Genomic DNA, 57,671 nt, shown 5'->3' on the forward strand with positions numbered 1-57,671 from the left:
CAACGCAGTTATCTGTAATAACGAGTGAAAAATCATTGATGTTACCGACTGCAAGCGAAGCAGCACGGCTATCTTCAAAAGCATCTACATCCGGTGCAAGAGTTGTTGTCGGAACAACAAGAGCAGCTGCCGCCAGAGATACCGCAATAGCATAGGATAATGCCTTAAAGCCTTTGCGTTTTGACTTCTTTTCGGGTTTGCGAGTTCTCTTTGAACTCTCCGAATTGTTGTCACATCCGTAGTGTTTATAGTTTGTCGCTCTCAAAAATTTATCCTCCCTGTGATTTTTGCACATTAAGGTAACTACTATAACTGCCATCAAAAGCAAGCGTATATACAAGATGTAGTTATCTGTTTAAAAATGTGCCAAGTCCTTTAGTCGTAAAATTTTATCAAACACACAATTGCAATTGTATTAAAGCACAAACTTTTGAAAATTGCAAGTTTGACAGGGGAAGATAAATTGTAACAATTGTAACCAAAATGTTACTTATGTGGTTTTAATTTCTTAAAAAAATAATGATTTGTGCATTATGCATAATTTAGCAAATATTTCTTAGGTTATTTTGCCTTAATGCGAAAATTTGAAAAAATTCAAAATTTAGCCCCAAAACGGGGTTTTTTCGGCTTTTTTACTGGCTTTGGAGTCTGACAGCTGATGATTACCGTATCCTCTCCTATGAGGTCAATTTTCTCCCACGGAATTATGTAGTCCTGACATTTTCCCACCAAACTAAAAAATCCCGGTCTGCCGAAAATAACAATTGACACAACAGTTGCGCATTTGGTATCCACAATAACATCGTCGATAAATCCTATTCTTGTTCCATCGCAGGCGCTTATGACTTCCTTATGTCTTAAATCGGTAAATCTGCAATTCATATAACCACTCCGAAATCTGTTTTTGATATACATATATATGAAAAGGAACGGTCATTATATTCATTGACATTTATATCATAATTTGTTAGAATTGAATCACAATATTTTCGCAAAAAAGGAGCGATAATTATGAATTATGTATTTATGACAGATGCCTCCTGCGACCTTACACAGGAGCTTGTTAACCAAATCGGCGTTGAAGTTCTTCCGATGGAATTTCATATGGAGGACAAGTCATATCTTCATTATCCGGATTGCAGAATGATGAGCCTCTCGGAATTCTACAGTAAGCTTAAAGAGGGTGTTGATTCAAAGACAACACAGATTAACTATGACAGCTTTTACAAGAGCTTTGAAAACTATCTTAAAGCCGGCAAAGATATCATTTACACAGGCATTTCAACAGGTTTGAGCGGAACATACAACACCTGTATGATGGCTGTTAAGGATTTAAAGGAAGTTTATCCGGACAGAAAGATTATTGCAATTGATTCTCTTTGCGATTCGGCAGGACTCGGACTTCTCATCTACCTTGCAGGCAAAAAATACAGCGAAGGCGCTACAATTGACGAACTAAAAGAATACATTGAAGACACCCGTATAAAAGTATGTCATTGGTTTGTTGTTGAAGACCTTGATCAACTCAAGAGAGGCGGTAGAATTTCCTCTGTTTCCGCAACATTCGGCAAAGCTTTGCAAATTAAACCTCTCATCAGTGTTGACGATGAAGGCCATCTTATCAATGTTGCAAAAATCAGAGGTAAGAGCAATGTTGTTCCGGCTCTTGTAAAACACCTTGAAAGAGATGCCGAAAATCTCAAAGACAGCGTTGTTATGGTTGCCCATGCGGATAATCCGGAAGGTGCCGAAGAACTTAAAAAGGCAATCAAGGGTAAGTGCAAGGAAGTTGTCATGACGGATATCGGTCCTGTAATCGGTACTCATGTAGGTTCGGGAATGCTGGCAGTCCTTTTCCTCGGCACAAGAAACCTTAAATCATAATCAAAATACAGCAAAATATGTAATAAGCGTGCAGTCTGAATTAAACTGCACGCTTTTCTTTTGTCAGTCCCTTGTGTAATATAAAAGGCACATTACACTTACGCCGACAAATCCGCCTATAAACAATCCGATAATTAATCCTGCAATCAATAATTTACCTCCTGACCATATTTTGACAATTATTATTTTCCGCTTGTGAGATAATAAGCAAAGGTAATAAATTTAATGGAAATGTTATTAGAACAGCATTCCGCAGGGGGAATAAAATGAAATCTGTTTACATAGATGTACTGATTACCGTAAATGTTTTCATTGACTTTATACTTATTTTATGCACCAAAAAGGCGCTTTGTATCAACACTTCGTTTAAAAAAATGTTGCTTGCGTCGCTTCTGGGAGGAGTGCAAAGTCTTATTGCACTTTTCCCTCCCCTGCCTTTCTTTTTGAATATACCTATCGATGTTTTATGTGCCGCCGGAATTGTGTTATGTGCATTCGGCAAGTGTCCGTTTAAGTGTTTTATCAAAAGAATATCTGTGTTTCTTTCTCTCTCATTTTCATTCTGCGGAATTATGATGTTTCTGTACAACGCTTTCAAACCGAAAGGTATGGAAGTATACAACGACACAGTGTATTTTAACATTTCGCCCGTCCTCCTGATTATTTTAACTCTTGTCTGTTATTATATTCTCAAATTGACGAAAATATTGACGAAGGGGGGCAACGGTTCGGGAGTTTGCAAAGTTGAAATCAAGGTTAACGAACAAAGCTATTTTTTCCCTGCAAAGATTGATACGGGTTGCAACCTTGTTGAACCGTTTTCGGGAAATTATGTCATTATTGCAGAACAAAATATTTTTGATGACTATGTTCCCGATGAAACCAAAACAAGGATTATTCCGTTTGAAAGCCTTGGCGGAAACGGAATTGTAAAAGGATTTCCTCCCGATAAGGTTAAAATTGACGGCAAGGAAATCTGCAAAAGCATTTATATAGGCATATGTAATGATGTATTGAAAGGAGATGTTAAGGCAATCATACCGTACGAACTTGTAAAAATATCAGAATAGGAGCAATGTTATGTTTTTAATGAAGGTTATTCAGAAAATCCGATTTGCACTCGTTATTGAAAATGAAATATTCTACATTAACGGCAGTGAAACTCTTCCCCCACCGCTTACACGAGAAGAAGAACAGCATATTATGGAGAATATTGCAAAAGGAGACAGTAAGGCAAGAGAACCGCTTATTGTCCACAATTTAAGACTTGTGGTATATATTGCAAAAAAGTTTGAAACTCCGAATGCAAGTGCGGAGGATTTGATTTCAATAGGCACAATCGGACTTATCAAGGCGGTGAACACCTTTTCTCCCGAAAAGAATATTAAGCTTGCAACCTACGCTTCAAGATGTATTGAAAACGAAATTCTGATGTTTTTACGAAAATCATCGCAACTGAAAAACGAGGTATCGATTGATGAACCGCTGAACACGGACTGGGACGGCAATGAACTGCTTTTATGCGATGTTCTCGGAAGCGATCCTGACACGGTAAACAGAAATATTGAATGCGAGCTTGAAAAAAGTCTTGTTTTGCAGGCAGTTTCAAAGCTTCGTGACCGAGAATGTCTTATTATGGAGTTAAGGTTCGGGCTTAACGGACGAAAGGAACACACGCAAAAGCAGGTTGCCGACAAGCTTGGAATTTCGCAGTCCTACATATCAAGGCTTGAAAAGAAAATTATTCGCCAATTAAAAATTGACCTTGACAAAGCAGTATGATTTTTGTCTGAACCCGAACCAATAACATATTTCGTATTAAAAACGAGAGCAACAGGCAATTTTGTCCTGCTGCTCTTGTTTTTATAAAACAGTATCTGAGGGATTGGTGACAGTATCAGAATCATTATTATCTCCGTCACCCATAATATCGTCAATTCCGTCTTCAATATCATCCATCATATCCGAACCCGAATTTCCTGTTTCATTTTCTTCGTTACCGATGAAACCGTCCGAATCTGAAACTTCTCCGTTTTCAGTCATACCTTTTGAAGTTTCCTGCGTATTTGATGTTTGTGAAGTCTGACTTGTTGTGTCAGTCATACTGTCGTTTTTATCATTGCCGCAACCAGTGATAAAACATACTGAAATTAAAGCTACGGCAAACAGACCTAAAAATTTTTTCAAACTAATCAATCCTTATAAAAATAAAATGGTACTGAATCAACAGCACCATTATTATTTACGGAATTTTTCGTAATATTTAATTTGGAATTTAATAATTTTAATCTTTGGCAATAACAAGATGAGGGTACGGAATTGTGATACCGTTTTTATCAAACTCTTTCTTGACATTTTCTTGCAGGAAGAAATAAACCTCGTAGTAATCATCAGGAGTTGCCCATGCAAAAACCTTAATCTGCACTCCGCTGTCAAGATGTTCACCGACTCTTACAGTAGGTTCGGGATCTTTTAAAATCATCTCATTTGTTGCCATAAGGTTGAGAATAATCTCACGCACCTTGTCAATATCATCATCATAGCTTATCGAGAAAGTACAGTCAACCCTTCTCTGCTCAACCATTGTGCAGTTTACAACATTGTTTGATGTGAGTCTTGAATTAGGAATTGTCACAAGCTTATTATCAAGTGTATGCACGGTTGTTGAGAAAATATTGATTTCCTCAACCGTTCCTTTTACTCCCTCAAAATCAAGAATATTACCCGACACAAACGGTTTGTTTATCAAAATTACAAGTCCGCTGACAACATTTTTCAGCAAATCCTGTAATGCAAGACCTGCTGTAAGGGCTGCCGCACCGAGTGCCGTAATAAGCGACGCAACATTCACACCGATTGTCCCAAGTGCAGTTACTGCAACAATGAAATAGAAAATCACCTTGAGAACGGACAATACAAAGCCTTCGGCTGTACCGTCCATTCGTGATTTATTAAGGATTTTTCGGAGAATCCCTATAATCAACCTGGTAATTATATATCCGATAACAATTACAGCCACACACACAAGAGCCTTTGAAAGATATTCAAGCAACTTTTCTTCAGTGATATTCATATCTACACCTCTGCATCAACAAGAAATTCGGAAATCTTCTCTCCGTTCTCATAAACAGAAACCACTATATTGCCGTTTTCATCAAAAGAAACGCTCTTACCTGTGCGAACACCGTTTTCGTAATTGCTCACATCAATAAGATTTCCGTTTCTGTCAAATCTTGCACCATAGCCGTCAGGAGTATTATTATCCCACTTGCCCGCATGCATTGTACCGTCACTCAGCCTGTAACCGACACCGCCGCCGTTGCGTGAATTATCGGTCCAGTTTCCAACATAATTTATACTGCCGTTGTTATAATAGCAAACACCGAATCCGTTGCGCCTGTCATCAAGGTATTCACCGTCATATGAGGTCATACCGTCAGGAGAAACCGTTCTGCCTCTGCCTGTTCTGCAATTATTTTCATCAAGATTACCGAAATAGGTATATCTTCCCGATTTAGTAAGAATCACCACGTCACAATGTGGTTCTTCTTCATTTACAATTTTAGGATTTTCTTCATCGGATTCTTTTGTCGGCACATCATCTATTTGGCAATGTGTGCCGATATTTGCTTCAACTTTTTCAAAATCAGTTTCTTCATCTTCGGAAGCTTCACCGGAGCTGTCAACAGTTACAACACTTTCGGAATCTTCTGTCTGTTCATCCGCTGTTTCTGCGACAGCGTCTGTATCATCTGAAATTTGAGAATTTTCTTCAACATCATCATCCGAAAGCTGTTCGTCTTTCTCGCCTGTTACAATTTTAACTTCCGCTGGTTCAAAATCTTCTTCGGCAGTATGATTTATAATTTCACCGAACAAATCCTTATTTGTTTTGTGAGCCTCAACAAGAATTTTCTCGATAATATCGTATGCCGAATAATCTTTCTTACTCACGGGTTCAGCCGTGTCGGAAACATTTGGAATATCTTCGTCCGTAAGATAAGCGCAATCTTCGAGATTATAAGCATTTTCGGGAACAAAATCATTTTTGAACAAATCACCGTTAAACACAAATCCGCTGTTGCCGTAGGATTTTTTCTCCGTAAACGGCATATCTGACGGTAAAAAACTTGCATCATACCAGAGCATACCCACATTTGAATATATCAAAACCCTTGAATTTTCGTTTGACTGCTTATCAGACGGGAAAAGAGTTTTTACGGAAACAATCCCGTTATCGTCAATATCTTCGGTAACAAGAGTTATAATTCCGCTGACTTTGCGTGGATATATTCTCGTGATAAGCTTATCGGCAATGCTTCTGTTAAAATATTCCGTGCGTAACCATGTATGATTACGGTCAAAAAATTGTCTTTTGAATACAATTCCCCTGTCATTGTAAGTTATAACAGAATAAACTCCGCCTGTTGCCCTTTTTACGGACTGATAAGGAAGACTATCCCTTGTTACCTTCCACGAAAGCGGTTCATTCTTCGTCAGCAGACAAGACATCTTGTAATCCATACCGTGAAGTTCGATTTCGGTAATTTCTTTTTGCTCTTTGCAGCCTGAATTAAAATAGTTTGCACGGACACCCGCAAGTGCATCATTCTTAAAATCAAGTTTTTCATAGTCTGAAACAAGAACGGAATATATAATTAAGCCGTCAGTCAGCTTTTGAGATTGTTCAAGCATTATGAATTATTCCTTTCAAGAAAATTCTGTGTAGCGTAACCCTAAAAGAAAATAAAGGGCGAACAATGTCCGCCCTGAAATAATCGAGTTATATTTAAATCAGATAGAAATTGTCATAGCAATCTTGTAAAGCTCTTCATCAAACACACGAGGCATATCAAGTGCTTCGTTGATATCAAGATCAACAATCTTGCCGCCCTGCATTACAACAACTCTGTTACCGATATTCTGCTCAAGAAGTTCAACAGCCTTAAAGCCCATCTGGCTTGCAACAACTCTGTCACGAAGTGTCGGAGAACCGCCACGCTGTACATGACCGAGGATTGTAGCTCTTGCCTCGATACCAAGACGCTGTTCTACATACTTTGCAAGATCTCTTACACCGCCGACACCCTCGGCAACAACAACGATAAAGTGTTTTTTACCTGTTTTCTGAGTGTTGATGATTCTTGCGATTACATCTCTTTCAATATTGTACTGAACCTCAGGAACGAGGATAGCTGTAGCACCTGTTGCGATACCTGTCTGGAGAGCAATATCACCGCAGCGTCTGCCCATAACCTCAACTACAGAACAACGGTCGTGTGACTGTGCTGTATCACGGATACGGTCAACCATCTGAATAGCTGTGTTCATGGCTGTATCAAAACCAACCGTGTATTCGGAGCAGGCAATATCGTTATCAATTGTGCCGGGAACACCGATACAGTTAATACCGGCGTTTGTAAGGCAACGAGCACCTCTGAATGAACCGTCACCGCCGATTACAACAACACCGCTTACACCGATGCTTCTGCAAAAATCGGCAGCTCTCTGAATACCGGCAGGAGTAGCGTACTCTTCGCTTCTTGCTGTGTAAAGCATTGTACCGCCGTTACCAATGATATCAGATACACTTCTGAGGTTCATTTCCTCAACATCACCGTTGAGCAAACCGTTATATCCACGGTAAACACCGTAAACCTTCATTCCTTTATTTATACCGGCACGAACTACAGCTCTGACAGCCGCATTCATACCGGGAGCATCGCCGCCGCTTGTTAATACTGCAATTGATTTCTGTGTCTGTGACATTATAATCTACCTCCATAGGTTATTAACTTCTACCATTATAATACAATTGTTTTTTGTTTACAAGTGGATTTTCGCAATTTTAAAAAAATAAAAGATTTTATTACAAAAGCATTTAATCCTTTTTACCGTTTTGTTACAAAAATATGTGAATTTGTTCATAAATACACTGCTTTCACCTCTCTGTTTCGATAAAATAACAATATTTTGTAACAAAGGCTGTAAGTTTGTTGACTTTTATATAATATTGTTTTATAATTACCCTAGGATAAGAGACAGATTTTGTGCCTGTCTTGCGACAAGTCACCTGAGTGACAATTTTTCGGGAGGATAATTTATATGACTAAGTTATATCTGGCTATTCCCTGTTATAACGAAGAAGAAGTTCTGAGGGATTCGGCGGAAAAACTGCTAAACAAATACAGCACGATGATGGCAGAGGGCAAAATTTCTGCCGACAGCCGTATTGTGTTTATTGATGACGGCTCAAAGGACAGGACATGGGAGATTATTTCAGAACTCCATACAGAAAATCCTATTTTTCAGGGCATCAAGCTTTCAAGAAACAGAGGTCACCAGAATGCACTTCTCTGCGGTCTTATGACTCTCAAAGATAAGGCTGACGCTGTGATTTCAATTGACGCAGACCTTCAGGACGATATCAACACCTTTGATGAAATGGTGGCAAAGTACGAGGACGGTTGCGATGTTGTTTACGGTGTTCGTTCTAAAAGAGAAACAGACACATTCTTCAAGAGATTTACAGCTGAGGGATTCTACAAAATTCTTAATCATATGGGCGCTAAGGTTATTTTTAACCACGCTGATTTCAGACTTATGAGCAAAAGAGCGCTCAACGCTTTTTCATTATATAAGGAAACAAACATATTCCTGCGTGGTATGGTTCCGATGATTGGCTTTAAGTCTGATATTGTTACATATGAGCGTTCCGAAAGACTTGCAGGTGAAAGTAAATATCCGTTAAAGAAAATGCTTGCACTTGCGTGGGAGGGTATTACATCTCTCAGCATTCAGCCAATCAGAATGATTACATGGCTCGGTGCAATCGTGTTCGGCATCAGCCTTATTATGATTATCTACTCACTCATCAGCTTTTTCTGCGGTTGGACTGTAAGCGGTTGGTCAAGCCTTTTATGTTCAATTTGGGCAATCGGAGGACTTCAGCTCCTTGCAATCGGTGTTATAGGCGAATACATCGGAAAGATTTATATGGAAACAAAGCGCAGACCAAGATTTATTGTTGACAAAGTTCTTGATGACGATGAACAGTAATAGAATCACCAAAGTCCTGACCAGAATTTTCGGCGGAGTATTTACGGTTTGTTTTGTTTTTCTGTTTGTAAATATTATCATAATCGGCTTTGACGGAAATGTTGACAGAAGGTTCGATTCATTTTCAAAGATGTTCATTCTTTTGATTTTTGCCGTTTTGACCGTCGGAATATGTGCATTGTATTTTCATTACACCTCCGATAAAAGCTGTAAGAAGATTAAAGCGAAGTCGAGATTTGAATTTAATGATAAAAATACCAAAAATGTTATTTTTATCGGATGCGGTATTCTTCTGATTGTTGAAATTATTTTTGCGTTGCTTACCGATTTTGAACCTGTTGCCGATTTGCATAACATCAAAAGGTATGCAATGTATTTTTCAACCCATGGCAATTTCAACCTCATTGAACAGGATTACGCAAACGATTATCAGTATCTTGTAAGATATCCGAATAATATGGCATTGCTTTTGATTGTGTCGCTTGTTGGAAGATTAAATTACCTTATATTCGGTCATTATGTTGATTTTGCACCTGTTGTTGTAAACATTTTTGCGATTAATATTTCAATAATGCTGACGGCATTTACAGCAAAAAGACTTTTCGGCAACAAAAAGGCTCTTTTTGTACTTGCTTTTTGTGCATTGTTTTTACCTTATCTCACCTATCTGCCGTACTATTACAGTGATTCAATGTCGATGCCGTTTCTTATCGGAGCTGTTTATCTCATTGTTTCCGCATTACAGGTTGACAACAGAAAGAGTATGTACGCAAAGCTTTGTGCTGCAGGTGCATTGATTTTCCTCGGATATAAGGTTAAGGGCAGTCTTATCATACTGTTCGCAGTCGGACTTTTATTGTTGTTCTTGAAATTCAGATTAAAAAAAGCAATCTGCCTTATTCTGGTGTTTACGGCAGGGTTTGGTGTGATTGGATTCGCATACAATACAGCCGTTGACGCTGTCAATCCGATCACGAAACAGCAGTATGAAAAATATGAATATCCTGTTACTCACTGGCTTATGATGGGGCTTAAAGGTCTTGGAAAATACGATGAGCATGATGACTATTACACTCGTTCATTTCCCTCGAAAAAAGAAAAACAGGATGCTAACATTAAGGTTATTAAAGAAAGAATAAAAGATTACAAATTTAGCGGTTTGTATGAACATATGATTGAAAAAGCTGTTTGGACATGGCAGGACGGTACATATTACATTTCGTACCATAACAGAAAGCCAAAGAATGATAATATTCTTATGGATTTTCTGCATATTGACGGAAAGTACAATAAGGCTTTCCAAAATTACAGTTCGGCTTTACAACTGTTCATTTTATTGATGATTTGTATTTCGGCATTAAAAACTCTTATCAAACCTAAAGTTGATGAGATGCTGTTAATCAAAGGAGTTGTGTTTGCGGCATTCCTTTTCTTCCTGTTATGGGAAACACGGTCAAGATACCTGTTTGATATGACGCCTCTGTTTATTCTGCTTATGGTTGACGGTATGGATACTGCAAAAGCTTTTCTTGATTCATTCAGAAAGCCTAAACAACAAACAGAAAAACAGGCATAATTTAATAAAGTTTTCAAGTGACAGCCGAAACTGTCACTTGTTTTTTGTCATAAAATTAATGTTACAACATTACAAACTTTTTCATTAAAAATCAATATTTTCGTTTGCAATTTATTGTAATGATGCCTAAATTATGCTATTATTACTATATGTGCAATGATTTGCAAATTTCAAGCTTGAAAGGTAAAAATTATGGATTATGAAAAGCTGAAAAAGAGGGATTCCTCGCTGGACATTTTGCGAATAATCGCAGTCTTTACCGTTTTATCGGTTCATTTTTTCCTGCACAACGGATTTTACAACCAGACAATCGAAGGTAAGCCGATGTATGTTGCAGTTGTAATGAGAACCCTGTTTTCCGTTTGCGTTCCCTTGTTCATGTTGCTGACAGGTTATTTGATGAGCAAAAAAGAACTGAGTAAAAAGTACTATTCGGGAATTACGAAAACACTTGTTGTTTTTGTAATCTCAACACTTGCGTGTATGATTTACAAAAACATTGCACAAGGTGATGTTTTTGACCTGAAATCTTTCATACTCGGAACGCTTGATTTTACCGGTTCCAACTACTCCTGGTACATTGAAATGTACATAGGGTTGTTTCTGCTTACACCGTTCCTTAATCTTGCTTACGGAAAACTTAAAAGCAAAAAGCAAAAGCAGGTACTCCTTGTAACGGCTGTTTTTCTGACAATCATCCCCTCGTTATTTAATATTTTCAATTTTGGTTCACTTGATTGGTGGACTAATCCGACTTCATCTGATGAGTTTCAGAAACTTGTCCCAAGCTGGTGGCAGGGATTCTACCCCGTTGCATACTACTTTGTGGGTTGTTACATAAGAGAATACGGATTGAAAATGAAAACAAGAACAATGCTTGTACTCTTTGTTTTTTCACTTTTCATATTCAGCACATTCAATTATTTCAGAAGCTACGACACAACATTCAAATCGGGTACATACATTTATTGGTACGGATTTGAACCGTTTGTTTTATCTGTACTGCTTTTTCTCTTGATTAAGAGAATCAAGACCGATAACTTCCCGAAAGCCGCTAAAATCGCACTATGGAAAGTTTCTGACCTTGCACTTGGAATTTATCTCATTTCCTTTATTTTTGACAGCATTGTTTACCCCGTACTCTGCGAAAAAGTAATATTAATGCCTGACAGACTTCCGTATTACTTTGTTACGGTTCCGATAGTTTTTGTGCTTTCCGCCGCCGCATCATTTATTATGAATCTTGTTGCAAAACTGCTTATTGACGGTTTTAAATCGCTTGTGAACATAATAAAGGATTTGCGTTCAAAGCCTGACAAAGGAAAGTGGCAGCACATAATTTTTGCTGTGCTTATGGCTTTTGCTATTGGATTTTCACTTTGGAAATGCTATTACGGTTTTGGCGGTAACGACGAATCGTTTTATCTTACAATTCCGCACCGATTAACTCTTGGTGATTCGTTACTCGGTGACGAATGGCACCTCACACAGCTTTCAGGATTTTTACTTTTGCCGTTCGTATGGCTCTACACAATGATTACGCAATCTACTGTCGGAATAATCTTTGCGGCAAGAGTTTTCTATGTAATCTGTCACGCTGTTATTGTGTGCGTTATCTATTCAAGACTTAAAAAGTACGGATATTTCTCAGTATTCGGTTGTGTGCTTTATTTCCTCTTTACACCGTTTGACATTATGGCATTGAGTTATAACACAATGGGACTTGATCTAATTGCGCTCACGGGTGTTTTAATGGCAACAGCCGATTATTCAAAAAAATTACCGCTCATAATCAGCGGACTTGCATTTGCAGGCGCAGTTCTCTGCTGTCCGTACCTTGCGGCAGTTTATGTAATGTATATTATTGCAGTAGGAGTTCACTATGTAATTAAGAAAACTGCCCTTAATAAAAATGTGTTCAATTCTGAACTTTTCTCGATTAAGACTTTTCTGTGGTTTACCTTGGGAGCAGGAATACTTGCGGCTATTTTCCTTGTATTTGTACTTTCAAGAGTAAGTATTAATGAGATTTTCTCAAATCTCCCCTATCTTCTTGCCGATCCCGACCATCCGCAAATGGGCTTTATGGCAAAGATGAACTACTACTTTAAAACAATCGTAGAATGTCACACTCATTTTAAATATGTACTTATGGCATACGGTGCTACCGCAATCGTTATGTTGCTTGACAGAAAGAGAAAACAACACCGTTCGGTTTATCTTATTCTTACAAGTGCAATCGTTATTTTGGCGCTTGTAATGTTTATGCCGACAATGACAAGCGTTTACTACAATGCGATTATGTTCCCGATGATTTTCATGGGTATCACAGCGTATGTTCTTTCTGAAAATAAGCAAAGAGAACTGTTTGCTTCACTCTTTGTTCTCGGAATTTTTTATTCTGTTGCATTGTGTTTCTCTTCAAATCAGTATTTTTATGTAACTGCAATGGCTTGCACCGCATCAAATATTGCAAGCTTTGTATTCATCGGCAATCTGATTAAAGAAATGAAAGCAAATCCCGACAATCTTGACTACGCTGTTCCGTGTAAATATTTAGCATTCGTGATGACTGCGTTTCTGATTATTCTGCAGGCTTGTTTTCAGATTACCGTCAAGGCAGAACATTGCTTCTGGGACAGTGAACCGAAACAGCTGACACAGACAATTCAGAACGGTCCTGCAAAGGGTATAAAAACAACACCGAATAACGCACAAACCTATGAGCAGATTTATGCCGATATCAGTCAGTATCAGAATCTTGAAAAAGGAAACATACTGTTCCTTACGCAAAAAACATGGACTTATCTTGCGGCGGAGGATTTTCCTTACGGAACACTTTCGGCATATGTTACGGGTGAAAATCAAAACAGTCTTGCAAGACTTCGCTCATATTATTCGGTAAACAGCAAAAAAATTCCGAAATATATCTACATTCCGAAGAACTCAGAGTGGGATAATCTTCAGCAGATTCTTCTTGAGGCACAGCAGAATGGTTACTCTTTGAGCGAAAACGAAGTTTCGTATAAACTTGTAAAATAAATAATATTTTACAGATTTCAGACATAAATATCACGCAGGGATAAAAATTATGATTTCTGCGTGATATTTTTTTGTTTTTCAGCACATATTCTTGAAAATGTACAAATAAAAAACTTGTTTTTTTTTGTGAATTATGGTATAGTGAATTATGATAGGCAAGAAGGGCTTGCCACAGAATTTGGTCGCATTTTTGTGAAAATTTTAAGTTGGGGGCATAATCATGGATATTAAGCAGACTTATAACGAATGGCTTGAAAACGCAGTTGAGGACAAAGACCTTAAGGCAGAGCTTGAAAGTATAAAAAACAACGAAGATGAAATTTATGATCGTTTCTACACAGCTTTAAAATTCGGTACCGCAGGCCTCAGAGGCATTATCGGTGCAGGTACTAACAGAATGAATATTTATGTTGTTCGTCAGGCTACACAGGGACTTGCTAACTATGTGCTTAAAAAGTACGGCAATGGTTCTGTTGCAATCTCTCACGACAGCAGAATTAAAGCAGATTTATTTATGAATGAGGCGGCAAGAGTTCTTGCGGCAAACGGCATTAAGGTTTACATCACATCAGAACTTCAGCCTACTCCCGTTCTCTCTTACCTCGTTCGTTACTTTAAATGTCAGGCAGGTATTATGGTTACAGCCAGCCACAACCCTGCAGCTTACAACGGCTATAAGGCATACGGTGAGGACGGTTGCCAGATGACTGATGTTGCCGCAAACACTGTATATGATGAGATTTCAAAGCTTGATATGTTCAAGGATGTTAAAATTACCGATTTTGACGAGGCAGTTAAGAGCGGCATGATTGAATATGTTGACGAGAGCGTTTATGACACATATCTTGAAAAAGTTATGGAACAGCAGGTTAACCCCGGCGTTTGCAAGGGTGCAGACCTTAAAGTTGTTTATACACCGCTTAACGGTACAGGTAATAAGCTTGTAAGAAAGGTTCTCGGCAAGATTGGTGTTAATGATGTAGTTGTTGTCCCCGAGCAGGAACTTCCTGACGGCAACTTTACAACATGTCCTTATCCGAACCCTGAGATCAAAGAGGCACTTGCAAAAGGTCTTGAGCTTTGTGAAAAAGAACAGCCTGACCTTCTCCTTGCAACCGATCCTGACGCTGACCGTGTAGGTATTGCCGTTAAGGATTATGACGGCAGTTACAGACTCATTTCAGGTAACGAGGACGGTGTAATGCTCACAAATTACATTCTCTCTTGTAAAAAGGCAAGCGGTAAGCTTCCTGAAAAGCCTGTTGTAGTAAAAACTATAGTTACTACAAAACTCATCAACAAGCTTTGCGAAAAATACGGCTGTGAACTCAAGAATGTTCTTACAGGCTTTAAGTATATCGGTGAAGTTATTCTTAACCTCGAGAAAAAGCATGAAGAAAACAGATATCTCTTTGGTTTTGAGGAAAGCTACGGCTATCTTTCAGGCACATATGTAAGAGATAAGGATGCTGTTGTTGCATCAATGCTCGTTTGTGAAATGGCAGCTTACTATAAGAAACAGGGCAAGTCACTTGCTGAGGTTATAGACGGTCTTTACGAAGAATTTGGTTACTACCTCAATCAGACATACTCATTCGAGTTTGACGGTGCCGCCGGTATGCAAAAGATGTCTGATATTATGACAGCTGTAAGAGATAACACACCAAAGAGCATTGCAGGCTACGATGTTGTTAAGGTTTCCGACTATTTTCTCAGGAAAGAAACAGATGTTGCAACAGGCAGCGTTACCGACATTGACCTTCCTAAGTCAAATGTTATTGCTCTTCACCTTGCGGATGACAACGCTGTTATTATCCGTCCAAGCGGAACTGAGCCAAAGATTAAGCTCTATATTACTTCAGTCGGTAAGGATAAAGATAATGCTGCAGAAATCTGTGAAAAGCTTGTTGTTGCAAGCAAAGAGATTCTCGGCGTTGAGTAATTGGAATCGACATATAATAGTTGCACCTAAATTTAAGGGGACAGATTTTTCTGTCCCCTGTTTTTATGTGTATTTTATCAAAAACGCAATTCCCCTATTTCTCGTGATAATACATTGTATAACACGCAAAACAGAGGTGACTGCTGTTGCAGTCACCTCCGTAATCGGTTGATTTATAAATAGCAATTTTTAAAGGGGTATGTTGTTATTTTAAATTAAATAATATGCCCTTTGGACTCATCTCCAATATCGGATATTATGCCCTCAACAATAATAACTTTGTATTACATTGGACTTATCTCCGTTCTTAAATTTGAATATAAAAGTCTTTTGACCGTTAAAATTCATAATATCAATCAGTACAACGATTGCTTAAAAGCTTATCAACTTTTCCTCTGAATCAATTGTACCTGTCCTTAAACTAAGTCTTTGGAATTTTGGACTGTCAGCCTATATAGTCATCGGAATTAACTCCTTTTACTTTAGCTTCGACTAACTGTGTTTATACATCTGAGTATGTATACTACAATCAAACTATAAGACCTAAATTCTCATTGGAATAATCTCCTGTTGTTTGCAGATTTCTATGTCATCCCGACATTTTCTTTACTGCTAATCAATGCTTTATTTACGACTTATATTAACTTTTCGTCAAATCAATATCAGTAACCGTATACCGTCAATTCCCGTTAATGGATTTTATTTTTAACCTTGTATCGGTTTAAAATCTCAAGCATACATCGGAATATCTCCAATCTTGTCGCATAAGCGAGATTTAACTTAAGTTCTTATCTCATCGGAATTAACTCCTGACACTTTAGCTTCGACTAACTGTGTTTATACATCTGAGTATGTACACTACAATCAAACTATAAGACCTAAATTCTCATTGGAATAATCTCCTGTTGTTTGCAGATTTCTATGTCATCCCGACATTTTCTTTACTGCTAATCAATGCTTTATTTACGACTTATATTAACTTTTCGTCAAATCAATATCAGTAACCGTATACCGTCAATTCCCGTTAATGGATTTTATTTTTGACCTTGTATCGGTTTAAAATCTCAAGCATACATCGGAATATCTCCAATCTTGTCGCATAAGCGAGATTTAATTTAAGTTCTTATCTCATCGGAATTAACTCCTGACACTTTAGTTTACCTTGAATTTTAGAAATCAGATTGAAATTTACGGTTTCACTCTGTACTATAAGTTTCCAAATTTACATTCCGTTTGAACTGCTTATTAAATTCAGCCTCTTACATTCTTTAAATTCAGACTACTCTGTGTGCCGTTGTATAAGCTGTTCATCCATTGGTTTTAGTATTAATTTCCATTGGACTTATCTCCGTTTCGGACTTATTTTGCTTAAATAACGATTAAGCTTTCATTGGACTAACCACCAATTTTTAGATTTCAATATATATTAAGTTATAATTAAAATTCCGTTCTCCCGAGTATTAAATTCGATAACCTTTAATGCTTAATTGGACGAATTTCAATCATAAGATGTAGATTGCTAAAGACGAATTCGGAATGCTCTTGCGATTAAAAATTAATAAATATGTTTTTATAACATCAAAATAATCAGCTGTTCCGACAAAACAAGTAAGAATTAGAAGATCATCTCTTAGAATACACGGGCTGTAGAGTTAGGTGGTAAGCTCCGCATATAATCTCTAATTTGTTTGAAGTAAGGTTTTCTTGCTTTCATTTTTAAAACCTCCTTAAGTTCTTTTCTTTGTCTATATTATACAGTTAGTTGTCCACATTGTCAACACTTTTATTAAAAATATTTATAATTTTATTTTTAGAAAATCTATTGAAGTAAAATTTACATTGTGTTATAATAAAAATGTTGGGGTGTTTATCAGTCGGCAACTTTTTTAAGTGCCGACTTTTTTCTTTTTTATATACTTCAAAATGTCTAAATATTGATTATAACTAAACCTTAGTGTATTATTATGATGTCATAAAGTATTAAAGAGGTCATAATTGTGAACGATAAATTGCATATCAGAACGGCACAAATAAGCGATGCCGAAGAATTGCTCGCCATATACAAACCATATATTGAAAACACGGCAATCACATTTGAATACGATGTGCCAAGCATTGAAGAATTTGCAAATCGCATAAAAACTACGCTCAAAAAGTACCCTTATATTGTAGCCGAACTCAACGAAAAAATTGTCGGCTATGCGTATGCCGGAGTTTTCAAAGGCAGAAAAGCGTATGATTGGTCAGTTGAAACAAGTATTTATATCCGCCTTGAGAATCACGGAAACGGAATCGGCAGAAAACTCTACGAAAAGCTCGAAGAAATTCTAGCCAAGCAGGGTGTGACAAATGTAAATGCCTGTATTGCGTACACTGAACATGAGGATAATCATCTGCATAACGACAGTGTTTGCTTTCACAAAAAACTCGGTTATAAAACTGTCGGTATTTTTCATAAATGTGCCTACAAATTTGATAAGTGGTACGATATGATATGGATGGAAAAATTTATTGCCGAACACAATGCTAATCCAAATGATATTATCCCCTACCCTATGCTGAATTGTTAACAGAACCATAAGATATAAGTATCCCCGAAAAGTTCGATAAAAACTTTTCGGGGATTGAATTTGTCAATAAAAATGGGTACTGTCTTAATATTGCTTACAATTACTATAAACTGAAATTTTTAATAATATCCCACTTAATAATGCAATTTAGAATTATTTTTCAAGCTTTGCAAAACTGTCTTTGCAGACATATCCTGCATATTCTCCGAGATCAATTTGCTTGATATCGTGACTTACATGTCTTTCACTTACAGGAATCATTTCCATATAGTCCCCGTAAAGATACTTCAGGTACTTATCATATTCTTTAGGAATGGGCAGTTTTGCATTTTCAAAATCAACCCATATCGCCTCATCAAGCCATTCGGCAGGGAAAGCTCCTCTTGAAACATTTCTTCCCATACTGTCAAACAGATATTTCGGATTTTTCATATTCTTATGAAGTGAAATAAGTTTGTTTTGAACCTTTTGCAAAAATCCAAGCGGAAAAATCTTTCTCAGAATATTCGCACACAAAGAAGAAAATCTGCTGTTTGCATTCACCGAAGTGCCTCTCCATTTATCAAGCACCAGCCATCTTGAGCTTGCAGTTGCTTTCATATGAATTTTTCGTAAGAAAGCATTGTTTGAAGTATAATCCTGTGCAAGCACATCAAGAAAAATTCCGTTATGAATATTGGGAAATCTTGATGTAAACTCAGTAGAAAGCAGAGTATCGTTTATTCGCAGTTTTGTAAAAGGAAAATGGCTGTCTTTTTCATTTTTTTGAGTCTGTGCAAAAAGATAATTCGGGAGTTCACTCGGCAATACCGAAAAAAACCTGTCGTAATCTTTTCTAAGCATCATAACATCTGCATCATCGTCCCACGGAATAAAGCCTTTATGTCTTACTGCACCCAAAAGACTTCCTCCGCCCAAGAAATACTTTATGTTATGCTTTTTGCAAATTCTGTCAACCTCAAGTAAAAAGCCCAGAAGTATCTGTTGAATATCATTAAGCTTGCCGTCATATGAATCGGAAAACATAAATGTACTGTCATCATCCATTACCTCGTGTCCCGAAATAAGGAGTGCGTCCTTGTAGTTGACCATTGATAACCAACCAAGCTTTTTAAGTCTTGTGCAGTCAATGGCACAGCCGTCCGTAGAATCACCTACAGAAGTTATGTTAACCTCGCACTCATCAAAAGCATCCGAAAGCGTAAGTGAAAATTCTGCCGAATTTACGGTTGAAGTATCTGAGCAGGCGTTATACACCTGATTGTTCTCACCGTTACAAAGAACAAACAGAACAGCAGAAATCAAGTCATTAATACTTATATAAGACACTTTAGGTGATCTATTCTTAACATTCAAAGATTTTCCGTGAACAGCCGATTCCAGCATATTCCTTACAAAATCGGAACTTGAATTTGCAGATATAATCTTGCCGCTTCTAACTGCTTTGATTGAAAAATCATACATATGAGACGCAGAAAAATAAAGATTCTCAACGGACTGAATCAGCATTGCCTTTAATGAATCCGAATTAAAAGCGGAATGTGTTTTTTCTTTTTCGGAAATAACAAAATCTTTGCCGAGTGTTCCGTAAATTGAGGCGTCTGACACAAGAACAGTTTCTTTTATCTTTAACGCATTGACAGCCGAGATAATATTATTTGCCCTGTTGATATGATTTTTAAATACATCAACATCTTCAACTCTATCAGAAAGCAAAAATCCCGTTTCAATAAGTATATCTCCGCATTTATTAACCGCATTAAGTGAAGAATATTTTACGATGGAAAAATCTGATGAATCGATATAATCGAATCTCCTGTCATAACTTTCGTTATCCTCTACAAGCAAAAATACAGCTATGTCTGCTTGTTTTTTTAAGTTAACCATGCGAAGCGATGATACAAGAGAAAAGGCGAGTTCTCCGCCTCCTGTTATAAAAACAGATTTTCCGAATAATTTACGGATGTTCAAATTCTTATAACGCAAAGCTACAAGTGCTCTGTCCTGTTCAAATTGGTTAAGTAACAACTCAGACATAACTGTATTCCTAATTTCTGTTATTAATTTTCTTCAAGAATTCCGACTGCTCTTCTTATTCCTTCTTTAAGGTCAACAAGAGGCTTCCATCCAAGACTGCAGAGTCTTGAACTGTCAAGAATTTCGGGAGTTTTTGCAAGAGCGGAAGTATCAACCTCAGGCTCCTTTTCATCTTTGGGATTGGCAAAAGCCAAAGTCATATTTCTCTCAGGGAAAACCTCACAAGCTGTCTTTGCAAAATTTCTTATTGTTGTATCTGACTTTTCATAAGAAATGTTATACGGTGTAACATTTTCACCGTTAAGCATAATGTATATGAGAGCAGAAACCGTGTCTGTAACATAGCAGAATGAACGGTTAGCCGCACCGTTGCTTTTGAGAAGAATATTTTCGTGACGAACAACATTTGCAATAAACTGCGCCCAGACACGATCATCCGTAAGACTGCTGGCACCGTAAATATAGCTCGGTCTTGCAATCTTTACATTGAGTCCAAACTGTTTGCAATAGCTTGCGGCAAGAGTTTCAGACGCTCTCTTACCCACTGCATAACAATTTTTATAGGAAGTAAAATCAATATAACCGATATCATCTTCGGAAATACTGTTTTTACCGTTGTGCAAAGCACCGTACACTTTAAGGCTTGAAACAACAAGTACAGACTCACTTTTGCTTTCAAGAGCAAAATCAAGAATGTTTGATGTACCGCTGAGATTTGCGTTAATAGTGCCTACAGGATCGGTTTCAAATTGAATGTTACTTGCCTGACTTGCGGCATGAATAATAAAATCTGCTCTCTCGCATTCAATCTTATTTGTAACATCGGCAACAACAAGCTCAATGTCATCTCTTTCAAGAAGAACGCCAAACTTTTTCTCGGCTCTCTCTCTGTTTCTTACAAACGCAAGGAGCTTGATGTTATTGTTATAAAAGTCATTTCTTGCGAGAAATGTGAGAACAAGATAATAACCGATAAATCCTCCTGCACCGGTTATAAGAACAGTTTTACCGTTAAATCTGTTCCAATCAACATTTGTATTTGTAATTTCTTTAATATCGGAAAAAACCGTCTTTTTTATATTACTTTGAACATTATAATCCATATTTAAGTTCTTCCTTTGCAAACTGCTTGTAGTTTTCATAATAGAACTGTGATCGCAATGTTGTGAGATCCTCAGGTGTTGTTACCTTAATGTTGAATCTCTCACCAAGGAAAAGATGAACCTTTTCGCCGAGCTCAATAAAAAGTTCACTTGAGGAAACAGGGTTTGTAATACCTCTCTTGTAAGCTTCTTCGTGAGCCCAAAGAATTCTTTCCATTGTATATCCCTGCGGAGCCTGTGTAATGTACATCGTACTTCTCTGGTAACTCTTGCCGCAGGTTTCTCCGTCCTCACTGTAAAGAAGTGAATCAATACTCGGAGTAACAGGAACGGCTGTTTTGTACTTTTTTGTATCCTTAATACAGTTAGTGATGAGTTCTTCGCTGAGCATAGGACGAACACCGTCACAGATAAGGATGATATCCTCAGGATCTTTTGAAAATTCGGCAGTAGCCATTACGCCGTTGTGAATAGAATCAAAACCGTTAGCACCGCCCGGAACAACAGCCTTTACCTTTGGAACATTGAATGCCTCAATAAGCTCATTAAGGTAGCCGATCCAGTCAGCCTTACAGGCAACAACAATCGCATCAACCTTAGGATGACGGGCAAAATGCTCCATTGTGTGAATAATAATCGGCTTTCCGCCAACCTCAAGAAACTGTTTAGGCATATCGGAATATTTCATTCTTGCACCGATACCGCCTGCAAATAACATAGCTGTAACCATAGTAAGACAATCCTTTCAAAACACAAATCAGACTTCACTTTTAAAATGCAGTCAAATTTATTTTTTAACAGCAGAATTACGCAGTGAAAAACGCATCTGCACTTTGATATAACTATTAATATGATACCACATTAATGCATTTTTTGTCAACAAAAATACTTTGTACAAATGTTTTAATCGACTTTGCCGGTTTACGGTGAATTTCTTATACCGTATTTTCAAAATGCTTTTTATTTAGGCACATCATTTTGACGCACAATTTAATATTTTTAATACCTTATAAAATTAATGCGGAAAAATGCGGGAATGAGTAAAATTGTTTTATTCTTTATTCCCATTTTTCTTTTAAGTATATATAAATACAGAAAATTTTGATAAAATAGAAAAAATTGCAGAAAGCTGTGTTATTTATGTTTGACAAAAATTTGATTGATTTATCGGTTATGTCTACCGAGCAGATTGACAAAATTATCAGAAAAGCTAAAAAGATTATGCAGAGTCCCGCCGACTATCGACACGCCTGTGACGGCAAAATTCTTGCTACATTATTTTATGAACCGAGTACAAGAACACAGATGTCATTCCAGACGGCTATGCTTAAACTCGGCGGAAGAACAATCGGTTTTGACAATCCGATGAATTCATCCGTTTCAAAGGGCGAAAGCCTTAAAGATACAATTACAATTGTCGGCGAATATGCCGATATTATCGCAATGCGTCATCCTGTTGAGGGTACTGCCGCTGCGGCATCTCTCTATGCAGGTGTTCCCGTTATCAACTGCGGTGACGGCGGTCACCTTCATCCAACTCAGACGCTTGCCGACATTATCACTCTCAGCTGTGAAAAAGGCAGACTTGATAACCTCAGAGTAGGTGTATGCGGTGATCTTCTCAACGGCAGAACAGTTCATTCGCTTATCAAGACACTTGCAAAATATCCGAACAACAGCTTTGTACTTATCTCTACAAAGGAACTCAGCGTTCCGCTTTATGTTATTGACATTCTTGAAAAGAACGGCTGTAAGTATGAAATTTCTCATAGCCTTGCAGATGCAATCACAGACCTTGATGTTCTGTATATGACGAGAATTCAGCGTGAGAGATTTGCAAGCGAAGAAGATTATCAGGCACAGAAAAATGTTTTCGTTCTCGACAAAGAAAAACTTGACAAGGCAAAAGAAGATATGATAATTCTTCACCCATTGCCGAGAGTAAACGAAATTACAGTTGATATTGATGATGACCCGAGAGCGTTGTATTTCAAACAGGCTCAGTACGGTATGTACGGCAGAATGGCACTTATTCTTCTGCTTTTGCAGGATGATGAGTTCTTTGTTGAAAACAGACCGTTTGTTGTATCGAATCATCACTGCAACAATCCGAAATGTATCACACAGCAGGAGCCATATCTTCCGAACCTCAGCTACGAAAAGCTTGGTATGGTAATGTGCGGTTACTGCGACAAGAGAATAGACTGAGGTGTATTAAATGAGTGAACATAAGAAAAAGAAAAATCCGGCGGCTACTATGATAATGACCTCTCTCGCCTATATCGTACTCGGCATTGTGACGGTTGTCTTTCCGCAAAAGGTGCTTGATGTATTGTGCTATGCACTCGGCGGTGCAATGACTGTTTACGGACTGTTCAACATAATTTCTTTCTTTGTTGACAGAGAAGGCGGTATGTACTTTGAACTTGTAATAGGCGTTATTTCAACCGGATTCGGTATATTTGCTTTGTTTTCACCCACTTCAATTGCGGCAATAATCAATATTCCGATTGGCATTATCATTATTGTTGACAGCATTATGGATATGAAACATTCGCTCACGCTGAGATCGCTCGGTATGAGAAAATGGTGGATTCCGTTTATTATAGCAATTGTAATGATTATTTTCAGTCTTACAACAATTTTCTTTACAAACATTTTTGGTGCATTGCTTATGATTGCACTCGGAATTGCGCTTATTTATGAAGGTGTTTCGGGATTTTCACTTATTATTCTGCTCAGCCGTTATCACAAAGAATACGACCGCAATCAAAGAATGATTGATGCAGAAGCAACCGATATAAACTAAATATGATTAAACCGTCCGCAGATTTTACGGACGGTTTTCTTTTTATACGGTAATGTATGCGCCGAGGTGGATACTGCAAAGAATGCATTCTTTGACGGTAAGTTCTTCGGACTGCTCCATCGCCGATTTGTACAAATAAAGTTGTTTCTTGTAAAGTCCTGCAAGTTTTGTTATATCTTTTACCCTGTCGGTTTTGTAATCGACAATAACAAGCTTTCCGTCCTCAACAAACGCAAGGTCAACCGCACCCTGAATTATTACTGTTGCATCGGTTTTTACATCTTTATATTCATCAAATACGTCCGACGGTTTAAGCCTTGCGGTAAATCGTTTTTCACGCATTACAAGCTGTGATGCAATTATACGGTCAATTAGTTTGGTTGACAAAAATTCATTAAGTGTTTTTCTGTCAATCATATCAACCTGTTCCTGTGTAAGTTTTCTGTCATTTAAAAGACGGTCAATTTCAGTATCAAGACTTGCTCTTGCCTGTTCAAAATTGCAGTATTGCAAAAACTTGTGGTGAGCAGTACCTCTTGCAACAGGAGCGGAATTTTGTTCAGCTATGAATAACGGCTTTGAAAGAATCTTTTCAAAATAATCACCGTTCTGACTGTGTGCAATATCGGATGCACTGACCTTTTGGGGGAGTGAAAGAATATCCCTGTTTCTGTATTTGAAATCAAGATTCTTTTTCAAAAGTTTTGCATAATCAAAAGTATCATCGGATACATCGGCAACCTGTAACAGATTTGTTGAAGTAATATCGTCCTCAAAGACATTATCCTTATCAATCATTTTTTCATCAACGATAATCTGCAATTTCCAATCTGATTCTCCGTTGTGCGGAATTACCTTTGAACCCGGCATAATATCGTTACGCAGATTATTGAGTGACGGGTGAACTAATGCACAAAGACAGAGCCAGTCGCAATAGCTTTGACAGCTTGTGACAGTATAGGGTTCAATTACACTTTCGGAAACGAGCTTTGAATACAGCCTTTCAAGATAATCACTGCACTTCTTTACTGCACCGACACAGATAAGCTTTTCCTTTGCTCTTGTGAGTGCAACATAAAGCACACGCATTTCCTCGGCAATAAGGTTTTCTTCAATTTTAAGCCCTGTTGCAAGGCGTGGGAATGTGTTGTAAACAACACCATTGCTCTGAGTCTTGATGCCGAGTCCTGCCTTGCTGTCGAGAAGAATATCGTTTCTAAGGTCGGTTTTATTGAATTGGTGGGTTATGTCGGCAATAAAGCAAACCGGAAATTCAAGTCCCTTTGACGCATGGATACTGAGAACTCTCACGGCATTTGCAGAGTCGCCCTCATTTTGTGATGATGCGTCAAGGTTTGTCTTATTGGCAATAAGCTTGTCGGTATATGAAATAAAATCAGAAAGAGTTTTATAGCCGTTGCTTTCAAAACTTCTTGCATATTCACGCAACAGCTCCAGGTTTTTAAGTGACGAGTCATTACCGCTGACTGCAAGCGAAATCGACATAAACCCCGTCATTTCACACGCCTTTGAAATGAGAGCGTCAACGGAATTTGTACAGGCACAATCACGCAGAATTTTAAGTTCATCAACAAATTTTCTTGCCTTATCGTTTGTTTTTGCATATTCACAGACAGAAGAGTAAAGCGAAGATTTTCTGCTTTCACAACGCATTTCGGCAAGCTCATCGGGAGTGAAAGCATACATAGGACTGCACAAAACCGACAAAAGCGGAATATCAATCCCCGGGTTGTCAATTACACGCAGAAGGTTGAGCATAATTTTGATTTCAACTGCATCAAAAAAACCGGACTTATTCTCGCTGTAGGCAGGAATACCGCTGTTGTTCAGGATATTGACATAAGTTGCGGCCTTTCCGCTTGGACTGCGAAGAATTATTGCAAAGTCGCCGTAACGGGCTTCACGCATTATATCTCCGTCCTTAACTCTAAAGCCCGAATTAATCATATCGTGAATTTTATCCGCTATGTACTTTGCCTCAATTTCTTCTTTTTCAAGGTCTGAGTTTTCTGATTCAATCAATGAAATTTCAAAATTGCAATCATCAGACTTTGGAAACTCAGCACCGTTTACCAGCCTTTCATCGGAATTATATTCCATTTTTGCGGATTCCTTGGTCATTATTCTTTCAAAAATAAAATTGACCGCATCACACACCTCAAAACGACTGCGGAAATTTCTGTCAAGAATTATAGTTGCAGGATATTCTGGATTTTCTTCATTGAATCGTTTATATTCATTTTTGCGTTCAATAAAAATTTCGGGCTTTGCCTGACGAAATCCATAGATGCTCTGCTTTACATCGCCAACCACAAAAAGATTGCTTTCATCATTGCTTACCGACTTGAAGATAAGGTCTTGAACATCATTTACATCTTGAAATTCGTCAACCATAACAGCATCAAATCTGTTTGAAATCTCCTGAGCCTGAACAGTTTTAGTATAGCCGTTATCATCATCGGGCTTTGCAAGAAGTTTTACAGTAAGCGATTCAATATCGGCAAACGAGAGAATATTTTTCTTCGCTTTGAGTTCGGAAAGCTTTTTGTCATATGCACGAACAAGTGTAAACAAGGTAGATATGGACCTATGAAGCTGTGACAATTCAAGCCTTGCATCTTCCTCACTCCAAAAAAACAATGATTGGAGTTTCTTCACCGTTTCTTTGACCTCATCTCTGTTGGATGAAACAGAAATTTTAATCGGATTATCCTTGTATCCTTTCGGACTTTTCATTCTTCCTGTTTCAAAAGAAAATATTGCCTGTCTGATTTCATCCCATGATGAAGAAACAAATTTTAATTGAACAAGGGTAAAATACGCTAAATCACCGACAAGCAGGGGTTCGACTGCATCCTGAAGTTTTTCGTCATCTTTTAATCGAAGAATAGAATTTTCAGTCAGATTGATTCCGTGAAGCACGGCACTCAGAGCATAGTCGATTATAATTTTGCCCCACACAGTTTTTTCAATATCGGTTTCAGAATAGTTTTCGAGCATATCATCAAGCCATTTATCGGGGAACGGCTGAGTTGTAAGAAACTCAGATATTTTAAGGACTGTTTCACGCAGTTTTTGGTCGCCCTGTTTTCCTTTAAAAAGATCAAGCAAAGAATAAAAGCAGTCATCTTCGCTGTCATAAAAGCTTTCAAATGTATTATCAAGTGCATCTTGTCTGAGAATTTCAAGCTCACCCTCATCGGCAATACGAAAATCTCTTGCAACATCGAGCGTATGAAAATATTCACGGACAATATCTCCGCAAAAGCTGTCTATTGTAGAGATATTTGCACTGTACAAAAGCTGTCGCTGTGCAAGCAAATGAGCGTTATACGGATCATCTTCAAGAAGTTTGTTGACTGCCGCCTGTATTCTTTCACGCATTTCGGCAGCCGCCGCCCTTGTGAATGTTACGATAAGAAGGCGGTCAACATCAAGGGGATTTTTCTCCCGTGTAATAAGCTTTATTACACGCTCTACAAGCACGGCAGTTTTGCCCGAACCGGCGGCAGCCGATACAAGCACAGAACCGTCTGTTGCATAGATTGCATTTTTCTGTTGCGGAGTCCAATTTCTTGACATTACTCTTCCTCCTTTCCGTTAATTTCGTTTGTAATTTCTTCGATAACGGTCTTGTTATCGACAGAAAAACAAGTTATCGGGTTACTCTGTCTGTAGGCACATACGCTGTCGTAAGGGCAGTATTCGCATGAATCGTGACCGCCTTTGAGCGGTTTCGCCTCAATGTTGCCGTTATAGATATTCTTGCCCATTTCAGCGATGAGCATATCAACCTTTTTAAAGATTTTTCCGAATTCTGCAAGTGTTGCAAGGCTTGTTGAAGAAACAGGTTCGCCCGCTTTAATTTTTACAGGAATGTATGTTGCTGCGTCTGTCTTATCCATTCCGTGAATTATTTCTGTATCTTTGAGCAAAAGTCCGTTCATCTTGAGCTTTTTATTAAGTTCATCGGGCAGCTTGTCAATTGATTTCAGACTGTCTGACGAAATATACGGAACGGTTGCAGGCATATACAAAATCCCGGCAGGTACAATTTCTCCGTATTTGTCACCGCCCGAAGCCTCGATTGAATGGAGATACAAAAGCATCTGAAGATTGATTCCGTAGAGAATATCGGAAAGTTTAAACTGTTTTGTGCCTGTTTTATAATCAATAATACGCAAATATGTTATATCGGCTCTCTGCATAATATCTACTCTGTCAACACTTCCGCAGACTGCAATTTTGTGACCGTCGGGCAGTACGATTGTATATGACGGAATATCCTCGCCAATTTTAAGTTCACAATCGGCAACAAAAAATTCACTCTGGGAAAGTTCCTCCATAATATGTTTCATCAGATACATCACATTATCAAGAATTGTCTTTAGGCGGTATGTGAATGAATTTGACTCAAGCTGTTCTTCACCGAAATATTTAACTGCATATTCCGCAAGATATGCGCAGACAATTTTTTGAAATTTATCTTCTTCAAGCGATAAATACTCTTCCTTAGTATATTCGCCGAAAAAGCGTTCAAGTATGTAATGAACAATCGTTCCGTACTGCATGGGGTTGATTTCTGCTCTTTGTCTTTCCCGAACATTCAAGCCGTAATTACAAAAATAGGAAAATCTGCAGAGATTGAATTTTTCAAGCTGTGACGCTGAAATATTGAGATTTTTACCAAAAAGCTTTTCGGCATTTTTCTTGTCAAATATCTTAAAGGGAACTTTGTCCTTTGCATTTATGAGCGAATCAAGCTTTGCAGAATATTCGGGATTTTGTGCAAAAATTTCAAGCAATGATTCGGGCACTTTTTTGCCTTTTCCGATCATATCGGCAACTGTATCAAAAGCAGGGCGGAGTGCGTACATACTTTCTTTTTTACCGTCAAAATCGAATTTGTCATATGCAATGATATTTTTAAATACCTTTTTACATTGCAGGACAATTTCGGACGGCTGATAGGTTGTTCCCGTTATATCCGATGAATAAAATGATACGGAAAGGAACTCACTTGCAGAGGTCATACAGGAATATGCCATAAATGTTTCAAGGTTATTGTGTGCGGCAAAATCGTCACCGAGTTCAATTTCATTCATTGCAAGCATCTTTAACTCAAACGGTGAGAATATGCCTGATGTATGCGGTATTGCCGGGAAAATTCCGTCAACACAGCCAATGAGAAATGACGCTTTCTGCTTAGAAATTCGTACCCTTTGAGCGGTTGTTATCGTTACGCAATCTATTGTTCTCGGAATATCTGACAATTGCATTGCGTTAATCTGTAAGCTCAAAAGCTCGTAATAACGCTTTACAGTCATTGCTTTTGTACCGATTACAGCGGCGGTTTTGTCAAGAACAGCCATAAACATATTCCAAACTCTTATCTGCTCCGCACCAACCGATTTATCGTATGAGCGTTCAAATTCCGCATACATTCTGCGTAACGCATCGGGAACTTTAAGTTCTTCAAGAAGGGCATAGAACAGCTTTGAAATTTCAAGTCCGTTTTTATCCTTCGCATTTTCTTTGAAAAGGAGTAACGGTTCAATAACTGATTCACGCAGATTTTCAACCTTTGCAAGGACCTCTCTGTCATAATCCGAAAACCTGTCAGAATAGCCTTTTGGGTTCTGAACAAATTTATTTTTAAAAGCCGAGCCTGAAACATTCCATACAAAAAGGTAGTTTTCAAAAAGGCTTATTTCTTCAACAGAAAATTCAGTTAAACCCGATTTCAAAAGTGCAAGCACATCTTCTCTGTCAAAATCGTAAATAAGGCATCTGAAAATTGAGTTTACAAGCCTTATTACCGGTTTTACATCAATATCGGCGTGTTCATCGCTGAAATACGGGATTTCGTATTTTTCAAGAATTTCGGACAAAACACCTCTGTACGGTTCTGTATCGTGACAAATTACGGAAATGTCGGAGTAGAGATAACCTTTTTCTATAACAAGGTGCTTGATTTTACCGGCAACATATTCGCACTCGTCATACATATCAACGGCATTATAAACACAGATATTTTCAGGAGCAATTTCAAGCGGTTCAATGTGCGGTCTGAAAATATTCTGTTCAAGCAAAGCAAGATTATCATTTTTAAAGCGGTGCAAATCGGTAAGCTTTATCGGAGCTTTAATATCAACTCCGTCACGCTTTGCATATTCCTTGAGAATTTTATATGTCTGTTGTGAGGTTGCGAATACTTCCTCAGAACCGTCTGTAAGGGGATCAAGAGTAAGGGTAAAATATGTAGCGGTACAGTCACGAACAAGGCTTCGTACCACATTGAGCTGTTGCATTGTGAAGCCTGAAAATCCGTCAAAGATTATCGTATAATCCCTGAGAACATTATTCTTTAAGAGAATATCATTAAGCCTTGTCAAGTCATCCATAGGATCAATATAGCTTTGGCTGACAAGAGCGTCGAATGTATCGCTTATGAGGGCGGTTTCGTTGAGTTTTGTCTTTAAGGTTTCATTGTCAACAAGCATTGACGCACTTCTGAGTTCATCGCTTGTAACCGAACTTTTCTTCAAATCGGAAACAGTCTGCAGCATAACATCAACAAGGCTTTTATTGCCCTTTGATGAAAGCAGACGGAGTTTTTCGGTAAGTTCTTCAAGCGCAAGGCTCATTACAACGGCTCTTGTACCCTCGTCAATAACATTATCGGCTGAGTTTCCCGTCAACTCAAAAACATATTTGCAAAGTCTTGAAAAACCGAACACAAGGACTTTCTCGGCTTTTTTTGCGCCGAACACATCAAGCAGAGTCTTTTCACATTCAAATGTGCTCTGGTCAGGCACAATCAGCATTACGGGAAGATTGCTGTCGGCAAGTTCACCTGCAATCTTCAAAGTCTCGGTACTTTTTCCGCTGCCGCTTTTTCCGAGAATAAATCTCAACATTTCATCACTTCCATAAATTTAATTTACAACAAAGTAATTTTATTTTAAATATCTGTACAAATAATAACATATTCCGTGGGTTATTTAAAGAACTTTGCTGTTATTAAACAAAAATTTTCTGAAAAAGTTCTACTATGAAAAATTTATATTCCACCTTATCATCAGTTACTACGCTGTATTCATCATCCGAAAGAACATCTTTTGCCCTGTCTTTTCCCTCGTCTGCCGTTGAAATGCAGATTGACGGGTACATTACGCACCACCAATTATGACCTTTTGCATTGCCGATTGTTATGCGAAGTGCGTCGTACATTCCGGCAGGCAGAGTGTAGCTTTCGTAATGGCGGGTATCAAAGTGCATATTGACAATTTCAGCTTTTACAGGATAGTTATAGCCGTTTTTGTACACCTCATTTTGTGCAATTTCTTCTATAGTTTCAAGGTTTGCTTTTACAAATTCTTCGGCATCCGACTTTGAATTTGCCGTATCAAAAAGAATTTTTGTCCTTTCAAGAACCTTGTCACGCACCTTGAGCTTCAGAGTCTGATCTTCTTCCGTGTCTGAATTTGCAAGTATGTGAAAACGAAAAACATTGTTAGGGATTTCAGCACACACCGCCTGAAACGGAATTACCGAATAGAGTGTTGTAAGTACGAATGCAATTATTACTGATTTAATTAAAAGTATTGATTTATTTGTTTTCATAAAAATAACCTGTCCTCTCTTGAAATAAGTATGGACAGGTTATTGTAATTTTAATCAGAATTATTAAATTTTATCAAAGCACCTTGCAACCGTCTGAAACGGGCTTGCAGAGAAAAACTTCTTTGTAGCTTTCACAAAGCTTGTCATAGCACTTCTTGGCTCTGCGTGATGAAGTGAACACACCGAACACGGCTGAACCCGAACCGCTCATACCTGCTCCCCTTGCCTTTGACTTGAGCATAATACCCTTGATTTCATTAACTTCCGGAATTTGCAGAGCAAGTTCAAAGTCATTGAAGATTGTTGTTGAAATCATAAACATATCTCTGCTGAACAGTGCCTTAACCATTTCATCGGTATAGCAGGCGTGAGGATTGAGTGCGTCAACCTTTTTGTATGCATCGGCAGTAGACACGCTGACTGAGTCGGGTTTGCAGATTACAATGCTGTCACAACGAAAAGAGGCAACTTTTTTGATTGCAGTACCTATTCCCGTGCAAAGCTTTGTTCCGCCCTCAAGGCAGAAAGGCACATCCGCACCTACTTTTTCACCGATTTCTCTCAGCTCTGACGGCTTGAGCATTGTTCCGAACATATTGTTCAAGCCTAAAATAACAGCCGCACCGTCACTGCTTCCGCCGGCAAGACCTGCCTGTGTGGGAATTTTCTTGTCAATGTCGATATGAATGCCCTTAACATCCGTTTTACAATAATCAAAGAACTTGTAAGCCGCCTTTGCACAAATGTTTGAATCATCGCAAGGCACGCCCTCACAGTTACATGAAATTGTCACCGTACCGCTTTCATTGTCTGTGATTGTGATTGTATCATACAAATCAACGGCTTGCATAACAGTTGAAATATTGTGATAACCGTCTGCTCTCTTTGAAAGAACATCGAGAGAAAGATTTATTTTTGCAGGAGCAAGAACTTTTACTTCCATATTTTAACCCTTTTTCAGTTCATCAAGAAACTCTTTGATTCTTTCAAGCGCAATTTTAAGATGCTTGATAGAATATGAATATGACACACGGACAAAGCCTTCGCCCGATTCACCGAACGCAGTACCCGGAACAACAGCAACATGCTTGTCCACAATAAGTCTTGTACAGAATTCCTCACTTGTAAGACCTGTGCTTTTGATACACGGGAACACATAGAATGCACCCAAAGGTTCAAAGCAGGTGAGTCCCATTGCGTTAAAGCTGTCCACAACAAGCCTTCTCCTCATATCATACTCGCCACGCATCATCTCTACATCCCTGTCACCGTTGCGCAGAGCCTCAATAGCGGCATACTGTGCGGTTGTAGGAGCAGACATAATTCCGTACTGGTGGAGCTTTGTCATCTGAGCAATAACAGGAACAGGACCGAGTGCATAACCAAGCCGCCAGCCTGTCATGGCATATGATTTTGAAAAGCCGTTTACAACAATGGTGCGCTCATACATACCGTCAATTTCAGCAATTGAAACATGGTTCTTATTGCCGTATGTAAGCTCACAATAAATTTCGTCCGAAAGGATAAAAATGTTATGTTCCTTAATTACCTCTGCAATTTCTTCAAGATCTTCCCTTTCCATAATTGCACCCGTTGGGTTGTTCGGGAACGGAAGTACAAGAAGTTTTGTCTTTGGAGTAATTGCGGCACGAAGGTCTGACGCTTTAAGTCTGAAATTATCTTCGTTTTTTGTGTTGATAATAACAGGCACGCCGTCTGCCATCACCGTAAGCGGTTCGTAACAAACAAATGAAGGTTCGGGAATGATAACCTCATCACCGGGATCAAGCAATGTCCTGAAAACAAGGTCAATTGCTTCGCTGCCGCCGACAGTTACAAGTGTCTGCTTTTTGGCATCATACTCAATACCGAATCTTCTTTTGTAGTAAGCTGCAATTTCTTCACGAAGTTCGGCAAAGCCTCTGTTCGGGGAATACCACGTCTTACCTTTTTTCAGACTGTTAATACCTTCTTCACGGATGTGCCACGGCGTCTGGAAATCGGGTTCGCCGATACTCAGAGAAATGACATCGTCCATTTCGTTAGCTATATCAAAAAACTTACGGATACCCGAAGGTTTTACCGTTGAAATCTTTTTATTAATAAAATTATTGTAATCTATCACAGAATTAAATGCCTCCCGTCACGCTTCTCTTCATCGCTGAAGAGGCACGCTCCTCTGTCCTTGTAGCGACGCATAATAAAGTGTGTACCCGTTGAAAGCACACCGTCAATTGTAGAAAGCTTTTTGGCAACAAACATTGCGATATCCTGCATTGACTCGCCTCGTACAATGAGAGCAAAGTCGTATGTACCTGCCATAAGATAGAGAGATTCAACCTCTTCAAAGCCCATGCAGAGTTCTGCCATTTCGTCAAAGCCTGTTTCCTTTTTAGGAGTTACCTGAAGTTCGATTAAAGCCTCAACATAGCTGTCGTCAACCATATCCCAGTTTACGACTGCCTGATAGCCCTTGATTACCCCCGAATTTTCGTATTCCTTAATCTGCGCCTTAATGTAATCCTCAGGCTCGCCGAGCATTGCCGCTATTTCCGCTGTTGTAAAACCGGAATTTTCACTTAAAAGCTTTAATAATTTGTCCATATTTATTCCTCCCTGAGAATATATTAAACGCAAAATTTTGCGTTGCAAGCTGAATTTGCAAAAAGCGACATCAAAGGATGTCGCTTTGACAATTTCAATTTTTAATATTTATCTGCGCTGTTTGCACTGTTATTTGCTTGCTCTGTGGCAGTTCACATGGCTTTAGCGGTGGAACTGTCTGCACATAGATTATACAACCTGTACCTCTCGCTTGTCAACTGTATTTATCATATTGACGCATAAGGCGGTCATCAAACATATCAACTCGTTTTGCGCATCGGCAATTTCAAGTTCGCATCCTAAAGGGTGCTTGATGTGATTGCATATCTGTGCGTTGTCAACATCAACAATGCTGAAATTTTTTGAAATTACATCACCGAGAATTCTCCAATTATTGCCGTAGAACCTGCATTGAACCATATTGTTGGTCATAAGCACCACGAGGGTTGCCGCTGTTTTGTCTGTTTTTAGAGTAAATGAATTTACCCCTGCAACGGGCAACTGTCGAAGTCTTGCAACAAGGTTTTTATTCTCATCAAGAATATTAAGCCTTACAATGTTGTTGACAACACCACGCATACTTCTCTTTCTGCGTTTCATAACAGCAGTATATTTATCCCTGCCCAATTCATCACGAATCAGAAAACAAACATCGGACGGAGATACATCTCGTGTAATAAACAATTTCATAAAATCACCGTCAAAATTTTATTTCTTAATCTTCTTCAAGATTTTCAAGCCAAAGGTTTACACACGCATCACTCGGCATTCTCCAGTCTGAACGAGGCGAAAGTGTTACAGAACCAACCTTCGGTCCGTCAGGCAGACATGAACGCTTGAACTGCTGAGTAAAGAATCTTCTGACAAAGGTTGTGAGCCACTTTTTGATTGTGGCATTGTCGTATTTTCCTGCAAATGATTTCTTTGCAAGGTAGTATATTTTATTCGGCTCAAAGCCAAATCTTACCAAATAATATAAGAAAAAGTCGTGGAGTTCATAAGGGCCAACCACATCTTCGGTTTTCTGTGCAATTTCGCCGTTTTTATCTGGCGGAAGAAGCTCGGGACTTACAGGTGTGTCGAGAACATCAAGAAGAACGGTTTTTAAAACTCCCTCGCTGTGCTGTGCCTCATAGGCAGTGAGATAGCGAACAAGGGTTTTCGGAATCGACACATTTACGGCATACATACTCATATGGTCACCGTTGTAGGTTGCCCAACCGAGAGCAAGCTCAGAAAGGTCGCCTGTGCCGATAACAAGACCGTTATATTTGTTTGAAAGATCCATGAGAATCTGTGTTCTTTCTCTCGCCTGTGAGTTTTCGTAGGTTATATTTGTAACGCTTTCATCGTGGTTGATATCTGCAAAATGCTGACGAACAGCTTTTGTAATGTTAATATCTTCAAAAGACACTCCGTAAGCCTCAGCCAAAAGCTGTGCGTTTGATTTTGTACGCTTTGTTGTGCCGAAACACGGCATTGTTACAGTATGAATATTCTTTCTGTCAATACCGAGCATATCAAAAGCATGAACGCAGACGATGAGGGCAAGCGTACTGTCAAGACCTCCTGAAAGTCCTAAAACCGCATTTTGAATTCCCGTGTGAGCAAGTCTTGTTGCAAGACCAGTTGCCTGCATTGTTATAATCTCCTCACAACGGGCATCAAGGTCTGATTTGTTTGACGGAATGAACGGAGTCTGAGAGAACTCTCTTGTAAGTTCGGTATGTTTTAACGGCATATCAAAATATACCGAGGTAAAGTTATTGTCATCACTTTTTGTAAAAGTATTTGTCTTTCTGCGTTCTGCCGAAAGCTTTTGAACATCAATATCGGCATAGATAATGCCTGTTGTAAAGCGCTTGCTTTCAGCAAGCAGAGATGCGTTTTCGGAGATTATGTTCTGTCCCGAAAATACCATATCCGTTGTGCTTTCGCCAAAGCCCGAATCGCTGTAAATATATGCACAACAAAGCTTACCGCTCTGCATTTTTACAAGGTCACGGCGATACTGTGCCTTGCCTATTACATCATCCGATGTTGACGGGTTGCAGATTATAGTTGCGCCGTGTTTTGCGTGTTCAACAGACGGAGATGCGGCAACCCACAAATCCTCGCAAACTTCAACGCCGAAGCTGAAATCACGCATTTTGTCACAACAGAACACAAGATTGTCTGAAATTATGGTTTCGACGCCTGCATATGAAATTTCATCATAGAGGTTCTTGCCGCTTGTGTAGTGACGAACCTCGTAAAATTCGCTGTAGTTAGGGATGTTGACCTTCGGAACAATGCCGAGGATATCGCCCTTATAAATTACTGCGGCACAATTATAGAGTGCCGATTCAATTGCGACGGGAACTCCTGCAATTGAGATTATGTCAAGGTCTGCTGTTTCTTTAAGAATTTTCTCAACTGATTTTTCAGCCGCATTAAGCAAAACACGCTGATAAAACAAATCGGAACAGGTGTAGCCTGTTACGCAAAGTTCGGGAAACACAACCAGTGACGCACCGTTTTTGTGTGCCTCTTTAATCTGTTCAATAATATTTATTGTGTTGGTTTTACAGTCTGCAACCCTGATTTTCGGTGTTGCGGATGCAACCTTGATGAAACCGTATTTCATAAAATTATACCTCACAAAATAATAACCGCAGAAACAAAACGCTCCTACGGTTATTATACATCAAATTTTCCGATTATACAAGCATCAGAGCATTGTTCTTGTTACCCGTCTGAGTCTTTTTCCGTGAAAAAGATACTGACTTTCAAGCGTCGGTTCAAACTTTGTGATGTAGCAACTCATATATCCCATAATCAGCCAGAACCACACCACCATAAACGATATGTCATAAAGCAATGCCTTTTCAAAACAGGCAAAAATCAAATATGCGAAAAGAAAAGCAAACAGACAGGGATAAACATCGTCACGATATGTTTTTTTCTGCAAAAACAGGTGCTGTGCGGAGTGTTTTGCAAATCGAAAACCAAAAATTCCGAAAAGAACAAAACCGATTACACCCGTTGAAACAAGAATTGTAAGAAAACCGTTATGCAAATCACTTTTGTGATACGAATATTCCAAAGCACCGTTTGAATATTCGGCGCTGTAGAGAACAATATTTCCGTTGGAAATTCCGATAATCGGCGACAGTTTGAAAAGATTGATTGATTCAAGCCAAAGCTTCTTTCTTCCACTGTCAATGTTTTTGTTTTCGTGTGAAAAGGTGATTTTATCCTTTTCAAGCTGTTCTCCCTGTTCGGGAGTCAGTCCTTCCTGCACAAGCTCGCTTTCGGTTTTGCCTAAAAGCAAATCGACAACAGAGGTTGTCTTTGATACAACAACGGAAAAGCCTTCCTGACAAATCGTTCTGAACATCAAGGCAGAGCCTGTAAGGAAAACTCCCACAAGAAACAGCGCTGTAATTTTCAAAATAATTTTTGAAGGTGAAAGTCCCGCCTTGTCGGCAAAGAACATATAAACTATATAAACAATTGCATATCCGAGAGCAAGCACAAGTGAGGCGTTTGAATCGCACAGAATGAGCGAAAACGCATTTGTGGCAAGACAGGCTACAATCCATATCTTACTGATGCCGGGTTCAGGATTTTTTTCGGCAATTCTGCGCATAAAATGCCCTTTTGAAAGTATATGGCAACAGAAAAACGACACCACAGATATGAAGCCGAGGAGATTCGGGTTGACATAACAACCGGTGAACCTGTTTTCGTAAACGGTAAATTTAATCCAGTACCATTCAAATTTAAAGCCGAACATAAGGCAGGTTATGCCGATTATGTTCATTACCGTGGTTGCGTATAGTATGAATTTTGCAATGTGATAAAGCTCTATTCTGTAATCAAATTCAGGCTCTGTGTGCATTCCGTAAAAAAGAAAAAAACACATTACAACGTGCAGAAGCATAAGAAGGCTGTAAAGAAATGTCTGTGAAAAATTGATGAGCATCGTAAATACCGTTACGGCAAGAAATGCTCCAATCCATATTCCGAAGCGCAGTTTAAAAAAAGTATTATTATGTCTTTGATTATATACCGAAAGGCATACACCCCATATAAAGAGAAAAACAAGAAGTACATACGCAGGAATCTGGAGAAACGCAATGTTTGTAAAAAACAAATCTATAATGTAGATTCTTCTAAAAAGCGATGAATCGGAAAAAAATCCTCTGAGCTTTTGTTTAAAATCGGTCATCTGAATACTCCAATCAAAACGAAATCAGCTGAAAACTTCTTTTACGGTTTTGAACATCAGCTTTATATCGGAACCAAAGCTGAAATTTTTGACATATGAAAGATTGAACTTCATTTTTTCGGGAAGAATTTTTTCAACATAAACCCTGTCAACATCTATCTCGCCTTTCAACAGCTTTTCTTCGTCCTTATACATAATTGACGCCAACGAGGTTATTCCGGCAGGCATAAGGAGTGTTGCAAGATATTCAGGTTCGTACATATCTACATAATGCTGAACCTCCGGACGGGTTCCGACTATTGACATACTGCCCGAAAGAACATTGAAAATCTGCGGCAGCTCGTCAAGACGATATTTTCGCAAAATTCTTCCTGTTTTTGTAACTCGGGAATCGCTGTCGGTTGTGACAAGTGTTCCGAGCCTGTCGGCTCCCGTTACCATTGTACGGAATTTAAGAATTCTAAACTTCTTTCCGTAGGTTGTAACCCTTTCCTGTCTGTAAAACACAGGACCTTTTGAGTCGGTTTTAACTAAAATCGCAATAATTGCAATCGGAATGATGAGAAACACAAGAAGAATAACAGAAGCAAAAATATCAAGAATTCGCTTTAAAACAAAACTTCCCTGTTTTTTGCAGAGAATGTCATAGTATTCTTTTACTTCGGCACACTGAAACTGCGGCGGAAGCTTTTGAAATGATTTCATTAAATAAAAAACTCCATTCTGTGTGTATATTGAACATACGGCGGAACGGATTTATGCGATAAAAGTTGATTTTTCCTTATTTTCCCACACTAATCCATTATCAAAAGCATTATATATCTTTTAAAATCATTTTTCAAGGCTATTTGTCTTACAAAAAGTTTACAATAAAAGAAAATTTAACACAACGTAAAAACCGACGGTATGCAGCCGTCGGTTTTTAGGTAATTTTATGGAGTAATCAAGCACATAGAAAGGAAGTTGTTAGTTAATTAATATTGATATATGATTTATCGTGTTTATACTATACCATACCTTTTAGTCATTGTCAACACTTTTTTATCACTTTTTCAAATTTTTTAATACTTTTTAATTATTTCAACCAAAAGTGTTAAACATCTTGACTAAACGCTCAAAAAATTGTAAAATAATTACGGTGAAAAAAGCAAACCCAAATTTCTTAAAAACCGGAGGTTCTGGAATGGCTAACGAATATACACCCGACCTCATTACCCTTATCGGTGATGACGGTAAAGAAATAGAATTTGAAATTCTTGATATCATTGAAAACGATGAGGGCAAGTTTTATGTACTCTACCCGTTCTTTGAAAATCCCGAGGATGCTGTAAATGATTCGGGAGAATATTATATTTTTGAAGTTACCGAAATTGACGGCGAAGAAGAGCTTGCCGAAATTGAGGATGATGACAAGCTCGACAGAATTGCCGCTGTTTTTGAAGAGCGTTTCAATGAAGAATTTTATGATGAAGATGACTAACAGTTCATTTTTCTGCATATAAATAGTATTGCAGGACTAAAGATTAATAAGTTTGAATTCCTGCCCGATACGCGAATGATTTTAAAATAACCCTACAACATTTAAATCGGGAGCTTAGCTCCATTGAACGGTGTGCAGACCTCCCGTTTTCTCGGAAGAAGGGAGCCTGAAGTTCAAGGGCGGGCACCCACCTGTCACTCAAGTAGGCAGGTTATTGCAAAAATCATACGGTCGGGCGGGTTTTTTTATTGTTATTAAAGCTATAAAAAATATAAATAATATATAAACAGGAGTAGTAATAATATGAATATTTCCGTTTTAGGTTGCGGACGCTGGGGCAGCTGCATTGCCTGGTATCTCGACAAAATCGGTCACAATGTTTTAAGCTGCGGACTTGCCGACGCACCCGAATTTATACAGCTTAAAGAAACACACAAAAACGACTATCTCACCTTTCCAAAGTCAATTGAGGTTTCTTCGAATCTTGAATATGCGATTGAAAGAGCCGAGGTTATTATAATTTCGATTTCATCGCAGTATCTGCGTTCGTATTTTGCGGATATTTCAAAGTACAATCTTGACGGCAAGACAATTGTCCTCTGCATGAAGGGTGTTGAGGCAACTACAGGAAAAAGGCTCAGTGAGGTTGTCGGTGAATTTGTTGACGAAAGCAAGACACCCGTTGCAGTTTGGGTAGGTCCGGGACATCCCCAGGATTATGTAAGAGGTATTCCGAACTGTATGGTTATTGACAGCAATAATCACGATATTAAGGAAAAGCTTGTAAATGAATTCACAAGCGACCTTATCAGATTTTACCTTGGAACGGATCTTATCGGCAGTGAAATCGGTGCTGCCGCAAAGAATGTTATCGGCATCGCCGCAGGTATGCTTGACGGACTTAACTACACCTCGCTAAAAGGTGCGTTAATGGCAAGAGGCACACGAGAGATTGCAAGACTCATTAAGGCACTCGGAGGCAATGAGATGAGTGCTTACGGTCTTTGTCATCTCGGCGACTATGAGGCTACCTTGTTTTCAAAATGGAGTCACAACAGAATGTACGGTGAAAGCTTTGCAAAGGGAGACAGATTTACAAAGCTTGCCGAGGGTGTTATGACATCAAAAGCGTTATACAAGCTCGGTCAGGAATATGGTGTTGACCTTCCGATTGTTGAGTCTGTATACAAGGTTTTATTCGACGGAACAGATATCAAAGAAGCACTCGGAACTCTGTTTATGCGTTCTGTCAAGAAAGAATTTTAATCGGGCAGGTACATAATATGGGTAATACTAAAACTAAGAACAATTCAAATAAACCTAAACAGACTGGAAAAACGGTTACTTCTGTCAAAAAGCAGAATACAGTCGAGTATGTTATTGTAAACATTCTTTGTCTGTTTGTATTCATAGCATTTGCATACATAGCAATTATGAGCTTTGTGCAGACAAGCGTGTTTGATTCGGCAAATTACGGCAGTGAAGTAATTTTGTATCAGACGGATAACATTGCGCTGAACATCCTGTTCACTTCCCTGTTTACCGTTTTTATATTTAAAATGAAAAAGCATTGTGACTTTTTTGCAAAGGTCAATCTGAAATTTATGCATATAGGTCTTGCGGCGTTCGTCATGATTGTGGGACTTGTCTGGATATTCTCGGTAACCTCTGTTCCTGCGGCTGACAGCTACAACATCTATGAAACAGCGTCGCAGGCGGCTAAGGGCAACTATTCGTCATTCCACAATAACAGCGGTTTTTACAACAGCGATTTTTACAGCGGATATTCTTACTACAACTTCTATCCGTTCCAGCTTGGCTTTGTTTTCATCAGCGAAATTTTTTACAGAATTTTCGGTACGGACAGTACAATGCCGATTCAGGTATTCAATGTAATGTGTACAGCCGCCGCTTATATAGGTATTGTAAACATCACAAGACTTCTTTTCAAAAAGCGTTCGGTTGAATTTATTACAATTCTTCTGCTTGCCGGCTGTTTTCAGCCCGTACTTTTCTGCACATTCGTTTACGGCAACATCATCGGAATGTGCTTTGCAATCTGGGCATCATACTTCCTCATCAAGTATTTTCAGACAAACAAGTACCTGCTCCTCATTCCGTGTGCCGTACTTCTTGTTATTTCAACACTTGCAAAATACAACAACCTGATTTATCTTGTTGCGTTTGTTGTTATGCTGATTATTCACACAATTAAGGCTAAGAAGTGGCAGAGCATTGCGTTTGCACTTGCAATTTGCATTGCTGTTGTCGGAACAAGCAACCTTGTTATCATGAGTTATGAGAACCGTTCGGGAGTGAAGCTTTCAAGCGGTGTTTCACAGGCTATGTACCTTGATATGGGCATTAACGATTCATATATGGCTCCCGGTTGGTACAACGGAATTGCCCTCAACGATTATAAAAGCGCAGGTCTTGACGCAAAAGCCGCAAATGCACAGGCTTGGACCAATATAAAATCAAGAATGAATTACTTCGGTAAAAACACAAACTATATGATTGACTTCTTCTCGAAGAAAATTATCAGCCAATGGAATGAACCGACATACGAAAGCATATGGGTTAGCAAGGTCAAGTCTCATACAAACGAGCTTAATTGGATCGGCAACGGAATGTATGACGGCAGTATCGGACAGTTCTTTGAACTGTACTTCAACTTCTATATGCAGATTCTTTTCATTGCGTTTGCGGCAGGAATTTACTTCTTGTTCATTAACAGAAAGACAAATATTGAAACCGTACTTCTCCCTCTTGTTATTCTGGGAGCGTTCGGATATCACCTCTTATTTGAAGGCAAGTCGCAGTATGTGCTGACTTACATAATTCTTATGATTCCTACTGCGTCTTTTGCATTTGAGTGTATTCTTAACGGCAAATATACAAAAATCAAAAAATTTGTCGGAAAACTGAAAGAAATTCCCAACGGTAAAGAAAGCGAAAAAGCCTAATAAAATGATTGAAGCGGACAGTTAATCATGTCCGCTTTTTCTTTGCTCTTTTTTGACAAATGCAATCCCCGTACTGCCCTCTCCTATATGGCTGCCGACAACGGAACCCACGCTGACAATACTGCCCTCAACAAAAGGAATTCCTTTTGATATTATGAGCTTTGATAAATACAATGCCTGATTTTTTGCATTTGTGTGCATTATATACAACGGATAATTTTGATCTATGCCAAGCTTTTTCAACGACATCAGCATATGATTCATACCGTGGCGCATTCCGATTGTTTTCGCCTCAAAGGCTACACTGCCCGAACCCGTAATGCTGATTACGGGTTTTATTCTTCCTGTTGAGCCGAGTAATGCGGCGGCATTTGTATGTCTGCCACCCCCATAGAGGTACTTCATATCGTCAATACAGGCATATACCATAATTCTGCTTCTGAACCTCAGAAGATGTTCGGCAATTTCTTTTGCTGTAAACCCGTTGTCACGCAGGCGAAGTGCCTCGTTTACAAGAAGCTTCTGACCTGCCGAAGCAGATTTGCTGTCTATCACATAACACCCCTCATATTCGAGCAAATCTCTTGCAAGGACTGCACTCTGATATGAACCGCTCAATGCCGAAGAAACAGTTATCACCACAACCGATTCGCCGTTATCTCTCGCCTTTTTCAAAGCACATTCGTAGACATACGGCGAGGGTTGAGATGTTTTCGGCAAAGTTTTCGACAGCTTTGCAAGCCTGTAAAAGCGTTCCTTTGAATGTAAAAAATCATCCTTATATTCTTTTCCGTCAATATATACAGCTAACGGAACTGTAGAAATTCCGAATTTTTCACTCTCTGAATGTTCAAAATCGGCGGCTGAATCGGTAATAATTCTGACCATTTAGGTATCACCTCAAAAATAATATCTTGAAATATTATTTTCAAATTTACCTTTATTATGCAAAAATCCCGACAGCAAAAACTGTCGGGAGGTTAATTTGCATATTCAATTTCCGAAATTATTTATTCCAATACCGTCAAAACCCATTTCATCCAAAAGGGACTTGTACAAATTTACATCTTCATCCGTGTATGACATACGGTTTTTGATGCCCGATTTAAAATTGATATTTCTGTCTACAAAAAGCCTTTTTCCCCACATATGACACCATGAAATCGGTAAAAGGAACGGTGTTTTTTTTACATACGGATACTTGTACTGCATTTCGGATTTTGGTGGAAATATTGAGGACACAAGATATGAGAATTTTGATTTATTATTCTCGGTAATTGTCTTGTGAGAATTTATCATCGTGCCGACATCTACCCTGCCGAGTGTACCGCTGAGCAGAATATATTCTTCGATATCATCAAATTTAAGTTCAGCCTGTGGCTTTGCAAACCAGTTGAACGCAATCTCACGAACACGCTTTTCATACTTTGCAATACCGATTTTTTCAAGCATCACATTAAGATAGTCATAATCTAGCTCAGATTGATGATTTTTCAAGAAAACATAGCTGTCAAGCACCATTCTTGCTCCCATTCCGCCGATTCTGAAATGATTCGAGTTATGAACAAGCATATAGATATAAAAGTCCTCATGGCTCATTTCATATGAATAGCTGTAGCCGTCACGCTTTGTTGAACGGTCAAGCTGATTAACAAGCAACGGATAGGATTCCTCGTTTTCATGGACAAGAGTTGCATGCATTTCAATGTTCATCATCGGCTTTTTTTTAAAATGATACTGGTTGTCATCTTCATTCAGAAAAGTGTATCCGAGTTCGGAAAATACTTTTTTGACCGAATCAGCCTGTTTTCTGTCAAAAAGGATATCTACATCAGACACGGAACGAAAGTCGGAACGGGGATATTCCTTTTTCATAAAATAGCCCTTTAAGGGAATATTCTTGATTTTGTTTTCATCAAAAGCCTTGAGAATTTTCTCGGTTTCATATGAGAGATTTCCGTCAATCAGCATTTCAAGCGACAAATTCTGCTTGAATTTTTCATATACTTCGGGCGAAACATACTTTTTGTCGAGCGACAAAACCGCATTGGCAACAAGCGATTCGACACTGCAATAGTTTGCAAGCATTTTTATCGACTGCCATTTTATCCCCTCATAAGGAATCGGAGGTGCTGTTCCGTTTACAGACGATGAAACAAGCTCAAGCAGATACTTAAATTCAATTTTTTCGTTATCGTTAAGATGTTTCCTCATTTTTTCCCTTTTTTCGTTTTAAGCTTTGAGAATGCATTTTTACTTCTTGACATAGTTGATGCAATAACCTTCCTTAGCGGTTTTGAATAGAACATAAATTCAAGGTATGCTCTGTACTTCATTGAGTCAACCGTGTAGGGCTTGCCCTTTCTGTAAAAGGCTGTTACCACTCCGATTACATCATCATCGGTAATACCTTTTTCAACGGCAAACTGATTGTCACCGCACATAGTATAACTGCCGTCACTTCCGAAATTGACGACACGGTGCAATACATACGAGCCGTCTTTTCGTCTGTATAAAGGCAAGTCAAAAAGATGAAGTCTGCCCTTCGGTTTTGATAAAACAACCGTATCGTCACCGTCTCGGAGCATTGGGAGCATACTTGTTCCCTTCGGATTGAAAGTAACCGATCCTCCGGTCTCAAGCTTTTCGGCTATAATCTGCATTACATCATCAAGACCTACTTCTTTATTCAAGGACATCAGCCTCTCTTAGCTTTTGAATAAATGTATCAATATCGGCACTCGCCTTATCTTCGCTCACTTCATACTCATCAAGCATTGCTTTGAGCAAATCAGCCTTTTCGCAATCGTTTTGGAGCTTTTCAAAAAGGAATGCACCCGTTTCATTGAGGTTGATAATTCCGTTAAAATCAAGCGTTAGCTTGTTTACGGGAACTACAACATATGAATCTGCAACCTTACGCAGAACAAAATCTTCTTTTATCTTCATAAAATCACCTGTTTTCCGTGTGAATTTTTCATACATATTTAAATTATAATATACCTTTCGACAAAAAGCAAGAAAAAGGATTTGAGCATAAAATTACCGCAGACCTTTTGAGTCTGCGGTAAAAATTATCTATAATATTACAGCTTACGGGATTAGTACATTCCGCCCATATCAGGTGCTGCGGGAGCTGCAGGAGCTGCAGGCTCTTTGATGTCTGTAACAAGTGATTCTGTTGTAAGAACCATTGCTGCAACAGAGCTTGCGTTCTGGAGAGCTGAACGAGTAACCTTTGTTGGGTCAACGATACCTGCCGAAACCATATCTGTGTATTCCTCTGTAAGAGCGTTGAAGCCATAGCCAACCTTGTTAGCCTTCTTAACATTATCGCAGATTACGCTGCCCTCAAGACCTGCGTTAGCAACAATCTGACGGAGCGGTTCTTCAAGTGCTTTAAGAACAATCTTAGCACCTGTCTTGGCGTCACCCTCGAGAGTGTCAACGAACTCAGCAACAGCCGGAATAGCGTTCATGCAAGCGATACCGCCGCCTGCTACGATACCCTCTTCAACAGCAGCCTTTGTAGCGGCAAGAGCATCCTCAATACGGAGCTTCTTTTCTTTCATTTCAACTTCTGTTGCAGCACCAACCTTGATAACTGCTACGCCGCCTGCGAGCTTTGCAAGACGCTCCTGAAGTTTTTCACGGTCAAAGTCAGATGTTGTTGTTTCAATCTGCTGTCTGATCTGAGCAACTCTGCCCTTGATAGCTTCCTTGTCACCTGAGCCGTCAACGATGATTGTGTTTTCCTTTTCAATCTTAACCTGACGGGCAGTACCGAGCTGATCAACTGTTGTATCCTTGAGTTCAAGACCGAGGTCGGATGTGATTACCGTACCGCCTGTGAGTGTTGCGATATCCTGAAGCATTTCTTTTCTTCTGTCGCCAAAGCCCGGAGCCTTTACGGCAACACAAGTGAATGTACCTCTGAGTTTGTTAAGTACGAGAGTTGTAAGAGCCTCGCCCTCAACATCTTCGGCAATGATAAGGAGCTTCTTACCCATCTGAACAATCTGCTCAAGAAGTGGGAGAATTTCCTGTGTAGTAGAAATCTTCTTATCTGTGATAAGGATAAGCGGATTGTCAAGCTCTGCAACCATCTTATCTGTATCTGTTACCATATAAGGAGCGATGTAACCTCTGTCAAACATCATACCTTCAACAACCTCGCTGTATGTTTCGGCTGTCTTTGATTCCTCAACTGTGATAACACCGTCTGTTGTAACCTTTTCCATAGCCTCGGCAATAAGCTTACCGATGAATTCATCCTGTGATGAAACTGTTGCAACTCTTGCGATATCATCTGTACCGGATACCTGCTTGCTGTTCTTCTTTACAGCCTCAACTGCAACATTTACAGCGTCTGCAATACCCTTTTTAAGTACCATTGGGTTAGCGCCTGCAGTTACATTCTTCATACCCTCTCTGATGAGAGCCTGAGCAAGAAGTGTGGCAGTTGTTGTACCGTCGCCTGCAATATCGTTAGTCTTGATAGAAACTTCCTTTACAAGCTGAGCACCCATATTTTCAAAAGGATCTTCAAGTTCAATTTCCTTAGCGATTGTTACACCGTCATTTGTGATGAGCGGAGCACCGAACTTCTTATCAAGAACAACATTTCTGCCCTTAGGTCCGAGTGTGATTTTAACGGTATCAGCGAGCTGGTCGATACCTTTCATTAAAGCTTTTCTTGCATCTTCGCCGTATGCGATTTGTTTAGCCATTGTAAATTACCTCCGTATATTTAGTTAATTATTCAAGAGTTGCGAGTATATCCGACTGGTTTACGATTGTGTATTCTTCGCCGTCAATCTTTACCTGTGTGCCTGCATATTTACTTGCGATAACCTTATCGCCTACGCTGACATACATCTTTACTTCCTTGCCGTCAACAACACCGCCGGGGCCAACAGCAACAACTGATGCGAACTGTGGCTTTTCCTGAGCAGCAGATGAAAGAATAATACCGCTCTTTGTTTTCTCTTCAGCCTCTTCAACTTTTAAAACGACTCTGTCGAGTAATGGTTTGATTGTCATAAATACAGCCTCCTGTAAAAATTTTAAATTGCTTTTAATTAATTAGCACTCTTGTTCCCTGAGTGCTAATTATATTTTATACCATTTTCAAGAAAAGTCAAGAGAAATTTGACTATTTTTGACCTTTATTTTGTGACAGTTTTCTGAAATTTTTTCCAATCTCAATTTTATCGAGTATTTTAAGATAATCAGTAACTATAACTGTTTTATATCAATAAAAAAAGACGGACTGAAAAAAGTCCGTCTTAAACATTGTTATTAATTTTATCTGTTTGATGATTGAGAACTTGTCTGTTTCTTGCCCTTGCTGACAACAAGAACTACCGTTGAACCGTATTCGAGAGTATCACCCTCAACATGTTCTTTGTAGCGGATTACCCTTCCCTCAGCAACCTTGTCACTGTACTCATATTCCGCTGTTGCAAGAAGTCCCTGAGCGGCAATATCGGATGCAACGGTATCAAGTTTTTCACCCTCAACCTTCGGCAGAGTCCTCATCTGTGATCCCTTGCTTACGCAAACACTCACTACTACTGAATCTTCCTGAGTAATTTTTGAACCTGCGGCAGGAGTCTGTGACATAATCTTACCTTCTGCATAATCATCGCTGTACTCATCGTTAAAGGTTCTGTAGATTGTGATACTGCTGTTGCTGTCAACACTCTTAACAGCCTCTTCATATGTCATTCCGATATAGTTAGGAACAGTAGCACCTGTCCACTCTGTGCTTTGAGTTGAGCTTTCACTCGCATCAGTATTATTTGAGAACATTCCGGCAAGCGGATTCTGCATAAGCCAGAACACACCGGCAATACCGAGAACAAGAACCGTGATAGCAGCCGCAATAATAATAATTGAAGCGTGTGACATACCGTTTGAAGTCTTGCGTGTACGCTCTGACTTTGTGAGGTTCATGCTTGCTGTTCTTGAAATTTCGTCCTGAATTGCCTTTGCTGTATGAGCAACGGAAAGCTGTGAACGAAGCTCGTCAAAATCTGTAATACGGTTTTCACGCTCAACCTGCAAACCGTTAGCAAGAGCCGAAACAACATGCGGAGGAAGTCTCTTTACGGTTGTTGTACTCATAAGAAGTCGGCTGTCCTTACGGCGTTCTACCGCACTCTTTGGCATATGACCCGTGAGGGCATAGAAAAGGGTTGCACAAAATCCATAGATATCCGTAATATCGTCAAGAGGAAAATTATCGTCATACTGTTCGGGAGCCGCAGCGCCTGAGAAAAGCTGAGATTTGAGAGGCGTGCCTCTTTTACGCTCATTTTCCGACGCAAAGCCTGAAATTTTAATTTTACCCGATGCTGTGATATACATATTCTTAGGTGCGATAGCATAGTGACCGACACCTCTCTTGTGAAGAGCCTCAAGCGCAGAAATTACAGGCATAAAAAGCGGACGGGCAATATCCCATTCAAGATGACCGTTACTGCGTTCAACATACTCCTCAAAAGGAATAAGATCCTCGTTTTCCTCAACAACATAAACTGTGTTATTTTCTTCAAAAATGTTGTGAACATTCATAAGAGCGGAAAGCTCACGGAGTTCTGAAAGAATCCTGTAATAGTTAAGAAAATCGTCCTTGAGTTTATTATATACAAGGCGGTTTTCATAATTTATTCTGACCTCGGTAGTTCCTTCTTCACGAGAAAAAAGTCCGATAGGAAGAAATTCGCAGATGATTACAATGTCACCTGTCTGCTTGTCGTGGCTTATATAGCGTGTGCTTTCGCCGTTGGTATCAATTCCCGCACCTACGATATAGCGGTTCTGAAGAATTGTTCCGTACGGTAAAAAAGGAGCTTGCTGTTTTTCAGTTGTATCAAATCCGCAGGACGGACAAATCTTGTTGTCACCTATTTCCTGCATGCATCCCATACACAATGACATATTATTACTCAACTCCAAATAAGTATCAATTTCAAATTTTGTCTGAAAAGAATTATACCATAAAAACATATTTCTTTTCAAGACTTAAAGGTGTTAATATAGTTACAATTTTGTTATTGCAAAGCCTTATAAAGCAAATTCTTTGCAAATATTGTTGTATAAAAATGTGGTGGAGATAACGGGGCTCGAACCCGTGACCTTCTGACTGCCAGTCAGACACTCTCCCAGCTGAGCTATACCCCCATATAATGTTGACATTGCTTTTGATATATACAAGATACATTTGCAAACAATGTCAAGCTGTAATTTTAACAGTCTATCAAATTAATTATAAGTATTGCATTTCCGTCATATATGTCAATTGTTGTCATATCGGAAGTGAATACATTTGAAACACCCAGAGTAACGCTGCTCGAAACATAGTATTTTTCAAGAGGATACTTTGTTCCCGAATAGCTTACGCAGACACTCGGACATCCGAAAGGGAAAAGCGAAAATGTTTTGCCTTTAAAGTTTTTATATTCATAATGACCTACGGGAAGAAATTCTATTTTCTCTTTTTCAGAAAGGAGAACGCCCTTACTTCCGTGTTCGTGAATATAAGAGAGAACCGCCACATTTGCAAAGCTATGGTCAAAGCGACCGCCTAATGCACCGAGAATTGCTATTTCGTCAAACCTTTTTTCAAGTGCAAGGTCAACAGAGTGCATTGTGTCGGTATCATCCTTTTCGGGAATAAGTCGGACCGTTTCGCAGTTTGGAAACAGTACATCAGGCTCGGAATCAAAATCTCCTACAACAAGGTTCGGAGTAATGCCTGCCTGTTTTGCAAAATTGCAACCTCTGTCGGCACATATCACATAGTCATCAGGTTTTATAACCTCGGACAAAAAATCCGAATTTGTGTCAGGCGAGCCTGCAATAATCACACAACGCATAATTACTCCTTTATCTGCCATGATTTAATGTCCTTGACCTCGTTATACATCTGAACATAACTGCGATGACGGGTTTCTTCAATTTCACCGTCAGAGAGCGCCTCAAGAATCCTGCAGCCTTTTTCACAGGTATGCGAACATGAAGTAAACATACAGTCCCCTAAATATTTTTCAAATTCAGGAAAGCAATATTGCAGCCGGCTTTTGTCAATCATTTCGTAACGCTGAAGATCAACGGTTGAAAACCCGGGTGTGTCTGCCACAAAACAACCGTCAAGTTCAAACAGTTCAACAACTCTTGTTGTATGTCTTCCTCTGCCGAGTTTTTTACTTGTCTGCCCTGTTTCAAGAGAAAGCGATGGAAAAAGCTTATTGAGCAATGTGGACTTGCCGACACCGCTGTTACCGATAAAGGCTGAAACCTTGCCGGACAGATAGCTTTTGAGTTCTTCGGTTTGTGAAGAATCATCTTCCGAACAGAGAAAAACCTCAAAACCTGCATGTCTGTAGATATCGGCAATCTTATCTCCGTTTTCCAGATCATTTTTTGTAACGACAATTACGGGTTCCATATTATTGTTTACCGCCGCCGCAGTCATTTTGTCAATAATCGTAAAATTCGGCAACGGTTCAACAGTTGAACACACGAGAAGAAGAATATCAAGATTTGCAAGAGCAGGTCTGCGGAGCTTGTTTTTGCGTGGAAGAATTTCTTCTATCGCACAAAAGCCGTCATTCGGAACAGATATATTTACCCTGTCCCCCGCTACGGGAGAGTTTCCGCTTTTGCGAAAGCTCCCCCTTGCCTTACATTCGTAATCCTCGCCATCGGCACGGACATAGTAAAATCCGCCGATTGATTTCATTAAAATTCCGCTTTTAGTATCCATACTTCACCGATTAAAGTTCAGGATCATCCGTAACCGGCTGAACGGTCGTGTCAGGCGCTACATACGGATCTGTGTAATACTGTGTCGGCGGTTCGGTTTCGGGAGGAGCGGTTGTCGCACGGACATAATCATGTGACGCCGTAGTGGTTACCGCTGCCGATGCAAAGTCAACCGAATACTCTCTGTAAGCCTGACCGTCAAGCTGAATTACTACAGTTGAAGTGCCTGAGCCCTTGAGCTCAAGAGTATAGGTCTTGTTATATTTCGGAACAAGTGTCTTTGAATTACGGGAATCAACCGCACCGTCAACAATTACAGTCATATCGACTGAATCTTCAACATCCGACGGAAGGTCAACGAAGATATTAACCGTGTTTTCGTCACCGAGTCCCGAGCTTACAGTCAGGGTTACAACAGAGCCTGCGTCAACCTTGCCGTACTGGAGAGGCGACATACCGAGGACTGTATCCTTTGGTTCTTTGCTTTCATCATCCTGTACTGTTTCAACGGTTAGTCCGAGATCAACAAGAGTCTGCTTTGCTTCGGAAAGCATAAGTCCGTCAACCGACGGGAGTGTAACCTGTTTGGTTCTCTCACCGCTTGCAATATATACATATACCGTTGAACCAATTGTAGTTTTTACACCTGCTTTCGGGAAACACTCAATTGTGTAGCCCTTTGGTGTTTTAGTGTTTTCTACATAGACAATTTCAGGAATAAGATTCTTTTCCTTGAGAGCCTGAGAAGCCTCTTTTTCGCTGTAATTGGTTACATAAGGAACAGAAACCTCTGTGTCCGTTCCGTTTACGGTTACCGTGATTGTTGAGCCTGACTTAACCTTCATTGAACCGCCCTTAGGCTCTTGATCAAGAATTACGCCCATTTCCTTTGACTCATCATATTCACTCTTAACCTCAAACTTGAAATCATTCGGGTTATTTTCTTTTATTGAAACAAAGGATTTGCCGACATAATCGGGAACTTCAACATCCTTAGCCTGTGAGGTTGAGCAGCCTCTGAACATTGCAAGTGCAAAGAAAATTGCACATACTGCAACAGCCGCAATTACAATACCCTTGACTGCATAGTATGACGGCTTATGTTCCTTTACAAAATCCTCATCGGCAAACTGTTCTTCTTTAACAACAACATCGTCCTGCGGCATATCAACTACTTTGGTTGCCTCGTTGTCAATTTTATTTCTTACCCCGCTGTCACGCAGAGAGTGAACAAACTTTGTGGGCTGATTATCAACAAAAGACTTGTTGCCGTAATCAAAAACGATTGACGGATTAAGTCTGAATCTTTCGATATCAGAAAGCATTTCTGCGGCAGAAGTGTATCTGTCGGACGGAAGCTTTTCCATTGCCTTCATAGTAATCTGCTCAAGACCTATCGGGATTCCAGGATTGATTTCACGAGGATGCTTCGGTGTTGACTGCAACTGCATAAGCGCAATTGTAACGGCACTGTCACCGTCAAACGGAAGCTTTCCCGTAAGCATTTCATAGAGCATTACACCGACAGAATAAATGTCCGTTTTTCCGTCAGTTGCGTCACCTCTTGCCTGTTCAGGGGCAATGTAGTGAACAGAGCCGATTGCCTGTTCCGTCATTGTGCGTGTCGATTTATCGGAAAATCTTGCAATACCGAAATCGGTAACTTTGATTGTACCGTCCTGCAACAGCATAATATTTTGCGGCTTTATATCACGGTGTACAATTCCGCACTCGTGAGCGTGCTGTAAAGCCTTTAGAATCTGTGCAGTCAGGTGAATTGCGTCTTTCCACTCAATAATGCCTTGCTGATCAATATATTCTTTGAGGGTAATGCCGTCAATATATTCCATTACGATATACTGAATCATATCGCCAAAGCTTACATCATACACCTTTACAATATTCGGATGTGAAAGCATTGCGATGGCTTTTGATTCATTTTTGAAACGGCGGATAAACTCCTCGTTGTTGAGATACTCGTCTTTAAGAATTTTTACGGCAACTTCACGGTCATCGACTGTGTCGGTACAACGGTAAACATTTGCCATACCGCCGACACCGATAAGCTCGTGGATTTCATATCTCCCGTCAAGTCTTTTGCCCAAATATTTATCCAAAACGGTCAACTCCTATCATTAGTAAATTACGGTAGCTGTGATATTATCAGAACCTCCGCCGTCTTTCGCCTTGTCAACAAGCTTTGTGATAAGACCTTCACCACGGTTTTCATGGCAGATTTTGACCATATCTCCTGTTGTAACGCAATTTGAAAGTCCGTCGGTACAGATGAGAAGAACATCACCGTAAATAAAGTTGGCTTCAATATAGTCAAGGCGAACGGACGGTTTTATGCCGAGCGCCCTTGTTATAAAGTTCTTGTTCGGATGATTTTGCGCCTGCTCATATGTAAGCTCGCCTCTTCTAACCATTTCCTGAACAACGGAATGATCCTCTGTAAGCTGCTTGATTTTACCGCCTCTGATAGCGTATGTGCGACTGTCACCGACATGAACAACATGAACGGTTGTATCTTTTACAAAGACAAATTCACATGTAGTTCCCATACCCGTGAGTTCGGGATCTTTCATGGACATTTCAAATACTTTCATATTGGCGTTGACAACAATTTCTGCCATAAGCTCGCCAATCTGCTCCTTGGTCATATCATCTTTGTACAAATCGGTAATTTTGGTGCTGATATAATCAACTGCCGTTGCACTGGCAATATTACCGCCGTTTGCACCGCCCATTCCGTCACACACAACTGCCCAGACACAGCTGGGAGAAATAACTCCGAAGCGACAGTCATCCTGATTCTGATTACGAACAAGTCCGATATCACTTTTGCTGAATACTTCCAAGTTATTTACCTCCTTCTTCAATATGCTTTCTTCTGAGCTGACCGCACGATGCGTTTATGTCACTTCCAAGTGTTCTGCGCACGGTTGCTCCGATATTTTTAGCAGCAAGAATATTTATGAATGCCTGCTGTCTTTTAATATTGCTTTTTAAGTAGCCTGTTCCCTCAACAGTATTGACGGGGATCAGATTAACATGGCTTTGTGTACCCTCAAGTCGTTTTGCAAGCTCTCTTGCGTTTTCATCGCTGTCATTAACTCCGCTTATCATAGAGTATTCAAATGTAACTCTGCGACCTGTTGTTTTGAAATAATCTGAACAAGCCTTTAATAATTCTTCAATAGAATATTTTTTTGCAATGGGCATTGTTTGCTGCCTTATCTCATCGTTCGGCGCGTGTAATGAAACGGAAAGCGTTATTCCGAGATGAAGTTTTGCAAGTTCATAAATTTTCGGAACTATACCGCAGGTTGAAAGGGTAATATGTCGCATTCCAATGTTAAGACCGTTGTCTGACGAAACAAGTCGGAGAAATTTTACAACATTATCAAAATTATCAAGCGGTTCACCCATTCCCATAAGAACAATGTTAGAAATTCTTATGTTAAGGTCACGCTGTGCGGCCTCAATCTGTCCGAGCATTTCCGACGGTACAAGACTCCGTGAAAAACCGCTTTTGCCTGTTGCACAAAATGTACAACCCATTTTACAGCCAACCTGTGTTGAGATACAGATTGAATATCCGTGCTTGTAACTCATTACAACAGACTCTACACATTCGCCGTCATTAAACGAAAAAAGGTACTTGACTGTTTTATCATACCTTGAAACAAGTTTTTTTTCAATATTTGCAACAGAAATGTAACTACTTGATTTCAAAAAAGCCTTTAAATCGGCAGGAATGTTACGCATATTGTCAAAATCGGTCACATTTTTGTACAACCAATCATAAATCTGCTTTGCTCTGAATTTTGGAAAACCGTTTTCTGTGACAAATTCAGTCAGCTCATCAAGCGTCATTGACTTGATATCCGTTAAATTATTCAATTTGACGCCTTCTTTCCGAATAAGCTGATGTAAAATCCGTCTGTTCCGCAGGTGTGCGGCATAAGTGTTATTTCGTATGGTTCTTCATCAAATGCACGGGTAATTCCGTTTGGAAGTTTTAACGGTATTCCGTAAAAATCGGGATGTTCCTTAAGAAAACGCTTTGTGTTTTTATTGTTTTCATCAGGATTCAATGTACAGGTAGAATAGACAAGCTTACCGCCTACTGCAAGATTATCCGCACTTGCGCAGAGAATCCTGTACTGCAAATCCGGCAAATCATTGGAAATAAGGTCATCCTTGTATCTGATTTCGGGCTTTCTTGACATGATTCCAAGACCGCTGCACGGAACATCGCAGAGGATTCTGTCCGCCACAGGAAGTGCCGTGTCATTGGTTGACGCATCACGCAGAAGCGTTGAAATACAAGTGATGCCAAGCCTTTTAGCACCTGCCGAAATCAGTTTCAGCTTATGGTCGAACATATCACAGGAAAAAATTCTGCCACGGTTGTTCATATACTGAGCCGCCGAAAACGACTTTCCGCCCGGTGCGGAACATACATCAAGCATAATATTGCGAGGCTTTGCGTCAAGAAAATTCACACAAAGCTGGCTTGACGCATCCTGAATATGAAAAAGTCCGGACTTGTACGCTCTGAGTCTTTCAACCGAGCCTGTATTTTCAAGATAGAGTGCGTTGTCAATAAAGGGAATTTTCTCCGCAACAACGCCCTCATCGGATAATTTCTTAATTAATGTGTCTGCATCTGTTCTGAGGGGATTAACACGACAACAGATTTTGGCTCTGCCGTTAAGAGATGCCAAAAGCTGTTCGGCATTATTTTCTCCGTAAGAATTAACCCACAATTTCACAATATTTTCGGGAACAGAATATTTTACCGAAAGATATCGAGCCCTGTCCTTTTCATCGGGTAATGTATATTTATCCTCTGCCCTTGTGATATTACGAAGAATTCCGTTTATGAAACCCGATGATTTCTGAAGTTTGTGCTTTTTGGCAAGATTAACGCTTTCGTTGACTGCCGCACTGTCGGGAACTTTGTCCATAAACAAAAGCTGGAGTATTCCAAGGCGAAGAATATTTTTTGTTTTTGTTTCAATTTTCCTTAACGGAATTTTAGAATAAGACCTGATAATATAATCAAGCGTAATTCTTCTTTCCAGAACGCCGTAAACGAGTGCTGACACAAAAGAGCTGTCAACACCCGAAAGACGGTTTTCCTTTATGGCATTATTCAAAGCAATATTTGAATATGCTCCCTCATTTTCAATTTTAAGCAGCACATTCAGTGCAATATTGCGTGTGTTTGCCATTTTAATCTCCAAAATAAATTATCTTCTGCGATTGTTCGCAATTATAATTAATCTTAAAAGCTGCATAATTGCAGTAAGAGCCGCTGCAACATATGTCATTGCGGCTGCCTGAAGCACTCTCTTTGCTCCTGTGTATTCTTCACCGTAAAGAAGATCACCGTTTCTGATTGTTTCAAGCGCTCTTTTTGATGCATTAAACTCTACGGGAAGTGTTGCGATTGTAAAGAGTACAGAAAGCGCAAACAGGATTATACCTATATAAAGAAATACAAAACCTACTCTCTGTGTAAAGCAAAAACCGACTATAATAAAAATCCAACTGAGGCTTGAACCGAGTCTTGCAACAGGAAGAATAAACGAACGGATTCTGTTAGGCAGATAATTTTCTGCGTGCTGAACTGCATGACCTGCCTCATGACAGGCAACGCCTACAGCCGCAACGGAGGTGCTGTTAAAAACCGTGTCGGAAAGTCTGATTACATTTGTTCTCGGGTCAAAATGGTCTGTCATACTGCCTGCAACATGTTCAATTCTGACACCTGTTACACCGTGCTGATGAAGAACATATTCAGCCGCCTGAGCGCCTGTCATATTTCTTGAATTTCTTATCTGTGAATATTTTGAAAAAGTTGTTTTAACTTTGACCTGACAAATCAATGTTATTATGATACAAGGAACAATAAACACAAGATAGGTCATATCAAATCCGTAAAAGAAGCCCATA

46 protein-coding genes, 1 tRNA gene and 1 other RNA gene (1 of these 48 cut by a window edge) are annotated in these 57,671 nt (G+C 39.3%); 14 read left to right on the plus strand and 34 right to left on the minus strand.

Annotated elements, in window-relative coordinates; translation table 11 throughout:
- Positions 1-265: the start of a hypothetical protein gene (locus AC2HW8_RS04005; RefSeq protein WP_021883975.1), read on the minus strand. It extends 668 nt beyond the left edge of the window; 265 of the gene's 933 nt are visible here — the first part of the coding sequence; its start codon is at positions 263-265; its stop codon lies off the left edge, out of view.
- A gap of 329 nt (positions 266-594) precedes the next feature.
- A complete protein-coding gene (locus AC2HW8_RS04010; protein ID WP_015523784.1) occupies positions 595-882 on the minus strand; it encodes a YlmC/YmxH family sporulation protein in 288 nt (95 codons plus the stop codon).
- A 129-nt stretch (positions 883-1,011) separates the two neighbouring features.
- Between AC2HW8_RS04010 and AC2HW8_RS04015 the strand changes: the two genes are divergently transcribed.
- The 3 genes from AC2HW8_RS04015 (at position 1,012) to sigE (ending at position 3,666) form a co-directional block, all read left to right on the plus strand.
- Positions 1,012-1,884, plus strand: coding sequence for a DegV family protein (locus tag AC2HW8_RS04015; protein WP_303672252.1), 873 nt, complete (start codon positions 1,012-1,014; stop codon positions 1,882-1,884).
- A gap of 266 nt (positions 1,885-2,150) precedes the next feature.
- Positions 2,151-2,954, plus strand: coding sequence for a sigma-E processing peptidase SpoIIGA (locus AC2HW8_RS04020; RefSeq protein ID WP_015523782.1), 804 nt, complete (start codon positions 2,151-2,153; stop codon positions 2,952-2,954).
- 10 nt (positions 2,955-2,964) lie between these two features.
- On the plus strand, positions 2,965-3,666 hold the full coding sequence (sigE, locus tag AC2HW8_RS04025) for an RNA polymerase sporulation sigma factor SigE (protein ID WP_117837397.1): 702 nt from the start codon (positions 2,965-2,967) through the stop codon (positions 3,664-3,666).
- Positions 3,667-3,747: 81 nt separating this feature from the next.
- Here the strand turns inward: sigE and AC2HW8_RS04030 are convergent, their stop codons facing one another.
- The 4 genes from AC2HW8_RS04030 to pfkA form a co-directional block, all read right to left on the minus strand.
- Positions 3,748-4,071, minus strand: coding sequence for a hypothetical protein (locus AC2HW8_RS04030; protein ID WP_484327181.1), 324 nt, complete (start codon positions 4,069-4,071; stop codon positions 3,748-3,750).
- A 97-nt stretch (positions 4,072-4,168) separates the two neighbouring features.
- Positions 4,169-4,957: a mechanosensitive ion channel family protein gene (locus AC2HW8_RS04035; protein ID WP_303807443.1), complete on the minus strand. Its 789-nt coding sequence runs from the start codon at positions 4,955-4,957 to the stop codon at positions 4,169-4,171.
- Positions 4,958-4,959: 2 nt separating this feature from the next.
- Entirely contained in the window at positions 4,960-6,579 is a 1,620-nt protein-coding gene (locus tag AC2HW8_RS04040) for a hypothetical protein (RefSeq protein WP_484327182.1), read from the minus strand.
- 99 nt (positions 6,580-6,678) lie between these two features.
- Complete coding sequence (gene pfkA, locus AC2HW8_RS04045; protein ID WP_295239929.1) at positions 6,679-7,653, minus strand: 6-phosphofructokinase; 975 nt, start codon at positions 7,651-7,653, stop codon at positions 6,679-6,681.
- Positions 7,654-7,989: 336 nt separating this feature from the next.
- Here pfkA and AC2HW8_RS04050 point away from each other — a divergent pair, with 336 nt between their 5' ends.
- The 5 genes from AC2HW8_RS04050 (at position 7,990) to AC2HW8_RS04070 (ending at position 18,073) form a co-directional block, all read left to right on the plus strand.
- Entirely contained in the window at positions 7,990-8,943 is a 954-nt protein-coding gene (locus tag AC2HW8_RS04050) for a glycosyltransferase family 2 protein (protein WP_117847328.1), read from the plus strand.
- The gene (locus AC2HW8_RS04055) at positions 8,933-10,519 is read left to right on the plus strand and encodes a glycosyltransferase family protein (protein ID WP_484327183.1); all 1,587 of its coding nucleotides are present in this window, start codon (positions 8,933-8,935) and stop codon (positions 10,517-10,519) included. Before AC2HW8_RS04050 ends, AC2HW8_RS04055 begins: the two co-directional genes overlap by 11 nt.
- 192 nt (positions 10,520-10,711) lie before the next feature.
- Positions 10,712-13,561, plus strand: a complete 2,850-nt coding sequence (locus AC2HW8_RS04060) for an acyltransferase (RefSeq protein ID WP_484327184.1) — start codon at positions 10,712-10,714, stop codon at positions 13,559-13,561.
- A gap of 220 nt (positions 13,562-13,781) precedes the next feature.
- Positions 13,782-15,503, plus strand: a complete 1,722-nt coding sequence (locus tag AC2HW8_RS04065) for a phospho-sugar mutase (protein ID WP_484315223.1) — start codon at positions 13,782-13,784, stop codon at positions 15,501-15,503.
- Positions 15,504-17,500: 1,997 nt separating this feature from the next.
- Entirely contained in the window at positions 17,501-18,073 is a 573-nt protein-coding gene (locus AC2HW8_RS04070; RefSeq protein ID WP_337806265.1) for a GNAT family N-acetyltransferase, read from the plus strand.
- Between the two features lie 153 nt (positions 18,074-18,226).
- Here AC2HW8_RS04070 and AC2HW8_RS04075 read toward each other — a convergent pair whose 3' ends face one another.
- Genes AC2HW8_RS04075 through AC2HW8_RS04085 form a run of 3 tightly spaced genes read right to left on the minus strand, consistent with a single transcriptional unit; the run spans position 18,227 to position 21,943 of the window.
- Positions 18,227-20,110: a LicD family protein gene (locus AC2HW8_RS04075; RefSeq protein WP_484327185.1), complete on the minus strand. Its 1,884-nt coding sequence runs from the start codon at positions 20,108-20,110 to the stop codon at positions 18,227-18,229.
- Between the two features lie 23 nt (positions 20,111-20,133).
- Entirely contained in the window at positions 20,134-21,213 is a 1,080-nt protein-coding gene (locus tag AC2HW8_RS04080; protein ID WP_484327186.1) for an NAD-dependent epimerase/dehydratase family protein, read from the minus strand.
- Positions 21,203-21,943 carry an IspD/TarI family cytidylyltransferase gene (locus AC2HW8_RS04085; protein WP_015523770.1) on the minus strand — a complete coding sequence of 247 codons (741 nt, stop codon included), beginning with the start codon at positions 21,941-21,943 and terminating at the stop codon, positions 21,203-21,205. Before AC2HW8_RS04085 ends, AC2HW8_RS04080 begins: the two co-directional genes overlap by 11 nt.
- 410 nt (positions 21,944-22,353) lie before the next feature.
- Between AC2HW8_RS04085 and pyrB the strand changes: the two genes are divergently transcribed.
- Both pyrB and AC2HW8_RS04095 read left to right on the plus strand, forming a co-directional pair.
- Complete coding sequence (gene pyrB / locus AC2HW8_RS04090; protein WP_117524168.1) at positions 22,354-23,421, plus strand: aspartate carbamoyltransferase; 1,068 nt, start codon at positions 22,354-22,356, stop codon at positions 23,419-23,421.
- Positions 23,422-23,431: 10 nt separating this feature from the next.
- A complete protein-coding gene (locus AC2HW8_RS04095; protein WP_304017209.1) occupies positions 23,432-24,022 on the plus strand; it encodes an HdeD family acid-resistance protein in 591 nt (196 codons plus the stop codon).
- Between the two features lie 42 nt (positions 24,023-24,064).
- Here AC2HW8_RS04095 and addA read toward each other — a convergent pair whose 3' ends face one another.
- The 10 genes from addA to AC2HW8_RS04145 all read right to left on the minus strand — a co-directional run bounded on the left by addA (position 24,065) and on the right by AC2HW8_RS04145 (position 39,191).
- The gene (gene addA / locus AC2HW8_RS04100; protein ID WP_484327187.1) at positions 24,065-27,625 is read right to left on the minus strand and encodes a helicase-exonuclease AddAB subunit AddA; all 3,561 of its coding nucleotides are present in this window, start codon (positions 27,623-27,625) and stop codon (positions 24,065-24,067) included.
- Positions 27,625-30,963, minus strand: coding sequence for a PD-(D/E)XK nuclease family protein (locus tag AC2HW8_RS04105; protein ID WP_484327188.1), 3,339 nt, complete (start codon positions 30,961-30,963; stop codon positions 27,625-27,627). The genes addA and AC2HW8_RS04105 overlap by 1 nt, the downstream gene beginning before the upstream one ends.
- 103 nt (positions 30,964-31,066) lie before the next feature.
- On the minus strand, positions 31,067-31,669 hold the full coding sequence (gene spoIIR, locus AC2HW8_RS04110; RefSeq protein ID WP_368000830.1) for a stage II sporulation protein R: 603 nt from the start codon (positions 31,667-31,669) through the stop codon (positions 31,067-31,069).
- Positions 31,670-31,742: 73 nt separating this feature from the next.
- On the minus strand, positions 31,743-32,612 hold the full coding sequence (gene ispE, locus AC2HW8_RS04115; RefSeq protein ID WP_484327189.1) for a 4-(cytidine 5'-diphospho)-2-C-methyl-D-erythritol kinase: 870 nt from the start codon (positions 32,610-32,612) through the stop codon (positions 31,743-31,745).
- 3 nt (positions 32,613-32,615) lie between these two features.
- A complete protein-coding gene (locus tag AC2HW8_RS04120; protein WP_438871030.1) occupies positions 32,616-33,791 on the minus strand; it encodes a pyridoxal phosphate-dependent aminotransferase in 1,176 nt (391 codons plus the stop codon).
- Entirely contained in the window at positions 33,791-34,273 is a 483-nt protein-coding gene (locus tag AC2HW8_RS04125) for an Lrp/AsnC family transcriptional regulator (protein ID WP_015523763.1), read from the minus strand. The genes AC2HW8_RS04120 and AC2HW8_RS04125 overlap by 1 nt, the downstream gene beginning before the upstream one ends.
- A 189-nt stretch (positions 34,274-34,462) precedes the next feature.
- Positions 34,463-34,963 carry an LURP-one-related/scramblase family protein gene (locus tag AC2HW8_RS04130; RefSeq protein WP_015523762.1) on the minus strand — a complete coding sequence of 167 codons (501 nt, stop codon included), beginning with the start codon at positions 34,961-34,963 and terminating at the stop codon, positions 34,463-34,465.
- A 25-nt stretch (positions 34,964-34,988) separates the two neighbouring features.
- On the minus strand, positions 34,989-36,899 hold the full coding sequence (locus AC2HW8_RS04135; RefSeq protein WP_015523761.1) for an NAD(+) synthase: 1,911 nt from the start codon (positions 36,897-36,899) through the stop codon (positions 34,989-34,991).
- A gap of 84 nt (positions 36,900-36,983) precedes the next feature.
- A complete protein-coding gene (locus AC2HW8_RS04140) occupies positions 36,984-38,486 on the minus strand; it encodes an O-antigen ligase family protein (protein ID WP_303693721.1) in 1,503 nt (500 codons plus the stop codon).
- A gap of 24 nt (positions 38,487-38,510) precedes the next feature.
- Entirely contained in the window at positions 38,511-39,191 is a 681-nt protein-coding gene (locus AC2HW8_RS04145; protein WP_021884002.1) for a sugar transferase, read from the minus strand.
- A gap of 478 nt (positions 39,192-39,669) precedes the next feature.
- On the opposite strand from AC2HW8_RS04145, the gene AC2HW8_RS04150 reads away from it, so the two are divergent.
- The 4 genes from AC2HW8_RS04150 to AC2HW8_RS04165 all read left to right on the plus strand — a co-directional run bounded on the left by AC2HW8_RS04150 (position 39,670) and on the right by AC2HW8_RS04165 (position 42,932).
- Positions 39,670-39,966 (plus strand): DUF1292 domain-containing protein, encoded by a 297-nt coding sequence (locus tag AC2HW8_RS04150; protein WP_296177396.1) that lies wholly within the window; start codon positions 39,670-39,672, stop codon positions 39,964-39,966.
- 54 nt (positions 39,967-40,020) lie between these two features.
- A non-coding RNA gene (ssrS, locus tag AC2HW8_RS04155) (6S RNA) lies at positions 40,021-40,212 on the plus strand.
- Between the two features lie 57 nt (positions 40,213-40,269).
- A complete protein-coding gene (locus AC2HW8_RS04160; protein ID WP_117524152.1) occupies positions 40,270-41,232 on the plus strand; it encodes an NAD(P)H-dependent glycerol-3-phosphate dehydrogenase in 963 nt (320 codons plus the stop codon).
- A 17-nt stretch (positions 41,233-41,249) separates the two neighbouring features.
- Entirely contained in the window at positions 41,250-42,932 is a 1,683-nt protein-coding gene (locus AC2HW8_RS04165) for a glycosyltransferase family 39 protein (RefSeq protein ID WP_484327190.1), read from the plus strand.
- A 21-nt stretch (positions 42,933-42,953) separates the two neighbouring features.
- Here the strand turns inward: AC2HW8_RS04165 and AC2HW8_RS04170 are convergent, their stop codons facing one another.
- The 15 genes from AC2HW8_RS04170 to AC2HW8_RS04240 all read right to left on the minus strand — a co-directional run bounded on the left by AC2HW8_RS04170 (position 42,954) and on the right by AC2HW8_RS04240 (position 57,670).
- A complete protein-coding gene (locus AC2HW8_RS04170) occupies positions 42,954-43,820 on the minus strand; it encodes a DegV family protein (protein WP_117847346.1) in 867 nt (288 codons plus the stop codon).
- 105 nt (positions 43,821-43,925) lie between these two features.
- Complete coding sequence (locus AC2HW8_RS04175) at positions 43,926-45,146, minus strand: nucleotidyltransferase domain-containing protein (RefSeq protein ID WP_484327191.1); 1,221 nt, start codon at positions 45,144-45,146, stop codon at positions 43,926-43,928.
- A complete protein-coding gene (locus AC2HW8_RS04180; RefSeq protein ID WP_304002224.1) occupies positions 45,143-45,631 on the minus strand; it encodes a S24/S26 family peptidase in 489 nt (162 codons plus the stop codon). Before AC2HW8_RS04180 ends, AC2HW8_RS04175 begins: the two co-directional genes overlap by 4 nt.
- Positions 45,618-45,881: a PqqD family protein gene (locus AC2HW8_RS04185; protein ID WP_296061601.1), complete on the minus strand. Its 264-nt coding sequence runs from the start codon at positions 45,879-45,881 to the stop codon at positions 45,618-45,620. The genes AC2HW8_RS04180 and AC2HW8_RS04185 overlap by 14 nt, the downstream gene beginning before the upstream one ends.
- A gap of 152 nt (positions 45,882-46,033) precedes the next feature.
- Positions 46,034-47,662 carry a chaperonin GroEL gene (groL, locus tag AC2HW8_RS04190; protein WP_015523752.1) on the minus strand — a complete coding sequence of 543 codons (1,629 nt, stop codon included), beginning with the start codon at positions 47,660-47,662 and terminating at the stop codon, positions 46,034-46,036.
- Positions 47,663-47,690: 28 nt separating this feature from the next.
- Positions 47,691-47,975 (minus strand): co-chaperone GroES, encoded by a 285-nt coding sequence (locus AC2HW8_RS04195; protein WP_015523751.1) that lies wholly within the window; start codon positions 47,973-47,975, stop codon positions 47,691-47,693.
- 264 nt (positions 47,976-48,239) lie between these two features.
- Positions 48,240-49,856, minus strand: a complete 1,617-nt coding sequence (locus AC2HW8_RS04200) for a PASTA domain-containing protein (protein ID WP_293601390.1) — start codon at positions 49,854-49,856, stop codon at positions 48,240-48,242.
- Between the two features lie 188 nt (positions 49,857-50,044).
- A tRNA-Ala gene (locus tag AC2HW8_RS04205) sits at positions 50,045-50,120 on the minus strand.
- Positions 50,121-50,185: 65 nt separating this feature from the next.
- The gene (locus tag AC2HW8_RS04210) at positions 50,186-50,836 is read right to left on the minus strand and encodes a thiamine diphosphokinase (protein WP_101069632.1); all 651 of its coding nucleotides are present in this window, start codon (positions 50,834-50,836) and stop codon (positions 50,186-50,188) included.
- Positions 50,818-51,705 carry a ribosome small subunit-dependent GTPase A gene (rsgA, locus tag AC2HW8_RS04215; RefSeq protein WP_015523748.1) on the minus strand — a complete coding sequence of 296 codons (888 nt, stop codon included), beginning with the start codon at positions 51,703-51,705 and terminating at the stop codon, positions 50,818-50,820. Before rsgA ends, AC2HW8_RS04210 begins: the two co-directional genes overlap by 19 nt.
- Positions 51,706-51,715: 10 nt before the next feature.
- Positions 51,716-53,821: a Stk1 family PASTA domain-containing Ser/Thr kinase gene (gene pknB / locus AC2HW8_RS04220; protein ID WP_021884013.1), complete on the minus strand. Its 2,106-nt coding sequence runs from the start codon at positions 53,819-53,821 to the stop codon at positions 51,716-51,718.
- Between the two features lie 18 nt (positions 53,822-53,839).
- Positions 53,840-54,565, minus strand: a complete 726-nt coding sequence (locus AC2HW8_RS04225) for a Stp1/IreP family PP2C-type Ser/Thr phosphatase (protein WP_046431590.1) — start codon at positions 54,563-54,565, stop codon at positions 53,840-53,842.
- Position 54,566: 1 nt separating this feature from the next.
- Positions 54,567-55,583, minus strand: a complete 1,017-nt coding sequence (rlmN, locus tag AC2HW8_RS04230) for a dual-specificity RNA methyltransferase RlmN (RefSeq protein WP_046431719.1) — start codon at positions 55,581-55,583, stop codon at positions 54,567-54,569.
- Between the two features lie 23 nt (positions 55,584-55,606).
- Positions 55,607-56,947: a 16S rRNA (cytosine(967)-C(5))-methyltransferase RsmB gene (gene rsmB / locus AC2HW8_RS04235; RefSeq protein ID WP_046431589.1), complete on the minus strand. Its 1,341-nt coding sequence runs from the start codon at positions 56,945-56,947 to the stop codon at positions 55,607-55,609.
- A gap of 18 nt (positions 56,948-56,965) precedes the next feature.
- Positions 56,966-57,670 (minus strand): zinc metallopeptidase, encoded by a 705-nt coding sequence (locus AC2HW8_RS04240; RefSeq protein ID WP_484327192.1) that lies wholly within the window; start codon positions 57,668-57,670, stop codon positions 56,966-56,968.
- Between the last annotated feature and the right edge of the window lies 1 nt (position 57,671).

This window comes from Ruminococcoides sp. (assembly GCF_057037865.1).

Coding starts and splice junctions, on each gene's coding strand:
- AC2HW8_RS04010 (WP_015523784.1), bottom strand. CDS start 882: ATGAATTGCAGATTTACCGATTTAAGACATAAGGAAGTCATAAGCGCC.
- spoIIR (WP_368000830.1), bottom strand. CDS start 31,669: ATGAAAACAAATAAATCAATACTTTTAATTAAATCAGTAATAATTGCA.
- AC2HW8_RS04095 (WP_304017209.1), top strand. CDS start 23,432: ATGAGTGAACATAAGAAAAAGAAAAATCCGGCGGCTACTATGATAATG.
- AC2HW8_RS04150 (WP_296177396.1), top strand. CDS start 39,670: ATGGCTAACGAATATACACCCGACCTCATTACCCTTATCGGTGATGAC.
- AC2HW8_RS04050 (WP_117847328.1), top strand. CDS start 7,990: ATGACTAAGTTATATCTGGCTATTCCCTGTTATAACGAAGAAGAAGTT.
- AC2HW8_RS04165 (WP_484327190.1), top strand. CDS start 41,250: ATGGGTAATACTAAAACTAAGAACAATTCAAATAAACCTAAACAGACT.
- AC2HW8_RS04240 (WP_484327192.1), bottom strand. CDS start 57,670: ATGGGCTTCTTTTACGGATTTGATATGACCTATCTTGTGTTTATTGTT.
- AC2HW8_RS04210 (WP_101069632.1), bottom strand. CDS start 50,836: ATGGCAGATAAAGGAGTAATTATGCGTTGTGTGATTATTGCAGGCTCG.
- sigE (WP_117837397.1), top strand. CDS start 2,965: ATGTTTTTAATGAAGGTTATTCAGAAAATCCGATTTGCACTCGTTATT.
- rsmB (WP_046431589.1), bottom strand. CDS start 56,947: ATGGCAAACACACGCAATATTGCACTGAATGTGCTGCTTAAAATTGAA.
- AC2HW8_RS04105 (WP_484327188.1), bottom strand. CDS start 30,963: ATGTTGAGATTTATTCTCGGAAAAAGCGGCAGCGGAAAAAGTACCGAG.
- AC2HW8_RS04125 (WP_015523763.1), bottom strand. CDS start 34,273: ATGGACAAATTATTAAAGCTTTTAAGTGAAAATTCCGGTTTTACAACA.
- AC2HW8_RS04065 (WP_484315223.1), top strand. CDS start 13,782: ATGGATATTAAGCAGACTTATAACGAATGGCTTGAAAACGCAGTTGAG.
- pyrB (WP_117524168.1), top strand. CDS start 22,354: ATGTTTGACAAAAATTTGATTGATTTATCGGTTATGTCTACCGAGCAG.
- AC2HW8_RS04020 (WP_015523782.1), top strand. CDS start 2,151: ATGAAATCTGTTTACATAGATGTACTGATTACCGTAAATGTTTTCATT.
- rsgA (WP_015523748.1), bottom strand. CDS start 51,705: ATGGATACTAAAAGCGGAATTTTAATGAAATCAATCGGCGGATTTTAC.
- rlmN (WP_046431719.1), bottom strand. CDS start 55,583: ATGACGCTTGATGAGCTGACTGAATTTGTCACAGAAAACGGTTTTCCA.
- AC2HW8_RS04060 (WP_484327184.1), top strand. CDS start 10,712: ATGGATTATGAAAAGCTGAAAAAGAGGGATTCCTCGCTGGACATTTTG.
- groL (WP_015523752.1), bottom strand. CDS start 47,662: ATGGCTAAACAAATCGCATACGGCGAAGATGCAAGAAAAGCTTTAATG.
- AC2HW8_RS04040 (WP_484327182.1), bottom strand. CDS start 6,579: ATGCTTGAACAATCTCAAAAGCTGACTGACGGCTTAATTATATATTCC.
- AC2HW8_RS04160 (WP_117524152.1), top strand. CDS start 40,270: ATGAATATTTCCGTTTTAGGTTGCGGACGCTGGGGCAGCTGCATTGCC.
- addA (WP_484327187.1), bottom strand. CDS start 27,625: ATGTCAAGAAATTGGACTCCGCAACAGAAAAATGCAATCTATGCAACA.
- AC2HW8_RS04085 (WP_015523770.1), bottom strand. CDS start 21,943: ATGGTTACAGCTATGTTATTTGCAGGCGGTATCGGTGCAAGAATGAAA.
- AC2HW8_RS04145 (WP_021884002.1), bottom strand. CDS start 39,191: ATGAAATCATTTCAAAAGCTTCCGCCGCAGTTTCAGTGTGCCGAAGTA.
- AC2HW8_RS04170 (WP_117847346.1), bottom strand. CDS start 43,820: ATGGTCAGAATTATTACCGATTCAGCCGCCGATTTTGAACATTCAGAG.
- AC2HW8_RS04140 (WP_303693721.1), bottom strand. CDS start 38,486: ATGACCGATTTTAAACAAAAGCTCAGAGGATTTTTTTCCGATTCATCG.
- AC2HW8_RS04055 (WP_484327183.1), top strand. CDS start 8,933: ATGAACAGTAATAGAATCACCAAAGTCCTGACCAGAATTTTCGGCGGA.
- AC2HW8_RS04080 (WP_484327186.1), bottom strand. CDS start 21,213: ATGGATTATAATGTTCAAAGTAATATAAAAAAGACGGTTTTTTCCGAT.
- AC2HW8_RS04035 (WP_303807443.1), bottom strand. CDS start 4,957: ATGAATATCACTGAAGAAAAGTTGCTTGAATATCTTTCAAAGGCTCTT.
- AC2HW8_RS04130 (WP_015523762.1), bottom strand. CDS start 34,963: ATGAAATTGTTTATTACACGAGATGTATCTCCGTCCGATGTTTGTTTT.
- AC2HW8_RS04175 (WP_484327191.1), bottom strand. CDS start 45,146: ATGAGGAAACATCTTAACGATAACGAAAAAATTGAATTTAAGTATCTG.
- ispE (WP_484327189.1), bottom strand. CDS start 32,612: ATGGAAGTAAAAGTTCTTGCTCCTGCAAAAATAAATCTTTCTCTCGAT.
- pfkA (WP_295239929.1), bottom strand. CDS start 7,653: ATGTCACAGACACAGAAATCAATTGCAGTATTAACAAGCGGCGGCGAT.
- AC2HW8_RS04075 (WP_484327185.1), bottom strand. CDS start 20,110: ATGTCTGAGTTGTTACTTAACCAATTTGAACAGGACAGAGCACTTGTA.
- AC2HW8_RS04195 (WP_015523751.1), bottom strand. CDS start 47,975: ATGACAATCAAACCATTACTCGACAGAGTCGTTTTAAAAGTTGAAGAG.
- AC2HW8_RS04200 (WP_293601390.1), bottom strand. CDS start 49,856: ATGCAGGAAATAGGTGACAACAAGATTTGTCCGTCCTGCGGATTTGAT.
- AC2HW8_RS04185 (WP_296061601.1), bottom strand. CDS start 45,881: ATGAAGATAAAAGAAGATTTTGTTCTGCGTAAGGTTGCAGATTCATAT.
- AC2HW8_RS04135 (WP_015523761.1), bottom strand. CDS start 36,899: ATGAAATACGGTTTCATCAAGGTTGCATCCGCAACACCGAAAATCAGG.
- AC2HW8_RS04015 (WP_303672252.1), top strand. CDS start 1,012: ATGAATTATGTATTTATGACAGATGCCTCCTGCGACCTTACACAGGAG.
- AC2HW8_RS04180 (WP_304002224.1), bottom strand. CDS start 45,631: ATGTCCTTGAATAAAGAAGTAGGTCTTGATGATGTAATGCAGATTATA.